The sequence below is a fragment of the Anabaena sp. CCY 9910 genome (assembly GCF_963920875.1).
Taxonomy (GTDB): domain Bacteria; phylum Cyanobacteriota; class Cyanobacteriia; order Cyanobacteriales; family Nostocaceae; genus Trichormus; species Trichormus variabilis.
In genome coordinates this window covers 115,344-173,014 of record NZ_CAWUDJ010000006.1, presented here as the reverse complement: position 1 = coordinate 173,014, position 57,671 = coordinate 115,344, and the positions used below count along the sequence as shown (strand labels likewise).

51 protein-coding genes (2 of these 51 cut by a window edge) are annotated in these 57,671 nt (G+C 42.5%); 27 read left to right on the top strand and 24 right to left on the bottom strand.

The window, feature by feature from the left end; translation table 11 throughout:
* A protein-coding gene (locus ACM5QX_RS07705) for a DNA double-strand break repair nuclease NurA (RefSeq protein ID WP_414753074.1) crosses the window boundary here: on the top strand, nucleotides 1-1,125 show its 3' portion. It extends 66 nt beyond the left edge of the window; 1,125 of the gene's 1,191 nt are visible here — the last part of the coding sequence; its start codon lies beyond the left edge, outside the window; it ends in the stop codon at nucleotides 1,123-1,125.
* A 174-nt stretch (nucleotides 1,126-1,299) separates the two neighbouring features.
* Here the strand turns inward: ACM5QX_RS07705 and ACM5QX_RS07700 are convergent, their stop codons facing one another.
* The 3 genes from ACM5QX_RS07700 to ACM5QX_RS07690 all read right to left on the bottom strand — a co-directional run bounded on the left by ACM5QX_RS07700 (nucleotide 1,300) and on the right by ACM5QX_RS07690 (nucleotide 3,738).
* Nucleotides 1,300-1,500, bottom strand: coding sequence for a hypothetical protein (locus ACM5QX_RS07700; protein WP_414753073.1), 201 nt, complete (start codon nucleotides 1,498-1,500; stop codon nucleotides 1,300-1,302).
* 146 nt (nucleotides 1,501-1,646) lie between these two features.
* Nucleotides 1,647-2,633 carry a GTP 3',8-cyclase MoaA gene (gene moaA / locus ACM5QX_RS07695; protein ID WP_414753072.1) on the bottom strand — a complete coding sequence of 329 codons (987 nt, stop codon included), beginning with the start codon at nucleotides 2,631-2,633 and terminating at the stop codon, nucleotides 1,647-1,649.
* 52 nt (nucleotides 2,634-2,685) lie between these two features.
* Nucleotides 2,686-3,738 (bottom strand): Rieske 2Fe-2S domain-containing protein, encoded by a 1,053-nt coding sequence (locus ACM5QX_RS07690; RefSeq protein ID WP_414753105.1) that lies wholly within the window; start codon nucleotides 3,736-3,738, stop codon nucleotides 2,686-2,688.
* A gap of 163 nt (nucleotides 3,739-3,901) precedes the next feature.
* On the opposite strand from ACM5QX_RS07690, the gene ACM5QX_RS07685 reads away from it, so the two are divergent.
* Nucleotides 3,902-5,275 carry a cysteine desulfurase-like protein gene (locus tag ACM5QX_RS07685; RefSeq protein ID WP_414753104.1) on the top strand — a complete coding sequence of 458 codons (1,374 nt, stop codon included), beginning with the start codon at nucleotides 3,902-3,904 and terminating at the stop codon, nucleotides 5,273-5,275.
* 82 nt (nucleotides 5,276-5,357) lie between these two features.
* Nucleotides 5,358-6,767, top strand: a complete 1,410-nt coding sequence (locus tag ACM5QX_RS07680; RefSeq protein WP_414753071.1) for an FAD-dependent oxidoreductase — start codon at nucleotides 5,358-5,360, stop codon at nucleotides 6,765-6,767.
* Nucleotides 6,768-6,915: 148 nt separating this feature from the next.
* Here the strand turns inward: ACM5QX_RS07680 and ACM5QX_RS07675 are convergent, their stop codons facing one another.
* Nucleotides 6,916-7,314 (bottom strand): RidA family protein, encoded by a 399-nt coding sequence (locus ACM5QX_RS07675; protein WP_414753070.1) that lies wholly within the window; start codon nucleotides 7,312-7,314, stop codon nucleotides 6,916-6,918.
* 88 nt (nucleotides 7,315-7,402) lie between these two features.
* Nucleotides 7,403-7,834 (bottom strand): NUDIX domain-containing protein, encoded by a 432-nt coding sequence (locus tag ACM5QX_RS07670; protein ID WP_414753103.1) that lies wholly within the window; start codon nucleotides 7,832-7,834, stop codon nucleotides 7,403-7,405.
* A gap of 187 nt (nucleotides 7,835-8,021) precedes the next feature.
* Between ACM5QX_RS07670 and malQ the strand changes: the two genes are divergently transcribed.
* The gene (malQ, locus tag ACM5QX_RS07665; protein ID WP_414753069.1) at nucleotides 8,022-9,539 is read left to right on the top strand and encodes a 4-alpha-glucanotransferase; all 1,518 of its coding nucleotides are present in this window, start codon (nucleotides 8,022-8,024) and stop codon (nucleotides 9,537-9,539) included.
* A gap of 228 nt (nucleotides 9,540-9,767) precedes the next feature.
* Here the strand turns inward: malQ and ACM5QX_RS07660 are convergent, their stop codons facing one another.
* On the bottom strand, nucleotides 9,768-10,568 hold the full coding sequence (locus ACM5QX_RS07660) for a helix-turn-helix domain-containing protein (RefSeq protein WP_414753068.1): 801 nt from the start codon (nucleotides 10,566-10,568) through the stop codon (nucleotides 9,768-9,770).
* A gap of 78 nt (nucleotides 10,569-10,646) precedes the next feature.
* Complete coding sequence (locus ACM5QX_RS07655) at nucleotides 10,647-11,435, bottom strand: pseudouridine synthase (RefSeq protein ID WP_414753067.1); 789 nt, start codon at nucleotides 11,433-11,435, stop codon at nucleotides 10,647-10,649.
* A 307-nt stretch (nucleotides 11,436-11,742) separates the two neighbouring features.
* Between ACM5QX_RS07655 and ACM5QX_RS07650 the strand changes: the two genes are divergently transcribed.
* Nucleotides 11,743-12,456: a DUF2993 domain-containing protein gene (locus ACM5QX_RS07650; RefSeq protein WP_414753066.1), complete on the top strand. Its 714-nt coding sequence runs from the start codon at nucleotides 11,743-11,745 to the stop codon at nucleotides 12,454-12,456.
* A 72-nt stretch (nucleotides 12,457-12,528) separates the two neighbouring features.
* On the opposite strand, the gene ACM5QX_RS07645 is transcribed toward ACM5QX_RS07650, so the two are convergent.
* On the bottom strand, nucleotides 12,529-13,410 hold the full coding sequence (locus ACM5QX_RS07645) for a phosphatidate cytidylyltransferase (protein WP_414753065.1): 882 nt from the start codon (nucleotides 13,408-13,410) through the stop codon (nucleotides 12,529-12,531).
* A gap of 187 nt (nucleotides 13,411-13,597) precedes the next feature.
* On the bottom strand, nucleotides 13,598-14,200 hold the full coding sequence (gene cbiT, locus ACM5QX_RS07640; protein ID WP_414753064.1) for a precorrin-6Y C5,15-methyltransferase subunit CbiT: 603 nt from the start codon (nucleotides 14,198-14,200) through the stop codon (nucleotides 13,598-13,600).
* Nucleotides 14,201-14,276: 76 nt separating this feature from the next.
* On the opposite strand from cbiT, the gene ACM5QX_RS07635 reads away from it, so the two are divergent.
* Together ACM5QX_RS07635 and tatA are read left to right on the top strand one after the other, a co-directional pair.
* Entirely contained in the window at nucleotides 14,277-15,668 is a 1,392-nt protein-coding gene (locus ACM5QX_RS07635; RefSeq protein ID WP_414753063.1) for a serine/threonine protein kinase, read from the top strand.
* Nucleotides 15,669-15,999: 331 nt separating this feature from the next.
* A complete protein-coding gene (tatA, locus tag ACM5QX_RS07630; protein WP_011318617.1) occupies nucleotides 16,000-16,170 on the top strand; it encodes a twin-arginine translocase TatA/TatE family subunit in 171 nt (56 codons plus the stop codon).
* A gap of 70 nt (nucleotides 16,171-16,240) precedes the next feature.
* Here the strand turns inward: tatA and cphA are convergent, their stop codons facing one another.
* Both cphA and ACM5QX_RS07620 read right to left on the bottom strand, forming a co-directional pair.
* The gene (gene cphA, locus ACM5QX_RS07625; RefSeq protein ID WP_011318616.1) at nucleotides 16,241-18,946 is read right to left on the bottom strand and encodes a cyanophycin synthetase; all 2,706 of its coding nucleotides are present in this window, start codon (nucleotides 18,944-18,946) and stop codon (nucleotides 16,241-16,243) included.
* A gap of 172 nt (nucleotides 18,947-19,118) precedes the next feature.
* Complete coding sequence (locus ACM5QX_RS07620; protein ID WP_011318615.1) at nucleotides 19,119-19,982, bottom strand: cyanophycinase; 864 nt, start codon at nucleotides 19,980-19,982, stop codon at nucleotides 19,119-19,121.
* A gap of 653 nt (nucleotides 19,983-20,635) precedes the next feature.
* Between ACM5QX_RS07620 and trmD the strand changes: the two genes are divergently transcribed.
* The 6 genes from trmD (at nucleotide 20,636) to argH (ending at nucleotide 26,648) form a co-directional block, all read left to right on the top strand.
* Nucleotides 20,636-21,370, top strand: a complete 735-nt coding sequence (gene trmD, locus ACM5QX_RS07615; RefSeq protein WP_414753062.1) for a tRNA (guanosine(37)-N1)-methyltransferase TrmD — start codon at nucleotides 20,636-20,638, stop codon at nucleotides 21,368-21,370.
* A 31-nt stretch (nucleotides 21,371-21,401) separates the two neighbouring features.
* Nucleotides 21,402-21,890, top strand: a complete 489-nt coding sequence (gene ispF, locus ACM5QX_RS07610; RefSeq protein WP_414753061.1) for a 2-C-methyl-D-erythritol 2,4-cyclodiphosphate synthase — start codon at nucleotides 21,402-21,404, stop codon at nucleotides 21,888-21,890.
* Nucleotides 21,891-22,147: 257 nt separating this feature from the next.
* Nucleotides 22,148-23,935: an ABC transporter substrate-binding protein gene (locus ACM5QX_RS07605; RefSeq protein WP_414753060.1), complete on the top strand. Its 1,788-nt coding sequence runs from the start codon at nucleotides 22,148-22,150 to the stop codon at nucleotides 23,933-23,935.
* Between the two features lie 102 nt (nucleotides 23,936-24,037).
* Nucleotides 24,038-24,826, top strand: coding sequence for a nickel pincer cofactor biosynthesis protein LarB (gene larB / locus ACM5QX_RS07600; RefSeq protein ID WP_414753102.1), 789 nt, complete (start codon nucleotides 24,038-24,040; stop codon nucleotides 24,824-24,826).
* A 98-nt stretch (nucleotides 24,827-24,924) separates the two neighbouring features.
* Nucleotides 24,925-25,131, top strand: a complete 207-nt coding sequence (locus tag ACM5QX_RS07595; RefSeq protein ID WP_011318610.1) for a hypothetical protein — start codon at nucleotides 24,925-24,927, stop codon at nucleotides 25,129-25,131.
* Nucleotides 25,132-25,262: 131 nt separating this feature from the next.
* The gene (gene argH / locus ACM5QX_RS07590) at nucleotides 25,263-26,648 is read left to right on the top strand and encodes an argininosuccinate lyase (RefSeq protein WP_414753058.1); all 1,386 of its coding nucleotides are present in this window, start codon (nucleotides 25,263-25,265) and stop codon (nucleotides 26,646-26,648) included.
* A 125-nt stretch (nucleotides 26,649-26,773) separates the two neighbouring features.
* On the opposite strand, the gene ACM5QX_RS07585 is transcribed toward argH, so the two are convergent.
* Nucleotides 26,774-26,938, bottom strand: a complete 165-nt coding sequence (locus ACM5QX_RS07585; RefSeq protein WP_010998029.1) for a hypothetical protein — start codon at nucleotides 26,936-26,938, stop codon at nucleotides 26,774-26,776.
* 651 nt (nucleotides 26,939-27,589) lie between these two features.
* Between ACM5QX_RS07585 and ACM5QX_RS07580 the strand changes: the two genes are divergently transcribed.
* Entirely contained in the window at nucleotides 27,590-28,333 is a 744-nt protein-coding gene (locus ACM5QX_RS07580; protein ID WP_414753057.1) for a hypothetical protein, read from the top strand.
* A gap of 139 nt (nucleotides 28,334-28,472) precedes the next feature.
* On the opposite strand, the gene ACM5QX_RS07575 is transcribed toward ACM5QX_RS07580, so the two are convergent.
* Both ACM5QX_RS07575 and ACM5QX_RS07570 read right to left on the bottom strand, forming a co-directional pair.
* Entirely contained in the window at nucleotides 28,473-30,185 is a 1,713-nt protein-coding gene (locus ACM5QX_RS07575) for a diflavin flavoprotein (protein ID WP_414753056.1), read from the bottom strand.
* 268 nt (nucleotides 30,186-30,453) lie between these two features.
* Nucleotides 30,454-32,178: a diflavin flavoprotein gene (locus ACM5QX_RS07570; protein WP_414753055.1), complete on the bottom strand. Its 1,725-nt coding sequence runs from the start codon at nucleotides 32,176-32,178 to the stop codon at nucleotides 30,454-30,456.
* Between the two features lie 109 nt (nucleotides 32,179-32,287).
* Between ACM5QX_RS07570 and ACM5QX_RS07565 the strand changes: the two genes are divergently transcribed.
* On the top strand, nucleotides 32,288-33,175 hold the full coding sequence (locus ACM5QX_RS07565) for a pantothenate kinase (RefSeq protein WP_414753054.1): 888 nt from the start codon (nucleotides 32,288-32,290) through the stop codon (nucleotides 33,173-33,175).
* Between the two features lie 93 nt (nucleotides 33,176-33,268).
* Entirely contained in the window at nucleotides 33,269-34,093 is an 825-nt protein-coding gene (locus tag ACM5QX_RS07560) for an SDR family oxidoreductase (RefSeq protein ID WP_011318602.1), read from the top strand.
* Here the strand turns inward: ACM5QX_RS07560 and ACM5QX_RS07555 are convergent.
* Nucleotides 34,081-34,908, bottom strand: a complete 828-nt coding sequence (locus tag ACM5QX_RS07555; RefSeq protein WP_414753101.1) for an alpha/beta fold hydrolase — start codon at nucleotides 34,906-34,908, stop codon at nucleotides 34,081-34,083. The two genes, ACM5QX_RS07560 and ACM5QX_RS07555, sit on opposite strands and share 13 nt — an antisense overlap.
* 244 nt (nucleotides 34,909-35,152) lie before the next feature.
* Nucleotides 35,153-35,647 (bottom strand): NUDIX hydrolase, encoded by a 495-nt coding sequence (locus ACM5QX_RS07550; RefSeq protein WP_414753053.1) that lies wholly within the window; start codon nucleotides 35,645-35,647, stop codon nucleotides 35,153-35,155.
* 503 nt (nucleotides 35,648-36,150) lie between these two features.
* On the opposite strand from ACM5QX_RS07550, the gene ACM5QX_RS07545 reads away from it, so the two are divergent.
* Nucleotides 36,151-37,344, top strand: a complete 1,194-nt coding sequence (locus ACM5QX_RS07545; protein ID WP_011318599.1) for a site-2 protease family protein — start codon at nucleotides 36,151-36,153, stop codon at nucleotides 37,342-37,344.
* A 266-nt stretch (nucleotides 37,345-37,610) separates the two neighbouring features.
* Entirely contained in the window at nucleotides 37,611-38,105 is a 495-nt protein-coding gene (gene msrB, locus ACM5QX_RS07540; RefSeq protein ID WP_011318598.1) for a peptide-methionine (R)-S-oxide reductase MsrB, read from the top strand.
* Between the two features lie 103 nt (nucleotides 38,106-38,208).
* On the opposite strand, the gene ACM5QX_RS07535 is transcribed toward msrB, so the two are convergent.
* Both ACM5QX_RS07535 and ACM5QX_RS07530 read right to left on the bottom strand, forming a co-directional pair.
* Nucleotides 38,209-39,810 (bottom strand): B12-binding domain-containing radical SAM protein, encoded by a 1,602-nt coding sequence (locus ACM5QX_RS07535; RefSeq protein ID WP_414753052.1) that lies wholly within the window; start codon nucleotides 39,808-39,810, stop codon nucleotides 38,209-38,211.
* A 225-nt stretch (nucleotides 39,811-40,035) separates the two neighbouring features.
* Complete coding sequence (locus ACM5QX_RS07530) at nucleotides 40,036-40,410, bottom strand: ArsR/SmtB family transcription factor (RefSeq protein ID WP_011318596.1); 375 nt, start codon at nucleotides 40,408-40,410, stop codon at nucleotides 40,036-40,038.
* 120 nt (nucleotides 40,411-40,530) lie between these two features.
* Between ACM5QX_RS07530 and ACM5QX_RS07525 the strand changes: the two genes are divergently transcribed.
* The 4 genes from ACM5QX_RS07525 (at nucleotide 40,531) to ACM5QX_RS07510 (ending at nucleotide 43,317) form a co-directional block, all read left to right on the top strand.
* On the top strand, nucleotides 40,531-41,232 hold the full coding sequence (locus tag ACM5QX_RS07525) for an MBL fold metallo-hydrolase (RefSeq protein WP_414753051.1): 702 nt from the start codon (nucleotides 40,531-40,533) through the stop codon (nucleotides 41,230-41,232).
* Between the two features lie 45 nt (nucleotides 41,233-41,277).
* A complete protein-coding gene (locus ACM5QX_RS07520; RefSeq protein ID WP_414753050.1) occupies nucleotides 41,278-41,805 on the top strand; it encodes a rhodanese-like domain-containing protein in 528 nt (175 codons plus the stop codon).
* Nucleotides 41,806-41,807: 2 nt separating this feature from the next.
* On the top strand, nucleotides 41,808-42,656 hold the full coding sequence (locus tag ACM5QX_RS07515) for a sulfite exporter TauE/SafE family protein (protein ID WP_414753049.1): 849 nt from the start codon (nucleotides 41,808-41,810) through the stop codon (nucleotides 42,654-42,656).
* 82 nt (nucleotides 42,657-42,738) lie between these two features.
* Nucleotides 42,739-43,317: a Uma2 family endonuclease gene (locus ACM5QX_RS07510; RefSeq protein WP_414753048.1), complete on the top strand. Its 579-nt coding sequence runs from the start codon at nucleotides 42,739-42,741 to the stop codon at nucleotides 43,315-43,317.
* An 8-nt stretch (nucleotides 43,318-43,325) separates the two neighbouring features.
* Here the strand turns inward: ACM5QX_RS07510 and ACM5QX_RS07505 are convergent, their stop codons facing one another.
* Nucleotides 43,326-44,285 (bottom strand): NAD-dependent epimerase/dehydratase family protein, encoded by a 960-nt coding sequence (locus ACM5QX_RS07505; protein ID WP_414753047.1) that lies wholly within the window; start codon nucleotides 44,283-44,285, stop codon nucleotides 43,326-43,328.
* 210 nt (nucleotides 44,286-44,495) lie between these two features.
* Nucleotides 44,496-45,548 carry a uroporphyrinogen decarboxylase gene (gene hemE / locus ACM5QX_RS07500; RefSeq protein WP_190567531.1) on the bottom strand — a complete coding sequence of 351 codons (1,053 nt, stop codon included), beginning with the start codon at nucleotides 45,546-45,548 and terminating at the stop codon, nucleotides 44,496-44,498.
* A 272-nt stretch (nucleotides 45,549-45,820) separates the two neighbouring features.
* Between hemE and ACM5QX_RS07495 the strand changes: the two genes are divergently transcribed.
* The 3 genes from ACM5QX_RS07495 to ACM5QX_RS07485 all read left to right on the top strand — a co-directional run bounded on the left by ACM5QX_RS07495 (nucleotide 45,821) and on the right by ACM5QX_RS07485 (nucleotide 49,825).
* Nucleotides 45,821-46,579, top strand: a complete 759-nt coding sequence (locus tag ACM5QX_RS07495; RefSeq protein WP_414753046.1) for a hypothetical protein — start codon at nucleotides 45,821-45,823, stop codon at nucleotides 46,577-46,579.
* Nucleotides 46,580-46,619: 40 nt separating this feature from the next.
* Nucleotides 46,620-48,683, top strand: coding sequence for a S9 family peptidase (locus tag ACM5QX_RS07490; protein ID WP_414753100.1), 2,064 nt, complete (start codon nucleotides 46,620-46,622; stop codon nucleotides 48,681-48,683).
* Nucleotides 48,684-48,940: 257 nt separating this feature from the next.
* Nucleotides 48,941-49,825 carry an aspartoacylase gene (locus ACM5QX_RS07485; RefSeq protein WP_414753045.1) on the top strand — a complete coding sequence of 295 codons (885 nt, stop codon included), beginning with the start codon at nucleotides 48,941-48,943 and terminating at the stop codon, nucleotides 49,823-49,825.
* 5 nt (nucleotides 49,826-49,830) lie between these two features.
* Here ACM5QX_RS07485 and ACM5QX_RS07480 read toward each other — a convergent pair whose 3' ends face one another.
* A complete protein-coding gene (locus ACM5QX_RS07480; protein WP_414753044.1) occupies nucleotides 49,831-50,712 on the bottom strand; it encodes a succinate--CoA ligase subunit alpha in 882 nt (293 codons plus the stop codon).
* 127 nt (nucleotides 50,713-50,839) lie between these two features.
* Nucleotides 50,840-52,066 carry an ATP-grasp domain-containing protein gene (locus ACM5QX_RS07475; RefSeq protein WP_414753043.1) on the bottom strand — a complete coding sequence of 409 codons (1,227 nt, stop codon included), beginning with the start codon at nucleotides 52,064-52,066 and terminating at the stop codon, nucleotides 50,840-50,842.
* A 699-nt stretch (nucleotides 52,067-52,765) separates the two neighbouring features.
* Between ACM5QX_RS07475 and ACM5QX_RS07470 the strand changes: the two genes are divergently transcribed.
* Nucleotides 52,766-54,637 (top strand): hypothetical protein, encoded by a 1,872-nt coding sequence (locus tag ACM5QX_RS07470; protein ID WP_414753042.1) that lies wholly within the window; start codon nucleotides 52,766-52,768, stop codon nucleotides 54,635-54,637.
* Between the two features lie 297 nt (nucleotides 54,638-54,934).
* Here the strand turns inward: ACM5QX_RS07470 and ACM5QX_RS07465 are convergent, their stop codons facing one another.
* Nucleotides 54,935-55,999, bottom strand: coding sequence for a FecR domain-containing protein (locus ACM5QX_RS07465; protein ID WP_414753041.1), 1,065 nt, complete (start codon nucleotides 55,997-55,999; stop codon nucleotides 54,935-54,937).
* A 242-nt stretch (nucleotides 56,000-56,241) separates the two neighbouring features.
* Between ACM5QX_RS07465 and ACM5QX_RS07460 the strand changes: the two genes are divergently transcribed.
* Nucleotides 56,242-57,597 carry a hypothetical protein gene (locus ACM5QX_RS07460; protein ID WP_414753040.1) on the top strand — a complete coding sequence of 452 codons (1,356 nt, stop codon included), beginning with the start codon at nucleotides 56,242-56,244 and terminating at the stop codon, nucleotides 57,595-57,597.
* 46 nt (nucleotides 57,598-57,643) lie between these two features.
* Here ACM5QX_RS07460 and ACM5QX_RS07455 read toward each other — a convergent pair whose 3' ends face one another.
* Nucleotides 57,644-57,671 carry the end of a sulfurtransferase gene (locus ACM5QX_RS07455; RefSeq protein ID WP_414753039.1) on the bottom strand. 791 nt of this gene lie beyond the right edge of the window, so 28 of the gene's 819 nt are visible here — the last part of the coding sequence; its start codon lies off the right edge, out of view — the gene reads right to left on this strand; its stop codon occupies nucleotides 57,644-57,646.

Below are 57,671 nucleotides of genomic sequence, written 5' to 3'. Positions count from 1 at the left end.
GTGGCTAGTCGCCAGCGTTTAGAATTGGCGCAACAAAATCTGAAAAAGGCTTTTGATTGTCAACAAGATTTAATTGAACGTCAGGAAAAGTGGCGCGATCGCATTCTCTTTGCTAATGCTACCCCCCTGGAGCCTCTTAACTCTTGCTTAGATATTCCCACGCCTCCCAAGGTGCATTCTGTCATTGCTACTGATGGTTCGCAAATTGCCCCCAGTCACCACGAAATTGCTTATTGTTATCTGTTAAATATCGGTAGGGTAGTTTTACACTACGGACAAAATCGCTACCCTATATTGGATAGTTTGCCAGAGGTGTTTTACCGTCCAGAAGATTTATATGCGTCTCGTCAGTGGGGAATTAGAACTGAAGAATGGATGAGTTTCCGGCGCACTGCTAGCGAGGCGATCGTTTTAGCTGAGTTGGCTTGTAGTGTCCATGATGTAGAAGCTTCTTCATCTCCCCCTACTCTGGCAATGGTTGACGGTTCCTTAATTTACTGGTTTTTGGAACAGTTACCCGTAGATGCACGTAACTGCATTTTACCCCCCATATTGGAAGCTTGGCAGCAAATGCGTGCTGCCAAAATTCCTTTGATGGGTTATGTTAGCGCCTCTCGTAATGTGGAAGCGGTGAATTTTTTACGTTTGATTGCCTGTCCTCATCCTGTGCCTGATTGCGCTAGTTACTGCCCGAATCAACTAGAAAAAGTCCCATGCAAGGTATTTGACCCTTTGCGGGATACGGCATTGTGGACAACTCAATTACAACCCGGACAACGGGGGCCATTGTGGCGGAGTAATGCCCGGATTTTAGACCTTTATGAAGACCAAGCTATATACTTTTGCTACGTCCATGTTGGTACAGAAATTGCGCGGATAGAAGTACCTGCATGGGTAGCTGAAGATACAGAGATGTTTGACCAAGCTTTAGGGCTAATGTTGGCACAGGTGCAGAAAGGATATGGTTATCCAGTGGCGATCGCCGAAGCGCATAATCAAGCAGTAGTCAGGGGTGGTGATAAAACCCGTTTCTTTGCCCTACTGGAAAAACAAATGATTAAAGCTGGCTTAAAAAATGTCGGGACTTCTTACAAAGAAGCAAGGAAGCGAGGCAGTATTGCGTAGGGTTATGGAAACTGATAACTCACACTTAACATGACAATATCTAAAATCATAAGTTTATTTTTTATTTAATTAGTCCACAGATAATTCACGCAAAGCAACTCCCTTTTTTCGCATCCCGTGAAAATGCAGGCATTGTAGAGCAATACATTGTATTACTCTACTTGCCTAGCCTAATTATCTACCCATACTTATGCTGTAATTGCTAAATTCGACACCTTTAATATCGGAAATAACTTTAGCAGCCCAAAAAATAAGCAGTAGACCGTTAGTGTACACATAAGAAGTTGTTCCTATAACTTGTCTGTCTTCTGTGAGAACAGCAACAGGTGTGTTGTCAGCAGGGTTGGTTGTAAAGTGAAGTCTAAATTGAGACATTTGGCTTTCCTTGATTTAAACTGCCATCAACTTATCCAATTCACCCCACCCAAACCAAGTCAAAGCTATAGAACTAATTACCTAGTTAACCTGAGTCTCCAACGGAGGCTCACCTACGGGAAGGGCGACAGAAAACTGATAACTGACTAACCTCCGATTTGTGACATTGTGCGGCTGTATACTCCTGTTGTCCCAGAGTCACGCCCTTTATAGTTAATTTCTGGCTTGATTGCTAATAACTGTCTCACCTGTTCTCGTAACTGGGGGATACTCACACCAGAGCGTAGAGATGTTTTTAGATCGAGTTGACCTGTTTCGTTTAATAAGCAAGGGCGTAACCAGCCATCGGCACTCAGACGCATCCGGTTACAACGATCGCAAAAACACTCTGACATCTGGCTGATAAATCCTAGTGTGCCTTTCGCACCAGGGATTTGGAAGACATCTGCCGGGCCAGAACCACGAACTTGAGCTTCTGTCAAGCCCCAGCGATCGCGGATTTGTTGGCGTAATTCGGCGGAAGATACCCAACCGCGATCGCCAAATAATTCTCCGTTACCAATGGGCATAAATTCAATAAACCGGACGTGCCATTGTTTATCAATTGTTAAGGCGGCTAAATCGAGAATTTCGTGGTCGTTGACACCAGGAATTACCACTACATTTAGTTTCAATGGATCGAAGCCTACACGATGGGCAGCTTGAATACCATCCCAAACTTGTTGCCAGCGAGAACGTCCATGACTGCCGATAATCTGGTCAAATATATGGGGATCGAGGGAATCTAAGCTGATATTGATGCGCCGTAAACCAGCATCGTAGAGATTTTGGGCGATGGGTGCGAGTAAAAAGCCGTTAGTCGTCATGGAGAGGTCTTGGGTTTGGGGTAAAGATGCGATCGCCCCGACCAAATCCACAACACGGGGGCGTAATAAAGGTTCTCCCCCAGTTAAGCGAAATTGTCTAAAACCTACAGGAATAAATACTTCTTGAACTAAAGTGAGCAGTTCCTCATCAGTTAATAATTGTTGCTTGAGGATATAGTCTAACTCTGACCCCTCTGGCATACAGTACTGACAACGGAAATTGCAGCGATCTATTAAGCTAATGCGGAGGTAGTCTACCTGGTTCATCTGGGTTTTATTTTCTATTGTGTGCGATCGTTATAGATCCCTGCTTGAAACTTCACCTCAATTTCTCTACTTGATTCTTCATCAATCTTTGTACGCTGACTAAAGCGCGATTTAACTCATAATTGCGCCTTTGGGGATTTTGTAAATAAGACTGCTGTTCTTCTTCAATCATCTGTACATCTTTAATCACTAAACCATCGAGGAATTTTTGGGCTGCACCAAACAAACTATCTTTGACAAAGCGGCGAAACCGTACAGGTAATTTATGCAAGCGCCAAAAAGCGTTTAAAGATGTGAAATGGATTAAATAAGCTTTTGTTTGTGTCTCATTTACTGGACACAATAAACAGTAAATTTTAAAGTCTTTACCCAATGTAGACATCCAGTGGGGATAAATGTAACTCACATCAAGGGGTTCAGGATGTAAGCGGCGCAAAGCTGGGAAAAATAATTGGGAGATAGACCAGATTTTATCTATTTTGTAATAACTTTGGGCTTGATAATGAGCAACTACACGTTCATCTGTTTCCTCAATATCTTGTAATTCTGCTTGCGCCCAAGCTTGTAAATCCTGATGTAAATGTCCATGATACATATCCATCAGATTTTCAATTAAATAAGAATAATGTGCCTGACAATTAATAATGGCAACACTAGCAATGTAATTTAAATGATCCCACTCTGGTAAACCCATTGGTTCTATAGATGGTTCTCCATCACCGGGGAATAACCAAATAAAACCGTCTTGTTCTTTGACTGGGTAAGGGCGAATTTTGCAATTAGGGATTTTTTGATTCTCTGCTAAGTATGGCACGGTTGCACATTCACCATGATGATTCAAGCGCCAACCATGATAAGCACATTCCAATTCATTGCCGATAACTTGACCGTGACTAAGTTTAACTTGGCGATGTGGGCAACGGTCTTCTAGGGCGTGAATTTGTCCTGCACTGTCTCGATAAAGTGCGATCGCCTGATGCCAAAGTGTCACTCCCAAAGGTTTATTTGTGACTTCCTGACTACGTGCAACTACATACCAGTGATTCAGGTTAATACCCAATTGACGGACATCATGAATAGACACAGTTTCGGACAGAGAAGACATAAATATCCTTTTTGAAATTTGTCGGTTGTCAGAGACGCGATTAATCGCGTCTGTACAATCATTAGTCATTAGTTACCTCCCCTACACCCCTATACCCTTACACCCCTACACCCCCACAACTAAGCTAAGGTGTATGTCAACACCATCACCTAAGGAGTCTGACATGGAAGCTTTAGACTTGAAATGGATACGTGGGCAGTTTCCGGCGCTTACACAAAAAATTAACGGACAACCAGCTATATTTTTTGACGGCCCCGGTGGTACACAAGTACCTGGATCTGTTTTAGATGCTATCAGTGACTATTTAGTTAGGTCAAATGCTAATGCTCACGGGGCTTTTGCTACCAGTGCGCGGACAGATGCTTTAATTATTGCAGCGAGAACGGCGATCGCTGATTTTTTGGGTTGTCACAGTGATGAGGTGGTTTTCGGTGCTAATATGACGACGCTCACCTTTACTTTGAGTCGCGCTATTGGACGGACGCTGCAACCAGGGGATGAAATTATTGTGACACGGCTTGACCATTCGGCTAACGTTTCCTCTTGGGAAGCGTTGGCAGAACAAGGTGCAGTGATTCGTTATGTCGATGTCAAAGTTGATGATTGCACCTTAGATATAAATGATTTGGAGCAACAAATCAATTCCCGCACCAAGTTAGTAGCCGTCACTTATGCTTCCAATGCGGTGGGGACAATTAACGATATCGCCGCTATTGTCAAATTAGCCCATGCTGTAGGCGCTTTGGTGTTTGTTGATGCAGTTCATTATGCCCCTCATGGGATGATAAATGTTCATGCTTTGGGGTGTGATTTCCTCGCCTGTTCTGCATACAAATTCTTCGCGCCCCACGTTGGGATTTTGTATGGTAAGCGGGAACATCTTACAAATCTGCAACCTTATAAAGTTAAACCAGCCCCCAATGAAGTCCCATCCCGTTGGGAAACCGGAACCCTGAATTATGAAGGATTAGCGGGTTTAGTCGCGGCTATTAACTATTTGGCAAAATTAGGTTGTCATGTGTCCCCGACCATTAACCAAGAGTTAGTCTCGGCGTTGATTGAGGCTGATAAGGAAGGTTTGGAACATTTCCACTGTCCCCGGTTTCTAACTTCACCAGAACAACCATCATCCACATTGGTATCAGCTTATCACAGTCGTCGGGCAGCTTTAGTTGCAGCCATGTCAGCCATTCAGCAATACGAAAGAGAATTGAGCCATAAGCTAATTTCCGGCTTGCTAGAAATTCCTGGCTTAACTATATATGGCATCACAGATCCAGAACGTTTTGCTTGGCGGACACCAACAGTAGCAATTCGACTCCAAGGTAAAAGCCCAGAAAGTGTTGCGAGGGCATTAGGCGATCGCGGTATTTTCTCCTGGCATGGTAACTTTTATGCCTTGAATCTGACTGAGAAACTAGGTGTAGAAAGCAATGGCGGCTTATTGCGCCTGGGTTTAGTACACTACAATTCGGTGGAGGAAATTATACAATTACTCCAAGCTTTAAAAGAAATTGGCAGTGCCATATCGCTTTGAATACTTGTTATTTATTTATGGGGTTGGTAATTGCTAATCGGTAGTAGGTAATTGTAAGATTACTTGTGAAAAAATCGATTTTATGAATGTATCCAACATAGATAAGATTGAAAATAATCAAACTCATGCCATTGTCATTGGTAGCGGTATTGCTGGTTTGGTAACAGCACAGGTATTAACCAAACATTTTGACCAAGTAACAGTTATTGAACGCGATCGCTATCCTGAAAAACCAGCAGCTCGTCAAGGTGTACCCCAATCCTATCAAAGCCATGTTCTACTAACCCAAGGGCAACTCATTTTAGAACAGCTATTTCCGGGTTTGAAAGCCGAATTAGCAGACAAAGGATCACCTTTAACGGATTGGACAGCAGATTGTCCGTTGCTGTTATTGGGTGGTTGGAGTCCTCGTTTTCCTTCTGGGATTACAACCCGTGCTTGCAGTCGCAATCTTCTAGAAAGTGTGCTTCGTCAACGTCTAACTCATAATGACTCTGTAAAATTTCTCGAAAAAACTCAAGTTACAAGTTTATTGGGTAATGTGAATAATACTGCTGTCACTGGAGTGCAAATTAAGGATGCTAGCGGCTCTAAAGCAGAGTTACAGGCTCAATTAGTAATAGATGCTTCAGGGCGTAGTTCTAAAACACCAGAATGGTTGCAAAGTTTGGGTTATGAAAAGCCCAAAGAAACGGTGATTAATTCCTTTTTAGGGTATGCTACGCGTTTATATGAGTCATTGAGCAGTGATGCTGTAAACTGTAAAGCCTTGTATCTCATGCCTCAAGCTCCTAATCATAGTAGGGGTGCTACACTCTATCAAGTCGAGGGCGATCGCTGGATGGTCTCTCTCATAGGCGTAGGTCGAGACTACCCACCTACTGATGAAACTGGTTTTTTAGAATTTACTCAAAGCCTAGTTAGTCCAGTAGTTTACGAAGCTATTAAACATGGTCAGCCCATATCGCCGATTTATGGCTATCAGCGTACAGAAAATCGCTGGTGTCACTATGAACAACTAACCAAGTTACCAGAAAATTTTGTCGTTTTGGGTGATGCTGTCTGCGCCTTTAATCCTGTCTATGGTCAAGGTATGACCGTTGCTACTATAGGTGCTTTAACTTTGGATAAATGCCTTGGGCAACAAAATCAATGGCGTTCTCATAAAAATTTAACAGGCTTGGCGCGGCGCTTCCAAAAGCAGTTAGCTAAAGTCAACGAAGTTCCTTGGATGATGGCAACTAGCGATGATTTTCGCTGGTCAACTACTGAAGGAGGAAAACCAGATTTAATCACCCGCTTGATGCACTGGTATCTTGATCAAGTCATGCAGAATGCGAGTGAGAATCCCCAAGTTTACCAAGTTTTCATAGAAGTTATACATTTTCTCAAGCCGCCAACCGCATTTTTCCATCCAAGCGTTTTGGCACAAGTTTTATTTAGACCAAAAAACCAAGTTAAAATTTTTGACACACCAGAAATGGTTTCTTAAAGAATCAACCATTTATTGAGCATGAGTATGATCCGCCCTACCTTTTCTGTTGTTCTATAAGGGTATGAAGATCGCTCACCAAAAGCATAACTCAAATTAGAACAAAGATTGAAATCCCCGATTTTTTGGAAAATCGGGGATTTTTGAATTATCTTTCAGGAATCACAGCAATACACTCAATTTCTACCAATACATCTTTTGGCAAGCGTGACACCTCTACACAAGCACGCGCCGGCGCGGTGTTTTCCTCAAAATACTTGGCATAAACTACATTCACCGCAGCAAAATCATTCATATCTGCTAGGAATACAGTTGTCTTGACCACATTAGAAAATTTAATCCCAGCAGCTTGTAAGATTGCTTGGATATTAGCGAATACTTGTTCTGTTTGCTGTTTTACATCTCCCTCACCCACAACTGTACCAGTATTGGGATCAAGGGCAATTTGTCCAGCTAAGAAGAGTAATTTACCAGAAGCGGCGATCGCTTGATTATAAGGCCCCACTGGAGCAGGTGCTTTATCTGTACGGATAACTTGATGAGCCATAGATATTATTACGCCTTAAGTTTGGGAATTTGGGAGCAAGTCCCAGTGTCAGCTTTTGACGATTGGTTGCAGACAAATTTCGCTTTGTTTAGCCCAACCTGGGACGAATCCCATAATGCCGATAACGCCAATAATCGTGCAAAATGCGATCGTGGTCAAAACATAAATTACTAGGTACAAGCCAAGACTCAAAAACGCCTACACTCTTAGCATCGTCTCCGGCTTTTGGTTCTCCCGTTGCTGTTGCCAAAAATACAATACTAATCGTATGCTGACGCGGATCACGACTGGGATCAGAATACACTAGCAACTGTTCAACTAACTCTACCTGTAAACCCGTTTCTTCTTCCGCTTCCCTTCGCGCCGCCACTTCCACCGCTTCCCCATAATCCACAAAACCCCCAGGAAGCGCCCACCCCAAAGGCTGATTATGTCGCTCAATTAATACTATCGGTCTATGTGGTCTATCCACCAACTCAATGATGATATCAACCGTAGGTGTAGGATTTCTATAAGTCATTTTCAATAGTCAATAGTCAGTTGTCAAAAACGCGATTAATCACGTCTGTAGAATTGTTATTACTCATTAGTTTCCCCCACTCTCCTATCTACAGATAGCTTTCCAAGGTGGCGTTAGCGTGATAAATTCGATGCGGTTGGCTACGGCCACCGTAGGCGATCGCTCCCTCCTGTATTTGAAGTAAAATATGCCTTTTATTAGATCAAGCGGTGTTCTACTGCATCCTACCTCGTTTCCTAGCCGATTTGGCATTGGAGATTTAGGTTTAGAAGCTTACAAATTTATTGATTTTCTGGAAAAAAGCTATCAACAATATTGGCAAGTCTTACCCTTAGGCCCCACTGGATACGGTAATTCTCCTTATATGTCGTACTCAGCTTTGGCGGGGAATCATCTGCTGATTAGCCCAGAAAAATTACTAGATGAAGGTTTGCTGTCTGACGAAGATTTTGCCAATCTCCCAAATTTTCCTAATGAAAAAGTAGATTTTGAGCAGGCTGCACCAATCAAGATTCAACTCCTCAAAAAAGCTTGTGAAAATTTCAAGACTAAAGCATCACCCTTGCAACAAAAGGGGTTCGCGGGGTTTTGCGAAACTAAAGGCTATTGGCTAGATGATTATGCTTTATTCATGGCGCTGAAGGATACTAATAATAGCTCTAGTTGGCACACTTGGGAACCAGCACTAGCAAAGCGAGAAGCAGATGTATTGGAGAAGGTACAGCGTCAATTGACGGATGAGATTTTTTATTACAAGTTCATTCAGTACGAATTTTTCCGTCAGTGGTCAGAATTGAAGAGTTACGCCAATATGAAGGGGATCGAAATTATTGGTGATATCCCGATTTACGTAGCCCACGATAGTGCTGATGTCTGGGCAAATCCCGATATATTTTGCCTTGACGAAGAAACGGGGGAAGTTGCACTGATGGCGGGTGTCCCACCAGATTATTTTAGTGCTACTGGTCAGTTGTGGGGCAATCCGGTTTACAACTGGGAGGAATTGCAAAAACAAGATTTTAAATGGTGGGTACAGCGTTTTGAGGCAATGCTGGATTACGTTGATGTGATACGTATCGACCATTTTCGAGGGTTTGAGGCTTTCTGGACTGTACCCCAAGGTGAGGAAACAGCTATGAATGGTGAATGGGTGACAGCACCAGGGGAAGAACTATTCGATGCAATTAAGCAAAAACTGGGGAAATTGCCTGTTTTAGCCGAAGATTTGGGGGTAATCACTCCAGAGGTGGAAGCTTTACGGGACAAATACGAATTTCCAGGGATGAAGGTTTTGCAGTTTGCTTTTGGTTCTGACCCTGGAAATCCATTTTTACCTTTCAACTACAGCCGTAATTTTGTAGTTTATACGGGAACTCATGATAATGATACAACTGTAGGTTGGTTCAATACAGCCAACGACTACGAGAAAAACAATCTATTACTTTATTTGGGTTCTGTTAGCCCTGAAGGTATCCACTGGGATTTAATTCGCCTGGCTTTGAGTTCTGTAGCAAATCAAGCCATTATTCCCTTACAAGATATTTTGGGCTTGGGTAATGAGGCGCGAATGAATTTTCCTAGCATTGCTGAGGGAAATTGGGCGTGGCGCTATGATTCCGCCACATTAAAAGACGAATTAAGCGATCGCTTAAAAATCCTCACTAAACTCTACGGTCGCGCCCCTCAAGGTAAGCAGGGAAACTAATAGGACTCACGCACCCAGATTTTTGTTGAGACCGGGTGTAAGGGTGTAGAGGAAAAAACTAATAATTAAGTCAAGATACCTTATCAAGACTGTTCTTCTTCTGACCCCTATACCCCTATACCCAGTTACAGCATGAGTTTCACGTTTTCTTAGTGACATTCGGTTTGAGGGTGTAGGGGTGTAGATTGAATACCTACACCCCTATACCCCCATACCTTTATACCCTTTCTACAATTCAGGTTGAGCTGCAATCTTAATTTCTTCCTCTTCACCTAGTTCTCCCATTTCTTTGGCTGCTTGCTGATTAACACTCATCAGCACACCACCAGCGTTATTGGTTTTCACTGTTAGTTGTTCTTGCGCTTTCCACACTCGATGAGTACCTTCTGGTAAAGTTCCTTCAAATTCTGTTTTCCCATCAGCTATGACACGAATCCATGATGATGCTTTGAGAGTGACACCAATCTGTACTGATTGATTGTTTTTCTCTTTGGTGATGCGATCGCTTACAGGTTCAGTTTTAATTAACTTCTGTTGGGAATCGGCTACTGTTTCTTTATTAATTTGTGGCGTATTTTCATTATCGTTTGCCCGCAATGCGGCGTTATTTAATAATTGCGACAAGCCACTAACAGAGCAGACGATAACCAGTATGTAAAGTAAGTAAAGATGAATAGGACGTAATAAACTAATAGATGGGGATTCGCCTACAGGCTGAAGTTTCTTTTGCTCGGAAACAACAGGGAATTGGCTGGAGAATTCCACACCATTAAAGCCAAGTGCATCAGCAAATTGTCTGATCAAACCTTGAATATATATTGGTTCTGGTAAATCGTTGAGATTACCTTCTTCAATTGCTTGCAACAATCGCCGAGGGATTCTAGTGATGGCGACCATTTCTTCTAGAGATAAACCCTTTTCTTGCCGGGAAGCCCATAATTGAGCGCCCAATTCGGCTAGTTTGTCGGCTCTTTGTTGGTCTAAGGAAAGTTGCGGTTGCTCATCTTGCTTTCTTTTTAGCCATTTCATGACTTATCTAAACTCCTTACCTCAGCTGAATCTCTTAATAGGATTGAGTGTTAGTTGACAGTTGATAACTAAATATCTTTACGGTTGGGGATTTTGAACTTTGATTCGTTGCGTAGGAATATGTTTTAACTGTTCCTGTAAACTACGAATCTCGTCATCTCGAAGAATGCGGTAATTCCCAGCACGCAATAATGGTTGTTTTGATGTTTGTAATTGAATTGAACCGATCGCCGTACGATGTAATTTAATTACTGGATACCCTAATTGTTCTGCTACACGGCGAATTTGGCGATTGCGTCCCTCCTGCAAAACGATTTCTAAACGACTTTTTTCTGCCAGACTTTCTAGCAAGCTTACCTTGGCTTTGCGGGTTTTTCTCCCATCTAACAGCACACCCTCCCGCCACATTTTTAGCACTGCTTCTGGGGGATGACCTTTCACTAAAATTTGATAAGTCTTGGGAATATTATGACTGGGATGAGTCAGCTTAAATGTCAAATCTCCATCATTGGTCAGTATTAATGCTCCTGTAGAATATGCGTCTAGGCGACCAACTGGGTGAAGACCCGAACCCTTACGTAATTCTTCTGGCAATAAATCTAACACAGTTTTTCTACCCTGTGGATCGTAGCAAGTAGAAACTACTCCGGTGGGTTTGTTTAATAATAAGTACGTTAGACGGTGATGCCTTTGAGCTGATACTGACTTGCCATCAACTGTAATTATATCCCTTTCTAGGTTAACTTTTTGACCTAATTCAGCCAATGTGCCATTTATCTGCACACGCGATCGCCGTATCATTTCTTCTGCCTCCCGACGAGAGGCGATACCCCATTGAGCAAGAACTTTTTGTAACCTAGCCTCCATATTTGACAATTCAAAATTCAAAATTCGTCTTGGAAAGTTGGGCGGGACGGAAACCGACACCGCCCACTTTCCGCAAAATTCAAAACAGCTAGAGTTCGGACAACAGTCCTTTACTCAACCGAGACTGCTTGTTTTTGATGAGGGTTTTAAACCCTTGAATTTACGATAAATTACGGTTGATAATTTAAGAGCCTAAAGAACAATCATAATCTTGGCGTTTTGTAGATATTAGCCATAGATGTTACAGTTAAGGCTTATTTAAAGTTCGGTTAATTACCCAGCAAATACGCATTTATAGAGTGGTTAAATGCCAGAGAATAATTCCCAAAAAAGAGGTTTAAACAAAATCCGCATTATTACGAACGTGTTGACCACAGCTTTAAAATTGTGGTTGCGATCGCAAGTCAGTCAAATCTCTGATCTGGAAGTAGAAATAAAAGCCAGCGATCGCCAACTTCTCTCCGGTTGCATTCCCTGGGTTTCTATATTTGCCAGTCATGCCATCTATCAAGACCTCCATATTACACAAATTAAACTTGCAGCAGAGAATATTCAAATTAACATCGGTCAAGTACTCAAAGGTCAACCCCTGCAATTATTACAGGTAGTACCCGTAAGTGGTGAGTTAATCATAGATGAGACAGATTTGAATACTTCCCTCTCATCTGGGCTATTATCGACTGCTTTAAATGATGTACTGGATAAACTTTTACCAGAATATTGGTCAAAATCCAAGCATATTCTTTGGCAAAAAATTATTCTGGATCATCAGCAGATCAAACTGAATGCTATCCTAACATCTGCAAGTGAACCTATACCCCTGGAAATTTGCTTACACTTAGACTTACTCAGTGGGCAAAAATTGCAGTTATCGCAAATCCGAGTTCAACAAAACCAAGTCACCCTATTAGAAAATAGCGATCCCCTCAATGTGGATCTTGGCTCAGATGTTGATATCCAAGAACTGAAGCTTACCCCTGGACAGTTGCTTTGTCGCGGACGAGTTAATGTTAATCCGTGATGATGGAGTCGGGAGGAGGCAGGGGAGCAGGGAAAGTAAAGAAGAATCTGACAACTGAAAACTGACTATTAACTAAAATAATGGCAAAATGAGCGTGACGAAATAGTAAACCAAAGGGGCAGTGAAGATATAACTATCTGTGCGATCTAAGATGCCACCATGACCGGGGATCAATTGTCCAGAGTCCTTGACACCAGCATCACGCTTGAGCATTGACTCAGTAAGATCGCCCAAAAGACTAGCCAAGCCAATTAGTAAGCCTAAAATTGTGCCAGTCAAAAGAAATTTGGGTAAGTGAAGGTAATAAGCGCCAGCCAGAGCTACTGCTAAACTAGCACTGATCCCAAAAACCGCACCTTCCACTGTTTTTTTCGGGCTGATATCAGACAGACGAGTTTTGCCGAAGAATTTACCAATAGTATATGCACCAATGTCTGCTGCCCAGATGCACAGAAATGTCAGCACTGTGATTTTCAAACCTTGGGGTAGAGAGGCAAAATTTCTTTCTTCCAGAATATCTGTCAAACTTCCTGGCCAGTAGCCCCCTAAAGGTAAATTACTGATGGCTGTGGTACCAATTGAACGTAACCGCACCCAATAACTCGGTAAGTACCCGACATAAAAAAGCCCCATAATCGATGCCGAAACATCGGCGATTGTGGCCATTTTCGGTTGAAATAGTAAATAAAAGCAAATAAATGTACCTGCAATAGGCATGACAGCATCAACTAAATTGCTGTCCACAGTACAAGTAACTAGTAAAACTTGACTAAGGAATAAAGTGGTTTTCGCGGCTGGCAAAATACCTCTAGTGCGAACTAAATCAAAATATTCCTGTTGTCCTAAGAAAACAACGATCGCCAGCATGATGGTGAAATACCAACCCCCCAACAGGACAGCAACTAAAGCAAGGGCGATCGCAACAATTCCACTAATAATCCGGGACCAAGGCATAGAAGTATTCGGGGTTGGGTACTGGGGATGGGGATTGGGGACTGGGGACTGGGGATTGGGTACTGGGGATTGGGTACTGGGGATTGGGTACTGGGCGAAAATCTTGGAGTAAGTTCCTCTCCCCTTGCCTCCCCTGCTTTCTTCCCCCTACTCTCCATTCTCATCTACTCTTCCTAGTACCCAGTCCCTAGTCTAGTTTCTCACCACTGAGGATAAAAATGGGATCAACTGCGGCAAAGGTTTGAGAAAATCCTCGTGTTTCTAAGCGATTGACTGCGGACTGAACAACTTCAATGTTTCTCGCTTGTAATTGAGAAAAGCTCTGAGAAATAGCATACAAGCTTTCGAGGTTAGCGGCTGTGGCGATAACTCTGCCTGATGATGGTAAATATTGCCAGACTGCTTGTAAAATCTCTTGAATCGGTCTTCCTCCCTCAATACAGACACGATGAGGAGCCGTTTTAATATTATGTAGACATTCGGGGGCGCTACCTTCCACTATTTCTACATTTTTCACATCAAAGCGATCGCAATTGCGTTTAATTAAATTTGCGACTTCTTCGTCTCGTTCCACAGCAATAATCTGTCCTTTTGGACATAGTAGCCCCACTTCGACAGGAATTGTACCTGTCCCTGCCCCAATATCCCATAAAACCGAGCCAGGTTCTAAACGTAGCTGAGAAATTAACAACAGCCTAATTTCTCGCTGAGTAAGAGGGATTCCCGGCAAATGCTCGAAGAATTCATCGGGGATACCAGGGGTAACATAAGGCCAAAGTTGGGAAGGCATAGAACAATACAATATATTAGGGGTATTAGTTTGTTTAATTTGGCAAGTTATAAACGTAGCGTTATAAGCAATGATTATGCTTGGAGAAATTTTCAACACTCGCTACGAGATTCAACAGCTATTAGGAAAAAAAGCAGGACGGCGGACATTACTCGCTAAAGATGTTGTCACTGGTGAATTAGTAATTGTCAAGCTGCTGGCTTTTAGTAGTGACTTTGAGTGGGATGATCTCAAGCTGTTTGAGCGTGAAGCTGAAACTCTCAAGTCTTTGTCTCATCCCCATATTCCGCAATATTTGGACTATTTTGAGGTAAATTCCCCTACCATCAAAGGTTTTGCCCTTGTACAGAGTTATATCTCAGCCCAAACTTTAGAGCAATACTTACAATCTGGGCGTAGTTTTAGTGAATCTGATATTAAACAAATAGCCACAGCAATTTTAGAGATTCTCATATATCTACATGGGTTGTATCCGCCTGTTATTCACCGTGATATTAAGCCTAGCAATATTTTGTTAGGAGAGCGTTCTGGTAATCATGTCGGTCAGGTGTATCTAGTAGATTTTGGTTCTGTACAGACGGCTTTGGGTACAGAAGGTGGCACAAGGACTGTAGTAGGAACCTACGGATATATGCCCCCAGAACAATTTGGTGGACGTACAGTCACAGCGTCTGACCTTTATAGCTTAGGGGCAACATTAATTTATTTGGTAACAGGTACTCACCCAGCAGATTTACCCCAAAAAGATTTTCGTATCCAATTTGAGTCAGTAGCTAACCTCAGTCCGGGTTTAACGTCTTGGTTAAAGACGATGACTGAACCCAGTGTAGAAAGACGCTTCAGTTCAGCACAGCAAGCGCTCAAAGCATTAGAAAGTTCACATCTTCTCACTCATAGTCAGTTAGTTATTGGTAAACCAGAGTGGAGCAAAATTCAACTAACTAAAGATGCAGATTCTCTAGAAATATTGATTCCCCCCGTTGGTTTTCAGCCATCGATGGTATTTATGGGACTATTTGCGATCGCCTGGAATTCTTTCATCTTATTTTGGACAATAGGCGCACTCTCAGCGCCCTTCCCAGTCAACATCCCCTTTGCTTTATTCTCTCTGCCTTTTTGGGGTGCTGGCTATTTTATGGCTTCCACTTTTCTCCTCAGTTTATTGGGGCGTAATCGGCTACGCTTGAATAGAGAACAAATTACTTTCACCCATGAGTTATTCGGCTTTAAATTTCATCGTCCTCGCCCTGCATCAAGAGAAAGTATCACCAAATTAGTTTACATACCCAGACATTTAACAAAAGATTCTGAAGGTGCTAAAACTCAAGTACCAGCACAATTAGAGATTTGGGCTGGAGTGCAGAAATATCAACTGGGGACTAACACAGCCATTCAATCAGAAACAGAACTGGAATGGCTAGCCCAAGAATTAAGCAATTGGTTAAATATCCCCATCCAACGAGATTAAAGATTAAATCTTTATTTATAAACATCCCCTCTCGCTCCGATTGGGTAAATCTCTACGTCTCTGGAATCTATATAAACTGTGAAAATATAGGACTTACGCAAGTGTCATAATCAAAGTAACTGTAGGGTGCGTCAGCCCCAATAATTTCGTACACATTAGAGGATTTTCCGCATCTGACGCACCCTACTATTGTGCCGGTTGCGTGAGTCCTGTGTCGGTTGCTTGATTTTGTAGAACGCCATCGCCTTTTCCACTGTAAACTCAATCTCTCCAAAGCAATCTCAAGAGTTTCAGCCTTAGCTTTATAGTTAATTAAGGAGGAATAATAATTATGTTTGGACTAGGATGGCCGGAAATCGCAATCATTGTCGTCGTGGCCGTTGTCATATTCGGCCCAAAAAAAATTCCCGAACTGGGAAGCGCACTAGGTAAAACCTTGAGAGGTTTTAAGGAGGAGTTGAAAACTCCTAGTGAGGATACCAACCCGGAAGAAGAAAAATAAGAAATTCCAATTAAGAAGATTCAGCAACGGTCAATAGTGGAGATGGGAATGACCACATCTCTACTATCGACTACAGCAAAGTATTAATTACAGAAGAAGATGCTACGCCATTTTGGTTATCTATAACGGTTGTCGAGGGATTTTGTTGCTGTATCTCCTCTTTGACTAATCCACGCAGTTTAATTAACTTAATAGCACGGCTAACGCTTTCCGGCAGGATAACTACCAAACCGTTCGCGGGAGCCATATCCAAGCCCTTGTTAATTGCTTGTGTTTCATCCAGAATGGACTCATAACGAGCATCTGGCTTAACTTGGGTGATGCCTTTGGTTATCAATGCAGAGGCTGAACCCCTTGGTCTACCTCTAGTATCGTCGTCTTCTTTGACAATGATGTAATCAAAAATCTCGGCGGCTAGTTTGCCTAAGGTGACAAAATCTTCGTCCCGGCGATCGCCAGGCCCACCGACTACACCAATACGTTGTCCACTTGTCCAGTTACGTACAAATGCGCCTACAGCTTCGTAACTAGCTGGGTTGTGTGCATAGTCAACTAAGGCGTGGTAGTTGCCCAAATTGAATAAGTTCATCCGTCCTGGGGTTTGACTCACGGAAGCCCGGAAGGTTCTTAAGCCAGCACGAATTTGCTCAATGGAGACGTTCTGTACAAAGGCTGCCAAACTAGCGGCTAAAGCGTTAGCGATCATAAATGGTGCGCGTCCACCCATTGTCAAGGGGATTTGTTCTGCCCTTTCGATGCGGTGTGTCCAATCGCCTTTGACGATTGACAGATAGCCATTTTCATAGACTGCTGCAACTCCGCCCTTCTGGATATGTTTCCGCACCAGTTCCGAGTCGGGATTCATGGTGAAGTAGGCAATATTGGCTTTAGTTTTTTCTGCCATTGCAGCAACGCGGCGATCGTCGGCGTTGAGTACTGCATAGCCATCAGGATACACAGATTCCGCCACCACGCTTTTCAGGTTAGCCAACTGATCAATAGTGTCAATGTCACCAATTCCTAAGTGATCGGCCGCCACATTTAACACCACACCCACATTAGCAGACTCAAAGCCTAAGCCAGAGCGCAAAATACCGCCACGGGCTGTTTCCAAAACTGCAACCTCGACGGTTGGGTCTTGTAAGATGACGTGAGCGCTTTGAGGCCCAGTGTTATCACCAGATTCAACTAAGTAATCACCGATGTATGTTCCATCAGTGGTTGTATAACCTACTACTTTGCCTGTTTGCTTGTAAATGTGTGCCAGCAGGCGGGTAGTGGTGGTTTTACCGTTAGTGCCGGTAACACTGAGGATGGGAATGCGGCCGGACTGTTCGTTGGGGAAGAGCATATCCATCACTGCACCGGCAACGTTGCGGGGAATGCCTTGGCTAGGAGCTACGTGCATTCTAAAGCCTGGCGCAGCGTTGACTTCGACAATTACACCGTCTAATTCCCTCAAAGGGCGGCTAATGTCGGTAGTGACGATATCGAGTCCGGCGATGTCCAAACCGATTATCTTGACTACTCTTTGGGCTAACCAGATGTTTTCTGGGTGAATTTCGTCTGTCCTGTCTACAGCAGTACCACCTGTACTCAGGTTGGCGGTTGCTCTTAAATAACAAATCGTGCCTTTTGGTGGCACGCTGTTGAGTGTGTAACCTGCCCTTTCGAGTAGTTGGTAACTGGTACGGTCTAGTTCTATTTTAGTGAGGACTTTATCGTGTCCGTCGCCACGGTTGGGGTCTTGGTTGATTTCCTCTATTAGTTCGGCGATGGTGGAGCGACCGTTACCAATCACATGAGCTGGTACACGTTCGGCAACGGCCACGACTTTACCATCTACCACTAGTACTCTGTGGTCGCGCCCAACGTAATATCGCTCAACAATGATTGACCGGGAAACTTGTCTCGCTGCTTCGTAAGCGGCTTCAGCTTCTTCCCAACTTCTAATATCGATTGTAATACCGCGTCCATGATTGCCATCTAGGGGCTTGATGACAATCGGATAACCGCCAACATATTCGATGGCTTCTTCCAAATCATCCAAGAAATTAATCACTGTACCCCTGGGTACCGGCACACCAGATGCGGCTAAGATGCGTTTGGTTGCTTCTTTATCGCAAGCTAGTTCTACGCCTAAAATACCCGTTTTATCGGTCATGGTGGCCTGCATCCGCTTATGATTCACGCCATAGCCTAGTTGAATCAAAAAGCGTGCGCTCAGCTGCATCCAAGGGATACCACGTTTCTCGGCTTCTTTGACAATTGCTTCGGTGGAGGGACCCAGGGAAGCATCACGCCATAAATCTTTCAGGTCTTGTATATCTTGCTCTAGTTCTGCCTTGGGGTATCGACCGCGATCTACAATGCTTTGGCACAACCTGACAGCTGCTCGTCCAGCATAGCGTCCCGCTTCCTCGTTTAAATACTCGATTACTACCTGATAAATTCCAGGTGTGGCAGTTTCACGGGTACGACCAAAGCCCACGTGCATTCCAGCTAATTCTTGGAGTTCTAGGGCTACGTGTTCCACGATATGACCCATCATGGTGCCTTCTCGCACTCTCATCAAAAAACCACCATGACAGCCGGGCGAGCAATAATGACCTTCCAGACTTGGCAGCGCCTCTACTAATCCTTCATAAAATCCGGGGATTTCATTTGATGGCGTCTCGGCAAGGGTTTCCAAATCGAGGCGCATGACGATCAGTTTGTGGCGTCGAATGCTCCAGTAGTTTGGGCCGCGTAAGGTCTGGATCTTGAGGATTCTCATGGGAATAGGTAGATGGAGATTCGGAACCAAAATTCTAGTTTCTTACTGGAATTGATCGCTAAACTGTTCATGAAAAACAGTTTTTATCTTTTTACATGGTATTCCTCTGATTTTTCTACAGCAGGAAATAAATTAAAGATCAATTCAGTCTAACCTCAGGTACTCTATTCCGTCAGCTGGAGATACGGTGTACCGCAGGCAATACAGTCCTTTGGTACAGATGAAAGCGATCGCCATAACTGAGGATATGCAGACGTAAGTTATGCACGGTTAAAGGTTCGTTAGCGCCAACGTGGGGTTCGTTGGTGTGGGTGAGTTCGGTGGGATCGACAATGGTGACGCTGCCTTTACCCAAGACTTGGAGCCAACCATCGCGTTCAAATACAGCACAAGTATCTTCATCAATGCCAATACCTAGTCTATCGGGGTGAGCAGCGACCGCACTAATGAGGCGACCCATCCGATTGCGGTTGTGGAAATGTTGATCAACAATCACTTCGGGAATTAATCCCAAACCTGTTGCCATATCCACCAGGGAACGATTAGGTGTTTCACCACTACCGCCGCCAGCAATCATGTGATGCCCCATCACTGCTGCTCCAGCACTTGTGCCTGCCAGAGTTAATTGCCCGCCTCTCACTCGCTGTCGGATTATTTCCATTACTGGTGTATCAGACAATACACCACACAGGCGCAGTTGGTCTCCTCCGGTTAAGAAAACACCACTACAGGCTTCGAGGGATGCCCTTACCTGGGAAGATTCGCATTGTTCTCGTTCACGGATGTCTAAAATTTCGACCTTTTCAGCACCCATTTCTTCAAAAATGCGAATATACCGTCCACCAATAATTGCAGGTTCGCGGGAGGCAGATGGAATAATTGTAATATAGGCTTTGCTTGCACCAGCTCTGCCAAAAAAAGTTCTCAGGATTTCACGTCCATGAACTTTATCTTCTGCGCCTCCGATTACGAGAACGGCGGTCTTAGTTGCTTGGGGTGTCCTCATTTCCAGCGATTTAGCTTGTAATTGCGGCATTGTGTTTCTCCTGTCAACAACTTTAGGAGCCATCGCGGTGGACGGGTTTCCCGGCTTGCAGCGAATGGCGTGAGCCATCGCGGTGGACGGGTTTCCCGGCTTGTAGCGAATGGCGTGAGCCATCGCGGTGGACGGGTTTCCCGGCTTGTAGCGGATGGCGTGTGAATTTAACAAGGTTTAGGAGCCTGATGATGTTCGCACTTTGCTTTTTTCCTGAGGACACTGCAACATATACACACAAAGCCTCATGATTTGTATGTCCCGTGTCCCCAAAGCCAGCGCCTTGTTCTCCACCTGTCCACTTTTTCCAGACTGGCTCGTTAGTGCTTGGGGTTCAGGTTCCCCTCTGGCGCTAGGAATTAGTTTTCCCATCTGGGATAGGAGTGAGCAGGTCATTACACACATTTTCTGAGGCTGGCTCGACGCATCCTGTAAGTTGTTAACCTGGTTAGATTATTTATTTAAATGGTAGTTGTCACAATATTTAAACATAAATTAAGTAATTAGAAAAACTTTTGATCCCAAGAAAAAGCAACAGTTCTAGTACTTTTAGATACTATTGTGAAAGCCTATCTGTACTTTTACCCTGTATAAGCATCTTGTGTTTGATAGTCATTCAAATCTAAGATTAGTGTTCTCGAATACGAATTACTGTGCGTTTTGATATAGTTACACTTTTTCCTGACTGTTTTACCTCAGTTCTTAGTTCCGGCCTGCTGGGTAAAGCTCTTGCCAAACAAATTGCCCAAGTGAATTTGGTAAATCCTAGAGATTTCACTACAGATAAACACCGCAAGGTAGATGACGAACCTTATGGTGGCGGTGTAGGGATGTTGATGAAACCAGAACCGATTTTTAGTGCTGTAGAGTCGCTGCCGATTTTAGAGCGCCGAGAAGTTATTTTGATGAGTCCCCAAGGTCAAACAATTGATCAGCCGCTATTACGAGAATTGGTCAGCAATTATGAGCAATTAGTAGTAATTTGTGGGCATTACGAAGGGGTAGATGATAGGGTATTACATTTAGTTACTCGTGAGGTATCTTTGGGGGATTTCATCCTCACGGGGGGAGAAATTCCGGCAATGGCATTAATTAACGGAGTGGTGCGATTGTTACCTGGAACTGTGGCCAAAACAGAATCCTTGACTGCGGAAAGTTTTGAGGAGGGTTTATTAGATTATCCCCAGTACACCCGTCCGGCAAACTTTCGCGGCTGGAAAGTCCCTGATGTCTTGTTATCTGGAAATCACGCCGCCATTTCCCAATGGCGCTATGAACAACAGATTAAAAGAACCAGCGATCGCCGCCCTGATTTGCTAGAAAAATGGCAACAAGAGAAGAAGCAGGGGAGCAGGGAGCAGGGGAGCAGGGAGCAGGGGGAGAAATAACAACTGACTAATGACTAATGACTAATGACTAATGACTATGAATGTAAGAATTGGTAACGGCTACGATATTCACAGATTAGTGAGCGATCGCGCTTTGATTTTAGGTGGTGTCCATATTCCCCATGAACTTGGTTTATTGGGACATAGTGATGCGGATGTCCTCACTCATGCCATTATGGATGCCATGTTGGGGGCATTATCTTTGGGAGATATTGGTCATTATTTCCCCCCGACTGATCCCCAATGGGCTGGGGCAGATAGTTTAGTTTTGTTAAATCAGGTCAATGAGTTAATTCGCGCTCAAGGTTGGCGTATAGGTAACATTGACTCGGTAGTAGTTGCAGAACGTCCAAAGTTGAAACCACACATTAAAACTATGCGTGACAAACTAGCCAATATTTTGCAATTAGAACCAAATCAAATTGGTGTCAAAGCTACAACTAATGAAAAATTAGGCCCTGTGGGACGAGAAGAGGGTATTTGTGCTTATGCTGTTGTCTTGTTGGTAAAAACTGATTAGGTTATGGCGATTAAGAGTTAAGTGAGGTACGGAACCAATGTCGTCAAACGCAGCGAAAAGTTCTGGAGAAGGGTTTCCCTCAGTAGGAAACTTTTCAAGAGAGAGGGGCGCGGAGATTGCCCAATTTTATTAGCGGTGTAGTCAGTACCTTAGCAGACTAGGAAACCCTATAGTTAACCAAACATTTGAAGATGGAAAGTGAAGCATAAAAAAAATGTAGATAAAATTTTAAACCAACTATTAGTGCATCTAAATTTATGCCATATACAAATAATCTCATTTCCCTAATTAAGCGTTTTTGGATACTCATAATTTTGGCTGCATTTACAGCAGTTACAGTTGCAGCTTGTAACCCATCGAATTTTAAAAGTTCGGCTGCTCAAATCCCGCAATTAGTAACTAGTATTCTCAGTGATCCTAAAACTTTTAACTATCCTTTAAGTTCTGAATCACCTAATGTTTTTGGTTTGATTTATGAGGGATTAATTAGCGAAAATTATGATACTGGTGAAGTGGAACCAGCTTTGGCAGAATCTTGGACAATTTCTGATGATAAATTAAAAATTGTTTTTACTCTCCGTGAGGGTTTAAAGTGGTCAGATGGGCAACCACTAACAGTTGATGATGTTGTATTTACTTACAATGACATTTACTTTAACGAAGCCATTCCTACAGATGTTAGAGATATTATGAGGATTGGTGAAAGTCGGAAACTACCAACTGTGAGAAAAGTTGATAGTCGTCGAGTTGAGTTTGCTGTTCCCGAACCGTTTGCGCCTTTTTTACGTAGTGCGACGAGTGCGGCAATCTTACCAGCCCATGCACTACGAGAATCTATACAAACTAAAGATAGTGAGGGTAAGCCTAAGTTTCTGCAAAAATGGGGCGTAGATACACCACCAGACCAAATCATCGGGAATGGTTTGTACAAATTGGAGCGTTATGACACCAGTGAACGTGTAGTTTTCCGACGTAATCCTTACTATTGGCGCAAAGGGCCCAAAGGTGAAGCTCAACCTTATATTGAAAGATTAGTGTGGCAAATTGTCGAATCAACAGATACCTCGTTACTCCAGTTTCGCTCTGGTGGTTTGGATAGTATTGGTGTTTCCCCAGACTACTTTTCTCTACTGAAAGTGCAAGAAAAGCAAGGCAATTTCAAGATATATAATGGCGGCCCGGCGGCTGGGACAACTTTTATATTGTTTAACTTGAATAAGGGTCAAAGAGACGGTAAACCACTGGTTGATCCAGTAAAGTCTCGTTGGTTTAATACGGTAGAATTTCGCCAAGCTGTGGCTTATGCAGTTGACCGCCAAACGATGATTAATAATATTTATCGGGGTTTGGGTCAACCGCAAAATTCACCAATTTCTGTGCAGAGTCCTTATTATTTGTCGCCCAAAGAAGGGTTAAAGGTTTACGATTACAACTTAGAAAAAGCCAAGCAATTGTTATTGAAAGCTGGCTTCAAATATAATTCTCAAAATCAGTTGTTAGACTCTGAAGGTAATCGAGTCCGCTTTACACTGCTGACGAATGCTGGTAACAAAATTCGTGAGGCAATGGGTTCGCAAATTAAACAGGACTTGAGCAAAATCGGCATACAGGTAGATTTTACACCCTTGGCATGGAATACTTATACAGACAAGCTGGCGAATACTTTAGATTGGGAAGCTTCGATGCTGGGTTTGACTGGCGGTTTAGAACCGAATGATGGTGCTAACGTCTGGAATCCCGAAGGGGGATTACATATGTTTAACCAAAAGCCCCAAGCAGGACAAAAGCCCATCACAGGTTGGGAAGTAGCACCGTGGGAAGCGAAAATTGGTCAACTATACATCCAAGGTGCTAGAGAGTTGGACGAAACCAAACGTAAAGCAATCTATGCCGAAACCCAAAAAATCACTCAAGAGAATTTACCATTCATTTACTTGGTAAATCCATATTCATTATCCGCAGTACGCGATCGCTTTGCAGGTATTCGCTTCTCAGCACTAGGCGGCGCATTCTGGAACTTGTACGAAATCAAAATAGTTAAGTAGGTAACTGGTAATGGGTAATTGGTAAGTAAGAAAACTTTTACCCATTACCCATTACCCATTACCCATTACCCATTACCCATCACCACATTACCCAAAATTACCGTGACTCAACCTGAAGCTTTGCGATCGCTCCTAGAGGCGGTCGCCAATGGTAAAGTTACCCCAGATAAGGCTTTAAACTCTCTCAAAAACTTAGCCTATGAACCTGTGGGTGAATTTGCCAAAATTGACCACCACCGTCATCTGAGAACTGGTTTCCCGGAAGTAATTTGGGGGCTAGGTAAAACACCAGAACAAATTGTGCAGATTATGGAGGTGATGCGTCAGCGCAATCCGGTAGTAATCGCTACCCGCATTGAACCAAGCGTTTATACTCTATTGCAACCAAAAATTAGAGATTTACGTTACTACGAGTTGGCAAAAATTTGTGCTATCACTCCGCCAACTATCGAACCACACTTTGCAGGAATTATCAGTATTCTTTCTGCGGGTACTGCTGACTTACCCGTGGCAGAGGAAGCAGCCGTGACAGCCGAACTATCTGGTTTTCGTGTGCAGCGTCTTTGGGATGTGGGTGTCGCCGGGATTCATCGCTTGCTGAGTAATCGCCATCTGATTGAATCAGCATCAGTGTTAATTGTCGTTGCGGGAATGGAAGGCGCGTTACCCAGTGTGGTGGCTGGTTTGGCTAATTGTCCTGTAATCGCTGTACCTACTAGTGTGGGTTATGGTGCTAGTTTTGGCGGTTTAGCACCTTTATTGACAATGCTCAATTCATGTGCTGCGGGTGTAGGAGTAGTCAATATAGATAATGGTTTTGGTGCAGCCGTGTTGGCTGGGCAAATTTTGCGGACAGCAGAGAAATTGCGGTTGGCATCGCTAGAATCTTGAGTTATGACATCAAGGTAATTGGAAATTGGGGATTGGGGACTGGGTAATTTCCCTAGTTCTTAACCTCTAATCTCTAGGCTTTACCTTAGTTACCTCAGATGAACTACTTTAACGATTTAATATTTGAGACTGTTGGGTATTTTTCTGTAAATTTCCCTATACTGGCGCAGAATGTGACCGATCCTAACGTTGTTGGTCAGATCCAAAAAACCTGGAATCATTTTGTCCAGACAGGTCAAGTCTGGGCGCTGTTGATTGGTTTAGTGATTGGCTATATTTTTCGTAATCTGACTAAGTACGGTTGACAATGGTGAGGGCTAGGGGGTAGGGAGTAGGGAATAACGATAAATAGTAAGCTGAAAGGTTAGGGAGCAGGAGAAAGAAAATTTACCCAATCCCTAGTCCCCAGTCCCTAATCCCCAGTCCCTTTGTATTTATGACTGAAAAACAAACTTGGAGTCAGCGATTTGAATCGGCTCTACATCCAGCGATCGCTCTTTTTAATGCCAGTATAAGCTTTGACATAGAATTAATAGAATACGACCTTACAGGCTCTCAAGCTCATGCCCAAATGTTGGCGCATACGGGGATTATTTCGCCGGCAGAAGGAGAACAACTAGTTGCAGGTTTAGAACAAATTCGTGAAGAATATCGCCAGGGTAAATTTCAGCCTGGCATCGATGCGGAAGATGTCCATTTTGCAGTGGAGCGACGCTTAACAGAGATTGTTGGAGATGTAGGTAAGAAATTACATACTGCGCGATCGCGTAACGATCAAGTCGGTACGGATACAAGACTTTACCTACGCGACCAAATTTCGCAAATCAAAACTCAATTACGGGAATTTCAACGGGTCTTATTAGATATAGCTGAACAAAACGTTGAAACTCTCATTCCTGGTTACACTCACCTACAACGCGCTCAGCCTGTGAGTTTAGCTCATCACTTGTTGGCTTATTTCCACATGGCACAACGGGACTGGGAACGCTTGGGTGATGTTTATCGCCGGGTGAATATTTCGCCCTTGGGGTGTGGTGCTTTAGCTGGGACTACCTTTCCCATTGACCGCCACTACACAGCCAAACTGTTGCAGTTTGAGCGTATTTACGAGAATAGCTTGGATGGAGTGAGCGATCGCGATTTTGCTATTGAATTTTTGTGTGCTGCCAGTTTAATAATGGTTCACCTCAGCCGTCTTTCTGAAGAAATTATTCTTTGGGCATCGGAAGAATTCCGCTTTGTCACCCTCAAAGATAGCTGTGCAACAGGTTCCAGCATTATGCCCCAAAAGAAAAACCCCGACGTACCGGAATTAGTCAGGGGAAAAACCGGGCGTGTATTTGGTCATCTCCAGGCGATGTTGGTAATCATGAAAGGATTACCCTTGGCTTATAACAAAGACCTACAAGAAGACAAAGAAGGTTTATTTGACAGCGTTAACACAGTTAAGGCTTGCCTGGAAGCCATGACAATATTGCTACAGGAGGGTTTGGAATTTCGGACTCAGCGCCTAGCCGAAGCTGTCACACAAGATTTCTCTAACGCTACCGATGTCGCAGATTATCTAGCAGCCAGGGGCGTTCCCTTCCGCGAAGCTTATAATATCGTGGGTAAAGTCGTCAAAACCAGTATTGCTGCTGGCAAACTTTTAAAAGATTTGACCTTAGAAGAATGGCAAGAAATACACCCAACATTTGCCACCGATATTTATGAAGCCATCTCCCCTCGTCAAGTTGTAGCTGCACGTAACAGTTACGGTGGTACTGGTTTTGCCCAGGTCAGTGAAGCCGTCAGTGCGGCGCGTGAGGAAATTGGAGAGTAGGGGTGTAAGGGTAGATCCAAACACAACTGACAACTGACACGCAAAGCTGAATAAAAAACAAGGGTGTACAAGATGTACACCCTAAAAAATAAAACACTTAAAGAATCAAAATCTGAATAGACGAATTATTCAGCATCAACTGCTGCTGCGCCTTCTTCTTCCTCACTCTTAGGTGTTCTTTGCTGGAACCTTCTTTGCATTCTTCCGGTTGTAGTCCGTTTACGAAACTTTCTGGCGTATGCCTGGTTCCGTAGCGCCTTTTCTTTTTTCGGGTTACGGCGCTTTGCCATATTCACCTCGTTAATAAACAACAAAAAATGGCTGCTAGGCATTTTTTAGAGAATATCAGCCACAAACGTTATTGATAAAGCTCTGGCCTAGTTTAGCTGTCATGAATCTTTGAACAGCATATAATCCTACCCCATTTAATTTGATTGTGTCAATGGCAACTAGCCTTAACAATTCAAAATTCAAAATTCGTCTTGAAAAGTTGCCTACGGTGGGAAACCCCTCCGGGTTCACCAGTTGCCTACGGAGGGAAACCCTCCTACAGAACTGGATTCACCGCCTACAGAACTTTCCGCAAAATTCGCGCATTAAAGACAGTTGGAGTCGGGGATTGAAACCCTCGAATTTAGGATGAAAAAGCAGGGTGTGAGAGGAATCAATTACTGAGATAAAACTATCAACACTCAAGTACAGCCTGCAAAGCATTTAAGTGTAAATACTGTGTAAAATCATATATAAGCGTTTTGAAAAGCTTACATAACAATACAAAAAAGCAATTTATAAAAAAGTTTGCCTTTTGTGAAAATTATGTTAAGGTCTTATTTTACACTCCGAATCCATAAGAGTTAGGATAGCTGGCGGCGACAGACTATCTGTCTACTTATGGCTCCTGACTCTTAAATTCTTTTTTGAAAATAATTAGGACAGGTTCAATGATTAAATATCGCCATTGGTCAAAGTATCTGGCTGTCTTATCTTCAGCCGCATTCTTAGCAGCTGATTTAGCGATTCCTTCAGCCATTGCCCAAACGACTATCAAATCATCTGTCGGTAAGGCTGTGACCTTTACCTGCAATGACTCTGAGGCGAGTATCAAGGCTAAAAATGGCCCTAAAGTAACGATAGGCCTGACCAATATTTACATCGGTTATCAGCAAGTATCATCCAACAACAAGGACCCACGGATTATCCGTTTTGATAATGGTTTCAGAACTTGGTGTCGTAGTGACTATGAAACCACAGGGGACGACGGTACAGGCTACGGATTGTATTGGGATGGAGGAAGTAATCTGTATGGTGTTTTCACGTCCACAGGCACTCAAACAGGCAACGATTTTCGTCGCTTTGCTACTCAAGGTTGGCTGACTAGCTATGGTAGCGGTGGCGGTGCAAAAGTGGCGGTAATCGCCCGGATTAATCCCAGCAATGGTAGTGTTACCTCGGCAAGTTATTTATCTGCTAAAAAGCCGAGTGATGGCAAAAGTAACTCTTTAGCGGTTACTAGCCTGTCATGGAATGGCACAAATCTGACTGTAAAGGCAGATTCCTGGTGGTCTCCCCGTCGGCGTGATAAAACTCATATGAACTGTTCCGGTTCATCGCCTTTTAAATATACAGTTGTATTCGCACCCGATTTAAGGACTGTAAGTTCAGCTTCAGCAGTTAACTGTAGCTGAGTTGATAATTCGTAGTTACGAACTGTAGGTTTGATTTCGTTGTCAGGGTTGTATCACCTTTTTTTCGCAGTATAAATTACAGTGTTTCTCTCTTCATTAACACTGCATAGTTCAACCCAAAAAGTAATTAAAACAGTCTTTAATAATGGTTACCTGATTTGCGATGATGCACTGCTGTAACGCCGTCCTGATTTAGGACTTTGCCATTCTCTACAGTTGCATAAACTAGCCAGTGGTCGCCTGATTCCATACGGTTTTGGACTGAACATTCCAAATATGCTAAAGCATCTTGCAGTATAGGACTACCGTTTTCAGCCTCTGCTGTCGCCACATCAGCAAATCTATCTTGTGCAGGGCTAAAGGGTTTGAGGAAGTGTTTCATCAACCCCAGGTGATTTCCCTCTTTTAAAACATTGAGAACAAATTTATTCCCGGTATGGGTCAGGGTTTCTACTGCGCGGTCTTTGGCTACGGCAATGGTTAAGCCGGGAGGATTAAAGCTGGCTTGAGCAACCCAAGAGGCTAACATGGCGCTGGATACTTCCCCTTGCTTGGCGGTAACAACGCAAAGTGACCCGACTATTCGTCCTACGGCTTGTTCTACATTTGTGGCTGGTACACTTTGAGTCCGGACTTTCCTGGCTTTCTTCAAGGCTTGGGCAAAGTCGGTTCCGGCTTCTTCGCACATTTGCAAGGTGACTTCGTTGGGTTTGAATTTGACGCGGATGGAGTCAAAACCAAAGCGATAACCGGCATCTTTGAGCTTACCTTCAATTAAGTCAACGGCTTCACCACTCCAGCCAAAGGAACCAAACACACCAGCTAATTTATTATTAGTAGCGGTGGATAAGACAATACCTAAAGCTGTTTGTACTGGTGTGGGTGCATGACCGCCAAGGGTAGGAGAACCCATAACAAAGCCGGCAGATTTTTCTACGGCGGCACTAATTTCTTCTGGGTCGGCAAATTCACAGTTAATTGATTCTACCGCGACACCGGCTTTGGTAATACCACGAGCGATCGCCTGGGCTAAGGTAGCTGTGTTCCCATAAGCTGAAGCATAAATTAGAGCTACTGTCAAGTCAGCAGAAGTTTGTTGTTGACTCCATTCTCGGTAGGCGTGGGTGAGTTCAATTAAGCCGTAACGCACCAAGGGGCCGTGACCAGTGGCGTACACTCGCGCCGGGAAATCTGCCAGTTTATCTAAAGCTGTTTCCACTTGTCGGGCATGGGGAGCCATCAAGCAATCATAATAGTAACGGCGGTCTTCGTTGATGGCTTCCCAACCTTCATCAAATACTTGGTCGCCGCAAATATGCGCCCCAAATAGCTTATCTGTATAGATAATTTCGGTTTGGGGGTCGTAGGTACACAATTCATCGGCGTAGCGGGGGTTAGGTGTGGGGATGAATTGTAAATTATGCCCTTTCCCTAAATCGAGGGTTTCCTCACCCCGCATAATCAGTATTGGTAAATCCGGGTTTTCTAGCACCCCCCGCAAATTAATCGCCCCCGGATTAGAACAGACAAAGGTAATTTGCGGTGCTATTTCTAGTAAAGCTTTTAAGGTAGCTGCCCGATTGGGGTTAATGTGACCGAGAATAACATAATCGATTTCTGTGACATCTAGTCGTTTTTGCAACGCATCCAGATAAATCTGTGTGAAGGTTTCCCCTGGAGGGTCAATCAGCGCTAGCTCATCACCTTGGATTAAATAAGAGTTAGCCGTGGTTCCCTTAGCTAAAGCGTACTCAATTTCAAATCTTAATCTTGTCCAACTGCGCGATCGCATTACAGTTGTATCTGTACCAATAGGTAGGACTTGCACGTCTCTTGGTTTGGTTTCTGACATAGTTTTTAAATAATTTCTTTGTTTTTAAACATTTTTGAGCAATTAAACAGCAATTGCTACAAATAAAAACTCTACTCACAAGGGGATAGAGTTTTGTCAGTGGTCAGTGGTCAGTGGTCAGTAGTCAGTGGCAAAGATATGTAAAAACAACCCATTAGGGGTTGGGGTATTAGACCAGATCATTTCCATAACTGACAACTGACGACTAACAAATGACACTTGAAGCGCAATAAATGGAGTCGCGTTTCACTAATGGAGTCGCGTTTCACTAATAATGATTTCCTACCTTGCGGTGGTGAACTGCTGTTAGGGATTCGGGTTTGGAAACGCGTCCGGCGTAGACTGTGCTGTATACTGCCCAGTGGTCGCCGCAGTCCATACGGCTGACTACTTCGCATTCCATGTATGCTAAAGCGTCGCCGAGGATGGGTGCGCCGTTTTCGGCGGGCTGGGTTTTGACTCCTTCAAAACGGTCTGCACCAGGGGCGAATCGTTTTAAGAAGTGGCGCATGAGTGGTTGATAATTGCCTTCTTCTAATACATTTAAGACGAAGCGATCGCCTACTTGCATTAATGATTCAATTGCTCTATCTTTAGCTACGGCGATGGAAAATCCTAAGGGTTTGAAGCTGGCTTGATTTACCCAGGAGGCTAACATGGCGCTGGAAACGTCGCCTTTTTTGGCTGTGATGATATACAAACCGCCACTCAGTCTGCCTAATGCTTTATCTAAGTCAGCACCTAAGGATTTCATGGCTTTGATGCTGCGATCGCGTGTTACCCATTGTCCCAAATCTGTGCCTGCTTCTTCACACAGTTTGTAGGTGTTTTCTGTGGGTGTTTGTTTAATGCGAATGGCGGGGAAAGCGGTTGTTAAGCCCAGGTTACGGAATTTGCTTAATAATGGGTCTATGGGTTCATCATCGCCGCCACCGGTTTCAAATATACCTACGGCTTGTTTGGCGTTGGCAGAACCTAAAATGGTGCTAAGTGCGCCTTGAATACTAGCTGTACTAGCAGCCGGAGACATCCCAATTACCAGTCCAGCACAGCGCCCGACTAGTTCGCGTAACTCTTGTAAATCTACTGCTGAACCCAAGTCTACAACTTCTACACCGACACCAGTTTTGCTAATACCGTTAATAATTGCTTGGGCTAGGCGATCGCTATAACCATATTCAGAAACGTAAAATACACCTATGCTGGTTTCTGCTTTGGTTTGGTTTTGGCTCCAGGTGTGATAACGTCCGGTGAGTTCTTCAACGTTATGGTAAAGTAGCGGCCCGTGACCAGTGGCAATCATTTTCACGCTTGGTAGTTCTCCCATGCGCTTGAGGGCAGATAGTACCGATCGCGCATTTGGCCCCATCAGGCATTCATAATAGTAATGAAAGTCTGGTTCTATGGTTTTTAAGTCTTCATCAAAGACAATATCGGAACAGTAGTGCATTCCGAAAGCGTCGCAGGTGTATAGGGTTTGGGTTTTGTGGTCAAAACTAAAGATGGTGTCTGGCCAATGTAAATTGGGGGCAATGACAAACTCAAATTCGTGACCGTTACCTAAATCTAAGCGATCGCCATTCTTAACAATTTTCCGCTTAAATGGTTGATGTACTAAATCTTCGAGAAACTGGATGGCAACTTTTGAGGCGACAATTGTAATATCTGGAGCCATCTGTAATAAATCTTTGACTAAGCCACTGTGGTCTGGCTCGGTATGGCTGACAATCAAATAATTGATATCTGTGGGATTAATTAGCCCTGTCAGGGTATCAAAATAAAGTTTACGAAACTTTTCATGGGAAGTATCGACTAAGGCTATCTGCTCACCGCGTATGAGAAATGAGTTATAAGTAGTACCATTTTGCAGACCAAACTCAATATCAAAGCGATCGCGTTCCCAATCTAGAGAGCGAATTGCTGTCGTATCTTGAGCAATTTCCGCAGTCTGTATGGTGAGCCGTTTTTCAGTTTTCTCGGTGAGTGCTACCATAACTCTCTCCTTTAAACAATGAGTATTTATTCCTCTAGTGTTATTGTGACACGGAATATTTGTAAATTTTTATTAAAAAACCTATAGATAACTTAAAAAATATAAAAAAGTGATATCACAGCAGTTTCCAAAACACGTAGAAAATCAGTGGCTAGCCTTGGAAATCGGTAATTCCCGGCTACATTGGGCTTTATTCATGGGCGAATCCCTTAAGTTTACATGGGATACAGAATATCTACCTGAGTCAGTTATACAGCAGTTAGGTAACGGTGAGACAAACTGGGAGTTGGGAACTGGGGAAAAGGGAATATCTTCCTCTACATTTCCCCCCCTGCCCCCTGCCCCCTGCCCTTCGGGTTCGCAGTCGCTAATGGGGGAAACCCCCAAGACCGCGCTGTCTCACCCCCTGCCTCTTTTCATCGCCTCCGTTGTCCCTAAGCAAACTGCACTTTGGCAAAGTTACCCTAATGTTCGCGTAATTACTTTAGACCAGATACCTCTTAACAATACATATCCTACCTTGGGAATTGACCGGGCTTTGGCTTTGTGGGGGGCGGGAATGAGTTGGGGTTTTCCGATGTTGGTAATTGATGCGGGGACGGCGCTAACTTTTACGGCGGCGGATGGTGAACGGAATTTGGTTGGTGGGGCAATTTTGCCGGGGGTGGGTTTACAATTTGCGAGTTTAGGTCAAAAAACTGAACAATTACCGCAAGTAGAGATGGCAGAGATTAAATCTTTACCTCCACGTTTTGCGCTGAATACAGCAGAAGCAATCCAAAGCGGTGTGATTTATACCTTAATAGCGGGAATCAGGGATTTTACGGAAGAGTGGTTGTCTCTGTTTCCTGATGGGAAGGTGGCAATTAAAGGAGGCGATCGCATCTTACTATTAAATTACCTCCAAGCTCTCTATCCTGAGCTAGCAGCACGTTTAATAGTGGAATCAAACATGATTTTTTGGGGTATGCAAACAATCGTGGCAGGTGTTGCTTAACAGAAAATTTAAGGTATTATCATCATTGGTAAATCATATCCACCTCTATTACGTACTAGATTAAAGTTATTGTCATGTACGTGAGGTTTTGAGATGTCGCTTAACGGTAAACACGTATTAGTTACCGGAGGCTCACGCGGTATCGGTAGAGCAATCACCTTAAAACTAGCCGAACATGGGGTGAAAGTAGCTATTCACTACCACAAAAATGATGAAGCGGCGGAAAATACCCTAGTACAAGTACGAGAACGAGGTGGAGAAGGCTTTATTGTGCAAGCCGACATTTTACAGCCTCAAGATATTAATCGGATGTTTAGTCAGGTTAAGGATAAATTCGGCAGTCTAGATATCTTCGTTAACTGCGCCAGACCAGACTTAGCAACTTTCTACCATTCTCCAATGAAGATGACATTAGACCACTGGCGTGCGGCGATAGATTCTCAAGCACAGGCCTTCCTATTGGGAACTCAACAAGCTGCCAGTCTGATGCGAGATGGAGGCAGAATCATCGCCATCACCTATTCACCAAGTGGGCGTACTGGTAGCTGGCAGCCTTGGATGGCAATGGGAACGGCTAAAGCTGCGCTAGAATCGCTTTGCCGCTATTTTGCAGTTGCCCTTGGTTCCCGTGGTATTACTGTTAATGGCATTAGCCCTGGAGTTATCTTTGGTGAACCAAACCCCTTGGAAGGAGGAGTCTTGCGTTCTTTACCCACAGCAGCACAGGAAGCCACACAAAATTGGCATGAGAGTGGATGGACACCCATGAAACGGGTGGGAACTCCCGATGACATTGCTAATGCAGCGATGCTCTTATGTATGCAGGAAGCTAGCTTTATTACAGGTCAAATAATTCATGTGGATGGTGGCGCTTCCATTATGGACTCGATGTGTCCTTTGGAAATTCAGCAGGGATAGGACGGGGAATTAGTTATAAACTCCCGAATTTCTCCAGCTACAAGCCCAACACAGGATTCTGGTAAATTGCTTTCACCATGAGCAATAATTTTTAATTCTGCTTGAGGAATCAGTTTAGTATAAAACTGACTTCTAGCTAGGGCATCTGGCGTATCTTTGCCACCTTGCAAAACTAATACTGGGATTTCTAACTTAGATAGATAACTTTGCAGTAATTCTGCTTCGATTTCTGGTTGCTGGCGTTGAAACAATAACTGGGCAGCTGTAGGGTTTTGCAGTAATTTTTGGCGTGTTTGCCAATCTTGCTCTATTTTCTTATCTAGCCCAAAAATCTTAGTTAAAAAGCTGAGCGATCGCATTATCTTAAATAATAATGGCGATCGCTTGCTCAACCGCCGCATTTTCTGGCAATTTTGTGATTGCCCCTCTATCTGCACACCCTCTGGTGCTAACAAAACTAAGCCATGCACTTGTTCTGGATACTTTAAGGCATAACTAGCTGCAATCCAAGCACCTAGTGAATCTCCCAATAGATAGACTTTTTCTAGCTTTAAAGCTTGGAAAAACTCAGCTATGCACTCTACTTGTAAGTCAATCGAGTAATGAATATTGGGTTTTTCTGATTCTCCGAAACCTAATAAATCTGGTGCAAAGCAATGAAAATTCTGTGAAAGCGATTCCATGACTTCCACCCATTGGCTACTTTCATGCCAAGCACCATGTAACAAAACTACAGGAATCCCCTCACCAGCTTCACGCCAGAATAATAGCCCTTGAGATAGTTTTCTCCGGGCGTTACGTAATAGCGTATCCATTTTAATGTGTTGTTTATCTTTCTTTAGAATATAGGACTTACGCAGTGTTACTAATTTTCTGGCTTTTTTGTCAATAGTCAATAGTCAGTAGTCAATAGTCAGTAGTCAATAGTCAAAATCAAGGTTTTTGGACTGTGGACTATTGACCACCCTCAGAAGGGTTTTTTGGTTCAGTGCGTAAGTCCTAGAATATTCAGACTTTATCTTCAATCGCTAATTTTCACCTAAAATTTCACATAAGTTTTTATGCTAGGGTTGTTAATCCGTTTAAGTAATCCTGTAGTTGTCGAGTATGGTCATGAGACATTGGCCCTTGGGGTAGGGAACTAGGGGTAAAAGCCTTGATTTCCATGACTTCTAAGGTATCCTGAATATCCATTTTCCCTTCTACTTCGGCTTCAACCACAACACAAATCGAATGGATTCTAGGGTCGCGGTCTGGTGAAGAGTAAACTCCTACCAAACGCCTAATTTTTGTTAATTCTAGCCCTGTTTCCTCCAATAGCTCGCGGCGGACTGTCGTCGGAATGTCTTCTCCCCAGTCCACCATACCCCCAGGCAATGCCCACAAACCATCGTCTCGCCTACGAATTAATACAATCCGACCATCGGATAGTATTGGGATGATACTGGTTCCTGTGATGGGATGACGGAATATAATACCCAATACTGTTTGTCCAATACGCCACAAACTACGTGTGGATTGGATTGGTGATTTAAAAAAAGTAATAACGTTCAATCTAAAAATATGTATGGTTGAGTTTTTTTTAACCGTCTACCACTCACACAAACTCAACTCATTAAGAGTTTAGTTTTGCATTATAATATATAATGAAAATATATGTTAGTGCGTAGCAAATATATTTTAACTACATTCCTAATAAGATATCAACTTTTAAGGAATCAATCATTCTTTTTAGTTACAAATAGATTTACTGTATTTGGCTATACATCAGCCATATGAGTAACAGTATGAGGCGATCGCCATAGATTAAAACTGATGTAACTCATAGCTGAGAACTTGTATTTTTCTATTTTTTGCATGATCAATTAGGTGACATTGTCTATTCTAGAATCTGGGGCAACTACATTAGTAACTGCTGATTTTGTTACTCCTATTGGTAGATAGTTGTAAGTTTACGTCGTCTACTAGTATGAAGAAAATAGAAAAATCGTATACAAAAAAACACACATAGTATATGTGATGTATTCACTAAAAATATTTAGTTTCAGGACAATGTGATGCAGACAAATTGGAGAATCGGGTCTTTATTTGGTATTCCCCTATTTTTAGATCCTTTGTGGTTTGTAATTTTGGGCTTAGCAACACTGAACTTTGGTGTGGCTTACCAAGAATGGGGAACGGCGACAGCATGGACTGCTGGACTAATTATGGCGTTGTTGCTATTTGGTTCGGTGTTATTGCATGAGTTAGGTCATAGTTTGGCAGCGCGATCGCAAGGGATTAAAGTAAACTCTATTACCTTATTTTTGTTTGGTGGGATTGCCGCCATTGAGGAAGAATCCAAAACTCCGGGTAAAGCGTTTCAAGTAGCCATTGCTGGGCCTTTGGTGAGTATTGGCTTATTTTTACTCTTACGGTTGGGGAGTACTGTTGTATCTGATAGTAGCCCGGTTAGTCTGATGGTGGCTGATTTGGCACGAATTAACCTAATTGTTGCCTTATTTAACCTAATTCCCGGCTTACCTTTAGATGGGGGTCAAGTGTTGAAGGCTGCACTCTGGCAAATTACCGGAGACCGTTTTCAAGCAGTACATTGGGCAGCCAAAGCCGGACAAATTTTAGGTTATGGTGCGATCGCCTTAGGTTTTGCTGTAGATTTCTTTACTAGAGAATTAGTTACAGGCTTGTGGATTGTGCTGTTAGGTTGGTTTGGGGTTCGCAATGCCAACAGCTACGACCGCGTAACCACATTACAAGAAACCTTGCTAAAGGTAACGGCTGCTGATGCCATGACTCGTGATTTTCGTGTCATTGATGCCGACCAGACCTTACGTTCCTTTGCTGATTCTTACCTATTGGCAACTACCAACCCAGAAGTTTATTTTGCTGCCTCCGATGGTCGTTATCGCGGTATGGTCGCCATCGAGGATTTACGCCTGGTGGAAAGAAGCGCATGGGAAACTCAAACTCTCCACAGCATCGCCCATCCCCTCACAGAAATACCTACAGTTGCAGAATCCACTGTCATCGCTGAAGTCATCAACAAGCTAGAAAATGAACAGTTACCCCGTGTCACAGTACTTACTCCGGCTGGCGCTGTTGCGGGAATAATTGACCGGGGAGATATTGTCAGCGCATTGGCACAAAAATTAGGTTTGCGTATGACTGACGCAGAAATTAAGCGTATCAAAGAAGAAGGTAGTTATCCGCCGGGGCTGCAATTGGGGGTAATTGCCAAGTCTATTAATTAGGTAGTGTCATGGAGAAGGCAATGCCAATGAAAGATATCTTTCCCATACACCCTTTTTCAAGCTGGGAAAGCTATGTTAAGTAATGTAAAATTATTGTATACGTGCAGTTTTCCCGTTCAGGAAACTGCCCTAACTCCCTAAAAACTCACAATCATAGAAGTTGCCCATCATAAAACACCGACACCAAGCAATTTTTAATCCTCTTCTCTGCTTTCTATCACCTATGGTCTCTAATATTGATGATTGATTAAAACTATCCGGCGCATATGAAAAAACGCTATTTTTTACAAACTAGTGCTGCATTAGTTGGCACAGCTTTGTTACCACCTTATATTTTCCAAAGGTCAAGCATTATGGCAGCTTCTAATACCAAGTTTGAAATCGCCAAATCTGAACAAGAATGGCAAACAATATTAACCCCAGAACAGTTTCGTGTGTTGCGGAAACATGGAACTGAACGTGCTTTTACTAGTTCACTCGATAAGGAATATAGTGAGGGAACTTATGTTTGCGCTGGTTGCGGACAGCCCTTGTTTACATCCGATACTAAATTTAACAGTGGTACTGGCTGGCCTAGTTTCTTTACACCTATTGAAGGTGCAATTGGCACTACTACCGATAGATCGTTTTTTATGACTAGGGTGGAAGTACATTGCAGTCGTTGTGGCGGACATTTAGGTCATGTGTTTGATGATGGCCCTGCACCCACAGGTAAGCGCTACTGTATGAATGGTGTATCGTTAAAGTTTGAGCCTGCCTAAGGGACGCAAAAGCAAGATTAGTCTTAGTCCCAATTCAAGATGAAAGCGATCGCCTTCTAATCTGTGATAATTAGAAAGCGATCGCTAACTATTTTCTATCTATTTAACTAACAACAGCCTCAGCTTTTGTCTCTTGTGTCTCTACAGGAGGGACAACATAAGGTTTCTCCGCACCTTGGGCTAAATATTCAGCTAGTTGTTTTTCAATTTCGTCGCGCACAATTTGGCGATATTCTAGAAAATGCTCATTGTGGGCGCAAGCGGAAATATAATGTTCAACCACTCCAGGGTTATGCTTGAGGATGCTAAACAAGTGATGCCAGAATTTCCAACGGGTTTCTCGTTTGACACCTTGTCGCCAAATAACGATTAACAAGGCTTTAATGACTACCAACTCTGGCATTTTGAATGGTGTTTTGTAACGCGGCGCACCCAACATGAGGAAACAACGATAGGTGCGGTCTAAGTATTTTACTGGGTCGTATAGAGTACAAAAGGCTTCGATATATTCCCTGGCAATATCTTCTAGGGGACGGGTGGGGATGAAGTTCATCAACGTTGTTTGGTTGATGTTACTTTCTTTATTTTCCCGTAGTCGTCCTTCTTTCTTCAGGCGATGCCATAATGCTGTGTTGGGTAAGGCTTGCAACATGGCAAAGGTGGTGGACGGGATACCGGCTTGTTCAGCAAAACGGACAATGCGATCGCCTGCACCTGCTTTTTCACCATCAAAACCGATGATAAACCCAGCCATTGGGCGCAATCCAGCTTTAATGATGGTTTGCACTGCATCTGTTAGGGAACTGCGTGTATTTTGGAATTTTTTGGTTAGTTGTAAGCTATCTTCATCTGGTGTTTCAATTCCCAAGAAGACCGCAGAGAAGCCAGACTCGACCATTAAATCTAGCATTTCTTGGTCTTGCGCTAAGTCAACAGAAGCCTCTGTATCAAATTTAAAGGGATATTGATGTTCAGCCATCCAGACTTTCAACTCTTTCAGTAACAATTTCACATTGCGCTTGTTACCGATAAAGTTGTCATCTACCATGAACACACCACGCCGCCAGCCTAATTCATATAGGTAATCTAACTCTGCCAACAACTGTGCTGGGGTTTTGGTGCGTGGTTTGCGTCCGTAGAGAACAATGATGTCACAAAATTCGCACTGGAAGGGACACCCGCGCGAGAACTGCACCGACATCATGTCATAGGCATCCAGTTCTAGTAAATCAAAGCGGGGTACGGGTGTGCTTGTCACATCTGGCTTTTCTGCGGTGCGGAAAGTTCCAGATGTTTCCCCCCGTTGCACTGCTTCCACAAACATGGGTAGGGTGATTTCCCCTTCATCAAGAATGAGAAAATCTGCCCCGACGTTCTGCACATCATGAGGTGTAGATGTGGGATAGGGGCCGCCGACGGCGACTAACTTACCACGGCGTTTTGCTTCTTGAATTTGCTCAAGTAAATCTTGTTTCTGAACAATCATCGCTGAGAAAATAACGATATCTGCCCAAGCCCATTCTTCCTCGGTTACTGGACGGATATTGCGGTCTACCAGCTTAAATTCCCATTCCTGGGGCAGAATCGCCGCTACTGTTACTAAACCCAAGGGTGGTAACAACACCTTGCGATCGACTAAGGCTAGAATTTTTTCGTATGACCAAAAAGTTTTTGGAAATACTGGATAAACTAGTAGAATTCGCATCTTGTATCAATCCTCACGCTGTGATTGTGATCCCACGCTAACAAAAATAATTACTTATTAACTTATTTTCTAAATTGGCTTCAGTTTACCGTTAATGCTTTTGCTTGGCAATTATTCAAACAATACACTACGTATTGGACTTGATCTCACAGGGTGGTGTTCCATGAAGATGGCAAAATTCAAGTTAGGCATACTTGACTAAAAACACATGATATGTTTCAAGTATCAGCCGCGCTGTGCGGTTATTCCATCTTTTAGTCCTAATGCACTATTTTCCAGTTGTTTGAGTTGCTGCGATTTTTCTGATAATTGCAGTGCCAATCGCTGACAAACCAACTCACACAATTCAAAAATTATGGGGTCAGCAATTTCATAAAAGACACTCACCCCTTGGGGTTGGCGCTTGATAATACCAGTCTGCGCCAAAATTTGTAGGTGTTTGGAAACATTAGCTTGTTTGAGTTGGGTAATTTCTATAATTTCGGTCACATTTTTTGCACCAGATTTAAGCGCACACAATACTTGTAAGCGACTTACTTCAGACAATACCTTGAAATAATCAGCTACCGGTGCAAGTGCAGTTGGTGACGATTCGAGCATACTTAAGAGCAATTCAGTATAGTTTTTCTTGACAATTTATCTTAAAGCATTATAAAACATAAATATTATATTACTATATAGTAGTATAGTGGAAAAACGAGACGTTACTCATCAAAAGCTATGTTATTCCGGCAACTTTTTGACCCAGAAACCAGCACTTATACTTATTTGATTGCAGACTTGGAAACTAAAACTGCTGCTTTCGTTGACCCAGTGCTTGAACAAGTCGAACGTGACCAGAAGTTATTGACAGAACTGGATTTGACACTAGGCTACTGTTTAGAAACACATATCCACGCTGACCACATCACGGGTGCGGGGAAACTGCGTGAAAAAATAGGATGTGAGAACATTGTGCCTTTTGGTGCAAATGCCACCTGTGCTAACAAAAAAATGCAGCCTGGTGACGTGCTGCAATTCGGGTCAGTTGTCATTGAAGCTATTGCTACACCAGGACACACGGATAGCCACTTGGCTTATTTAGTCAATAAAACCCACTTACTCACAGGAGATTCCCTGCTGATTCGTGGCTGTGGACGCACGGATTTTCAAAGTGGTAGTGCAGCAGCACTTTACGACAGTATTACCAAAAACCTCTGGACGCTTCCTGATTCGACACTCGTTTATCCAGGTCACGATTATCACGGACAAACAGTGTCCACAATTGGCGAAGAAAAAAAGTTTAATCTGCGATTGGTTGGGCGCAGTCGTTCAGAATTTATCGAGTTGATGGGCAATTTAAATCTGCCAAACCCACGAAAAATTATGGAAGCTGTGCCAGCAAACCAGCGCTGCGGAGATGTGGCGATGACTTCTTCTTGAGTATCAGGGTTGAGAAATTAGTATTTTTGACCAGGAATTAAAACAATGACAAACAACTTGACGGAAATCGATGCCATCACGCTTAAGCAATGGATAGAGGAAAATACAGTTCTATTAATTGATGTGCGCGAAGCGGCGGAGTATGCAGCCGAACATATTCCTGATGCAAAGCTACTTCCTTTATCTAATCTCACGGCTGACCAAGTAACACCCCAGTGTGAAAACATCGTTTTATATTGTCGTTCAGGGAATCGTTCCCATCAAGCTGTGCAGAAATTGGTAGATGCGGGTGTTAACAACGTTTATCAACTCCAAGGCGGGCTACCCACTTGGAAGGCCGCAGGTTTACCCACGAAAGTTAACCTCAGCGCCCCTATTAGTTTGATGCGACAAGTGCAAATTGTTGCAGGTTCCTTAGTCTTTCTAGGAACAGTGTTAGGTGCATTTGTCTCACCTTGGTTCTTAATTTTGAGTGGGTTTGTTGGCGGGGGATTGGTGTTTGCTGGGGTGACAAATACCTGTGCAATGGGTAACTTACTGGCGAAACTACCTTATAACCGTCGGATGGCGTAAATATGACTTGGATAATTGGTCATCTCCTCGCCGTTGGTATTGGCATTAGTTTGGGGTTACTAGGTGGGGGTGGTTCGGTGCTGGCTTTACCTGTATTGGTATATGTCATGGGAATTGCCCCAAAAAATGCGATCGCTATGACTCTAGTAATTGTTGGTACAGTTAGTTTATTAGGAAGCATCTCTCACTGGCGTGCAGGAAATATCCAGTGGAAAACCGCCTATATTTTTGGTGCGGCGACAATGTTAGGGGCGTTCTTCGGTGCTAGGTTGGCAACTCTGCCATTTATTACCGACACCATACAAATGTTGCTGTTTGGGTTGTTGATGTTGGTGGCTAGTGTCATCATGATTCAGCGCAGTATGGGGACTAAAACAACTCATGATGAGTTACCTTACCCGCCACCAGTATGTAAACATTGCTGGTTGTGGTTGATGAGTGAGGGAATTATCGTTGGTGGTTTGACGGGGTTAGTTGGTGTTGGTGGCGGGTTTGCGATTATTCCAGCTTTGGTGTTACTTGCTAAATTACCAATGAAGGCAGCAATTGGCACATCTTTATTCATTATCGCCATGAATGCGATCGCTGGATTTCTCGGTTATCTGGGACACATCACCCTAGATTGGAACCTCATATTTAGTTTTATCCTCGCTGCTAGCGGTGGGACTTTGCTTGGTGCGTATTTGACTAGGTTTGTTCCTGCGGCTAGATTGCAAAAGAGTTTTGGCTATTTTCTGCTAGCAGTAGCAGCATTTGTGTTATTTCAAAATCGTGGCGTATTTTCACCAAAGTCGGCAACATCAGCAAAAGTTAGCTGGCAAAAGCAGGCATTGATTGACGATACTTTTTAAAGTAGAGGTAGAGGCTAAATCTTCCTTGTTGACTGCATCTGGGTTTGCCGCAACGCCGAATTTTAGTAGGGTGGAACGAATTATGACTGCTTTAACATTACAGTTACCGCCTCATCTTAAATTTACGGATGAGGAATTTGAACAAATTGTGGCTGTAAATCAAGAGTTGCGTTTGGAATTAACTGCGGAAGGGGAATTGGTCATCATGTCACCCACTGGGGGGGAAACAGGAAACCGTAATTTTGATTTATTGGGTCAACTATGGTTGTGGAACAGTCAGAATAATTTAGGCAAAGCTTTTGATTCTTCCACTGGTTTTAAACTTCCCAATGGTGCAACTCGTTCTCCTGATGCTTCTTGGGTCAAGATGGAAAGATGGAATATTCTCACACCACAACAAAGAAAAAAATATCTTCCCTTATGTCCAGATTTTGCCGTGGAGTTGGTTTCGGAAACTGATGATGTAGAAGATACTCAAGCCAAAATGCTGGAATATTTAGCAAATGGTTTACAGCTTGGTTGGTTAATTAACCCCAAAGATAAACTAGTGATTATTTATCGTCCTTATCAAGCACCAGAGGTATTACAGTCTCCTACAAGTTTATCTGGGGAAAATGTTCTTCCTGGTTTTATTTTAAATTTACAGCCAATTTTTGCATAGATTGAGAACTACTTGTGAGAACTATCAACACCGCTAATTTTTAAAACATCACTCATAGTTGCACAATAATTGGGCAAGCCAAAACTATCAGGATTAATCACGGTGTTATAGGTGAAATGACGATAATTCATACAGAATCTATCCCAATCTGCCATCTGAATGCGAAAGACGGCAATAATGAGATTTGCCAATGATAAAGATAGGGGAATACGGAAGGAAATCTTTTTGCCTAAATAGGTGCAAACTTCTTCTATTGCTTGGTTAGCAGTTAAACGCTTTTGTCCTAATACTAATCTACGTGACGTATTTTCTTGAGGAGGATTGACTATTAAATATTTAACTACGCTGGCAATATCTTTGCCGTGGATGAAGTGGAAACTACCATCGGCTTGTAAGAAGCGAATTAAATTAACATATTTTGTGACTTCGGGGATACCTGATGTGAGATGGGAGTAAGGTTTTTTGTCATCACCACCTAAAACTAATGTGGGGAAAACGGTGGTAATTTTGGGGGCAATACTTAATTCTGATATTTTATGTAAGCATTGATATTTAGACCGGATATAATCTGTGCCAATTTCTCCTGCTTCTTTGAGTGGTTGATTTTGGCTATCTAAAACACTGGCGGTAGAAAAATAAATAATTTGTTGACAACGGTCTGGATCTAATAGGTTTAGTAACTCTATAGTTTTAGATACATTAATATCAAAGGTTTGCTCACCACCCCAAGCAGTTGCGGTGAGAATTGCTATATCAATTGTGGATAATAAATCAGCAAATTGACTAATATTTTGCATATCACCCTGTAAGACAGTGATACCCGGACGAACCTGAGTATCAACTTGTAATTTACTGGGGTTTCTGACTAGTAAATATAGTTCGTAATCGGTTTCTTGAATTAGGGTTTCGCTAATATAGTGACCTATACAGCCACTAGCACCGGTCACAAAAATTCTTTTTTTGGTCATGTGTTTGCAGTTTGGTTATTAGTTGTAGTGATAAATGGACAACTAATAAATACGCTAAGTTCCTAAGTATGATTTGTTCACGCAGAGACGCAGAGAGAAGTTGCGGTGCGGGGGTTCCCCCCGTTGAGCAAACCTCGGTGGGCGCAGAGAAGAAATAAGAGAATTTGTCAGTTGTCAACTGTCAACCGACAACTGACAACTGACAACTGACTACACCAAAACATTTAGTTGCTTGGCTGTTTCAAAGAAGAAGGCGACGTTTTCTTCTGGTGTGTCTGGTAGTACACCGTGTCCCAGGTTGAGAATATGACCCCAGTTACCTGCTTTGCGAACGGTATCGATGATGCGATCGCGGATAAACTGTTTAGAGGCATAAAGTACACCGGGGTCAAGATTGCCCTGTACTTTCATCTGTTTGCCTAATCTGGCTCTAGCATCAGCCATGTCTACTGTCCAATCTACGGTGACAATATCCGCACCAGATTGTCCCATGCGTTCTAGTACGCCGGCGCTACCACTGACTAGCAAAATCAAGGGTGTATCAGGATGGGTTTGCTTGATTTGCTGGAATACTCGTTGCTGATAGGGTAGGGCAAAGGTGTCATAATCTTGGGGGCTGAGTTGTCCTGCCCAAGAGTCGAACATCTGTACTACTTGTGCGCCGGAGTCGATTTGGTAACGAGCATAAATGGCGATCGCATCTGCTAATTTAGTTAACAGTTGATGTAGAATCGCTGGCTCTGAGAATGCCAGATTTTTGATGATGGAGTAGGTTTTGGAACCTTTCCCCTCCACAGCATAGGCGGCTAGCGTCCAAGGCGCACCTACAAAGCCTAATACCGTTGATTGGTTACCTACTTCTTGGCGTAAAGCCTGCAATATGGTTTTAATGAACGGTAAAGCTGCTTCTGGTTCTAAGGGACGCAGTTGTTCAATTTGTGCTTGAGTGCGAATGGGCGCATGAATGATGGGGCCTTTACCTTCCGCAATGTCCATTTCAATCCCTAAGCCTGGTAAGGGGGTGACAATATCGGAAAATAAAATTACTCCGTCTGGCTGGAAAGCTTTCCAAGGTTGCAGGGAAACTTCAATCGCTACCTCTGGAATTTCAGAGCGATCGCGAAATGAAGGATACTTTTCCCTTAAATCCCGATATGCTTTCATGTATCGTCCTGCTTGGCGCATCATCCATACAGGGGGACGATCTACAATTTCACCACGAGCAGCCCGCAAAAGGTGAGGAGCCGTTGAAGTAACACCCATTTAACACTTCATCCTAAGTCACTTTTTTATGTCACTGTTTAGCTTATCATTCTGGGATTACGCTTTATCGAAGGGAGGTAGGGGGCAGGAGGCAGGAAGCAGGAGGTGGGAAATAAATTTGCGGTTTAGTATTGCTTTTTTTGCTTGAGTCAAAATAACTTGAAAACGCTGATAAAAGGGAAATTCAGTAGTTGAGTTATAAACATCTTTAGTCAAATTCTGTCCTCTGTCTTTTAAATTTTGCCTTTTTTCATAGCTTTACTAAACTTAATATGCCAACCAATTTTCATAGCTCACCTCGTGTTGCATCAGCTAACACTAATTCTTACGTAAGTAAGTTATTGATACCACGTTCCCAACGTCGGATATTCTTTCTGCAATTTACCTTGATGACTATTATGGGCTGGGTTGTAGGTGGTATTGCCAGTATCGCTTTAGAAAAAGTTTTCTGGGAAAGCCTGCCGAATGCTTTTGCCTCTGCACCAGAAACCTGGAGTTTTTGGGTAAAATTGCTAAGTAATGTTGTATTTGCTGTAGTTTTTGCTGCCGATCAAGCTTTAGTTATCCGCCGTTATATTTCTGGACGCTTGTGGCTACTGGCTACCAGCATAGGTTGGTTGATTGCCCATAGTGTGGCGAGTGGTTGGGCTAATTATATTTCGTCTATTGCAACTTCCCTCAAGGAAAGTTTAACCTTAGAAATAACCGTTATATTGGCTTTTTTGTCAACATTTTTATACATTTTTTCCGGAATTTGGCTGGGATTGTTTCAATGGTTAGTTTTAAGACGTTATACGACTAAATCTTGGTGGTGGACTTTGTTTCCTTCCATTTCTTTCCTGTGTATTAGTTTGTTAGTTTGGTTGCTTTCTTTGGGGCAAAATTTATTTCCCGAAAATTACCGAACTCCTATATTGTATTGGAGTCAACAAGGATTTACCGCTATTATTCTAGGAATTATCCCGGCAATTGGTTTATGTAGTTTAAGAAGAAACTCACATCGGAAAATCGGAATTACTAGCTCATCTTAAGTGGCTATTTGCTGGATCTAGAGTACAGGTTGCATATATGATGAATAAGGACAAGATTTCGCAAAATCAAATCACGCCACCCATTGCGGATAAACAGCCCCAAGTTTTAGAATTGCATGGCGATCGCCGAGTAGATAATTACTTTTGGATGCGCGATATAGATAACCCGAAGGTAGTGGCATATCTAGAAGCAGAAAATTCATATACAAAAGTCATGATGCAGCATACAGAAACGCTGCAAAAAACTCTTTATAATGAAATGCTCTCACGGATCAAAGAAACTGATTTATCCGTACCATATCGCAAGGATAATTATTATTATTATTCTCGAACTGAAGCCGGCAAAGACTATAGAATTCATTGTCGAAAAGAAGGAAATTTAGATGCTCCAGAAGAAGTACTTTTAGACGAGAATGAGTTAGCTGCCGGACACGATTTTTTTGAATTAGGAATATTTGCTATTAGCCCCAATCATCAAATACTAGCTTATTCCTATGACACCAGTGGTTCCGAGCAATATACGCTTTTATTTCTTGACTTAACAACCCGTGAGTTATATCCAGAAACTATTGCTGATACTTATTTTTCTTTTTGTTGGTGTAATGATAATCAAACATCATTTTATACAAAAATTGATGCGGCGAATCGTCCTTACCAGCTTTTTAAGCACACTTTAGGAACACCACCTACACAAGATCAATTAATCTACCATGAACCAGATCATGCTTATGCTTTATATGTAGGGAAGACCCGCAGTCAAGCATATATATTGATGACTTTGCAAAGCAGCATCACTACAGAAGTTCACTATTTAGATGCCAATAATCCTGAGAGTAACTTTCAGATAATTTATCCACGGGAACCTGGAATAGAATATGACGTTGAGCATCATAGTGATTACTTTTATATAGTCACAAATGAAGCTGCTACAAACTTTAAATTAGTAAGAACTCCCCTAACTATGCCATCCAAGGAGAATTGGCAAACTGTTATTCCCCACCGTGAAGATGTGCTGTTATCTGGAGTTAGCCTGTTTATTAATCACTTAGTCATCTATGAAAGAAAAGATGGCTTACAAACTGCTAGAGTACAAAATATATCTACAGGTAGTGAAGATAATATTATTTTCCCAGAACCAACTTATCAGTTTTATGAAGGGAATAACCCGGAATTTAATACTAATATTTTGCGGTTTAATTACACTTCTTTGATTACACCGCCATCTGTGTTTGATTATGATATGGAAACCCACGAGCAGGAGTTAAAAAAACAGACAGAAGTTCTGGGGGACTATGACAAAAATCAATATCAGAGTGAGTGGTTACTTGCTACTGCTGAAGATGGCACACAAATTCCCATATCAATTGTGTACAAAAAAGGGATTGAAAAAGATGGGAAAAATCCTTTACTGCTGACAGGTTATGGAGCCTATGGTGCATCTTATCCGGCATCTTTTTCATCAGCTAGACTAGCATTGCTAGACCGGGGTGTAGTGTTTGCTATTGCCCACATTCGAGGTGGTGAAGAAATGGGGCGCAAGTGGTATGAAGATGGCAAATTTTTGCAGAAAAAGAACACCTTTACAGATTTTATCGCCTGTGCTGAGTATTTAATCAACGAAGGTTGGACAATAAGCGATCGCCTAGCTATTACAGGCGGTAGTGCAGGTGGTTTATTGATGGGAGCGGTGATTAATTTGCGTCCCGAATTGTTTAAAGTTGTAGTTGCCGATGTACCTTTTGTAGATGTAGTGACAACAATTTTAGATACATCTTTGCCCTTATCAGCAATGGAGTGGGAAGAATGGGGTAATCCTAACGATAAAGTCTACTATGAGTATATGAAATCTTACTCACCCTACGATAATGTCGCAGCCAAAGATTATCCCCATTTGTTAATTACTGCTGGCTTAAATGATTCTCGCGTTAAATATTGGGAACCAGCCAAATGGACAGCTAAACTGCGAGAACTCAAAACAGATGATCATGTTCTGTTGTTGAAAACTAATATGGATGCGGGTCATAGTGGCGCATCTGGACGTTATGAAAGCCTACGGGAACTTGCTTTTGAGTATGCTTTTATTTTGGCTCGTTTGGGGTTGTAGATGAGACTGAGAATAAGGGACATGACACAAACTCAGTCTACGCAGGTGGACTAGCAAAAAAATCAAGCTTTTTAAACCCGCCTGCGCGGGTTTTGTCTGTATAGCTACAACCTCTATTCGAGAGAAGCATCTATGCCACATTAACAAAATGCTGATGCTGTATTTATTTTGAATAATGGCTAGCGGTACTAGAATTTTCAAGCAATTTTTGTTTTCTTAATTTTGAATTTTGAATTTTGAATTGATATAACCCGTCTATGAACAAAATCAATCGTGTTGCTATTATTGGTGGTACTCACGGGAATGAATTTACAGGCGCATTCCTGGTTAAAAAGTTTCAACAGTTTCCTGATGTAATTAAAAAACCTAGCTTTGAAACCTTAACAATACTAGGTAATCCCAAAGCTTTCCAGGCTGGTAAGCGCTACATTGAAAAAGATTTAAATCGTTGTTTTTTAACTGAAAGCTTGCAAAATCCAACTCTTTCTAGTTATGAAGACATCAGGGCGAAACAAATAGCCGGAGTTTTAGGAGAAGAGAATAAACCCAAAGTAGATGTAGTTATTGATTTACACAGTACAACTGCAAATATGGGATTGAGTATTATTTTAGGTAATCAAGACCCATTTTTATTAAAGCTATGTGCTTATTTAAGTGAAATTAATCCTTTAGTAAAAGTTTGCTATACAATCCCCGAAAAGGGTAGTAATTTTCTACGCTCTCTTAATAAACTGGGTTTTGTGATTGAGGTAGGGGCAGTAGCTCAAGGTGTATTGAATGCTGAATTATTCCAAAAAACTGAACAATTAATATATACGATTTTGGATTATGTAGAAAAATATAATCAAGGCAATATTCCCAAAATCAATAATTTACTATCTCTCTATAAATTTACAGGTACTATTGACTACCCCAGAAGCAGAAATGGTGACATTCAAGCGATGATTCATCCAGATATTCAATTTCGAGATTATGAACCTCTAAATCCTGGTGACCCTTTGTTTTTAACCTTAGATGGTAAAGCGATCGCCTATGAAGGTACATCGACAGTTTACCCCATATTTATCAATGAAGCCGCCTATTATGAGAAAGGAATCGCCATGCTATTCACCGAAAAGCAACTCATAAATCCGTCATCTTGAATTACTTAATGAATTGCCTTTTTTAATAATTGGGGAATCAAAGAAGGACGTTCAGCAACAGGAACTTCGGCTGCTTCAAAAGCTGTAATTTTACTTTGAGCAGTGCCAAAATTAGGTGGACGACCGACAACAGTCGCTAAAGTCCCAGTTTGTCGCCAAGTTTTTCCCGGTGGCGCTTGTCTACCGGCGATATAAGCAATTACTGGTTTATCAATTGCTTCGGTAATGTATCGCGCGGCTGCTTCTTCACTACCCCCACCTGGTTGTCCGACTAAAACGATCGCCTCAGTTGTGTCATCTTCATCGAGAATTTGTAACCATTGCAGAAACGATGAACCCACGATCGCATCACTACCAATGCTCACACTAATTGATTGTCCCCAGCCAGCTTGAGTTAATTCTCGCGCCACTTCATACGTCAAAGTACTGCTACGGCTAACAATACCTACTACTCCGGGTGTGTAAAATTCACTTGGTTGAGTACCCAAGAGGATTTTTCCAGGGACAATGATTCCCGGACTGTTGGGGCCGACTACCAGAGTTTCCCCAGCTTCAGCTTTGCGGAGTAATTCCACCATATCCAAAGGTGGCACACCAGCAGAAATAATAATAATTTGTCGAATATGAGAGGCGATCGCCTCTAAGGCCGCATCTAGTACTTGATAAGGGTGTACACAGATAATTGTGGTGTCAATACTGCCAAATTGCCCTACTACCTCCTCAACCAAATCAAAAACAGGCAGATGATAAAGTTCCTGTCCACCGTATCCAGGCTGAACACCAGCTACCAAATTTGTACCATAGGCTTTCATCTGGGCAATATGATTCTCAGAAATGAATTCATGGAAGCCTTGAATAATAACTTTACTATCTGGCGTTAAGTTCATAAGGTGAGGGATGAGAATTGGGGAAAGGTAGCACAGACCCAAGGGGAACTACGAATTAATGATATCCTCTTAACTCAGCATTCAGGAAGCTGCTCAACACCCTGTTATGCACTTATAATTCATCCACTCAGGAAACTTTTTTATACGCGTGTGATTTAGTCAAACGAACTGCGGTTGCCACTGCTTCGTCTAAATCTTCTACTAATATCAGTCCCTCTTCATGGGTTTGTAAAGCCGCTAAAACCTCCTTCGCTGCATTCAACTCCGAACCGGCTAGACGAATGACTAATTGCAGTGACTGATGTTGACTAAGGTTTTTACCATTAGACTTGGCAATTGATGGCGGATATTCACCTTTGTTCTGTTGTATGAATTGAGCGATCGCTTGTGCTGCTTCTTCTGGTTGAGGAATACTTCCTAGTAAGTTAATCAAGATCACTTGAGTATTTTTGTCAGCAGCCAAGGTATTTAGACCTTTGGTGAGGCGATCGCCAAATTTAGTTGGTGACAGATCAGTAATTGCTGCATGGCGTAGATTCAGACAAATTCCTGGTTTACCACCCCCACTAGCAACTAAATCATAAGTCGCCAAGATAGAACCAGTACCATTACCTAAAATACCAATTCTGCGTTGTTTTTCTAAATTATTCCAGTCACGCCCATTACTAAAACTTTTATCATAATGACGAGGGATTATTTTGGCTGCCATTGCGGCAATTTCTGGATGTCGCCCAATAGCCCTTTCGTTGACTCCAACTTTACCATTAAGAGCCATCACCTCACCAGCAAGGTTGACACCCAGAGGATTTATTTCTACTAAATCCAGGTCTTTCTGCACGAATAGCTGGTACATTTTTTCTAACACTGTGCTGACCGACTGCATCAGCGTACCTTGCAGACCCATCTTTAAAGCCAATCTACGAGCATAAAAAGGCGAAAATTCTTGCTCAACCACCACATACTGCATTTTTTGATCAGCTAACTCTAAATCAATATCCGCTTCTGTGGAACCTAAAAGTACTGGACGACAAACAGCAGTATCTAAAACTACAGCCAAATAAAATTCCTGGTGAGAATTATACTTAGATTCTGCTAACAGAACTTCTGGTAATTCACCCCATATTGATAGATTAAAGATCGTTTGAGCTGCTGCGATCGCGTCGATTGTGGTTTCTACCATTCTTACACCACCGACTTTTTCCCTCTCTCCCGCATGAACCTGTGATTTCAGCACAATTGGGTAGCGAATTTTTAAGCGTTTTAAATCTGTAGGATGGTCAATTCTTTGGGATGGCAATACAGGAATGCCTATTTCTCCAAACCATTCTTTAACTTGGTACTCCAATAAATCCATTGCTATGCACCTTAATTTATACGTTTAGAAAATTTCTCTGGTGCTATTTTCCATTTTTTACCGCACCTTCATCACATAATCAAGTCTTGTCCCACTATTAAAACTGATTTTTTACGTATCAATTTTATCGAATTCCCTTCATGGAGCAAATTAATTTTTGAGATTAACTCCTAAAACGATATTTTAAAATTATTTTTATTAACATCAAACGCTCAAAAGGCTCTAGACCTGTTTTCTGGAAGGTGAGAAACTTTAACCCCTCCCTATTGCCCAGTCACTACTTTCACGTCAGAGGTACTCTATAGAAAGGCTCATGCCCCCATACTTCTACAAGCAAACAAGCTATGACTTTCTCCTAAAAAGACGCTAAAGCGAACAAAACTTGCTCAACATACTATAAGCTTGTGTCTACCTGGAGTAATTAATACTATCAGTAAATATACAGTTGCACAATCAAATCAGCTTAAAAATGGGGAGTAGAGAATTATCAATAAGATTCCTCCTCCTGATACCCGGTTTTAATTCCCAGAAAATTTATTATTCCCATTTTTGAATTGTAATTTCTATTACAACTCAGATTATAAAATTTAATAATCAACATTCTGAAACACTAATAGCACTAAGTCCTGGAGGATTATTTTTCTTTTGGTGAAAACTCAGAAGTTGTGTTAAAAAGTTGGTCTATCAGATATTACGGTTATGGTTGGTTACACTGTGCATCTGTATTCAACAAACGAACACCCTTCTTTTTCGGTTCTCACCGATACAGAAAATATTATAGAAGACCAGCAGGAAGGCTCTATGAGAGTAGCAGTCCAGCAGGAAGATTTACAGCTATTAAGCAGAACTTTGCAAGAACAATTTCTTGCCGAAGTTCCCTCTGGTGAATTTTTCCAGATTAAGTGTGCGGTCAACAAAGATGAGTTAATGATCCTAGCTCAACATCCAGTTAGCGTAAAAGTTGATACACAAGAAATTTTTGCAGTACTTGAGGAAGCACTGCAATCATTACCACCTTATCAGGATCAGCCAGTCCAATGTTTTCTGAGAATTGTCGGAGAAAAACTTCCTTACGCTAAACGTTCCCTGACTATGAAGGGATACCGACAGGTGGAAAGCCCTGACATTCCACAAGATAATGAAGATCAAGAAAACGAGGATACAGAATCTTTTTCATCGTTAGCATTACCTTTGAGTTATTCAACCACAACAGATACCCTCGAAGACGAAGAAGAAGTATTTGACCCCCTAGCTGGTACACCAGATTTATTAACAAACTCATCTCAGCGGCCATTAAAAAAGATTTTGTTAGGGGCTGTGGTGGGAATTTCTCTCTTAGGTAGTGGTGGCGCTTACCTAGTGACTCGTCCTTGTGTGATGTCTGTGTGTCAAGAATTTCAAACTGCCCAGCAACTCAATACTCAATTTCGGCAATTGATCAGTCGTGCTAGGTCAGAAAAGGACTTGACAACATTACAACAACAGTTAGAAACAACTACCACCGCCTTAGGTGTAATTCCTGCTTGGTCATCTTATTACCAACAAGCAGCAGAACTCAAAACTAATCTGTCTGGACGTTCCGAAAAACTTAGCCAAGTCAACAAAGCTTTGCAGGCGGCTTCAGTTGCAGAGCAAAAAATGCAAACTCCTGCTACTAGTCAAGGCGAATTACAAGCTAGACAACAACTTTGGCGACAAGCGATAACGCCCCTGGAAGCAATCAGCCCTAATCATGAACTATATGGACTGATACAGCCAAAATTGTTGAAATATCGGATTCATTTGCAAACCATCAATCAGCAATTACTCGCTCAAGAAAAGTGGGTGAAAAAGTTAGCAGATGCGAAAGGCGTTGCCAGTGTAGCCAACAAGTGGGAAACAACAGCCAAATCTTTGAAAGATTGGCAAAAGGTGCAGTCTACTTGGCAAGTAGTAATTAATGCCTTGAATGTTATACCTCCGTCGAGTCCAGCCTCTCAAGAGGCACAACAACTATTACTAGAATATAAACCTAAACTTGCAAGAGCGCGCGATCGCGTTACCATCGAACAACTAGCAGCTAAAAGCTACCAACAAATTCTTGTTATAGCCAGCCAAGCTAAAGCTTATGAGCAAAAACAAGAATGGCAAGCAGCTGTTATTTATTGGCAACAAGCTTTACAGGCAGCTAAACAAATTTCTAACAATAGCTTGTATTACAATCAAGCTCAGAGTTTAATCACACCATACTCAGCTTCCCTGCAACAGGCGCAAGAAAAACTAATTTTAAATAATAGTTGGCAGCAAACCCGTGCTGATTTAAATAAAACTTGCTCTAGTGAAATTAGGATTTGTAATTTTACCGTGGACGATAAAGGAATCATCGTCAAAATTACCCCTGAATATGAACAGGTACTACAAAGTACTGTTTCTGAGAACAACGCTCAAGATTCTGAGGCGGCAGTTGGCGTTGCTAATCATTGGCAAACCTTACAAGAAGCTTTAACAGTAATTAGCGAAAATGCCAATTTGCCTCTGTTCATTTACAATGTCCAAGATCAAGTAATTTATATGCGAACACCAGGGGAATAGTAGCTGGAGCGCCCTTAGTGATGGCGGGGCGTTTAGCTTGCTTGTGCTAGTCCCCAGTCTCCTATCCTAAATATCCCAGAACTCACGCACTCAAATGCTCCAATCCCGCATTTCTGACACATAGTAGGGGCGGGTTGAGCAAAATACTCCTGAATGATTCGAGCATATAGCTGAAACTGCCCCTACAGACTCTGGACTGAGGTTGCAAGAATTGGTGTGAAATCCGGGCAATGCTCTTTTATGGGGGAATCAAAATTTCCAACTTCAGCGCATAAGCCCCATATCCTCCCCAACTTATTAGGGTGGTGGCGGTGGTGGTGGGTCTGGTGGTGGTGGTGGGTCTGGTGGTGGCGGTGGTGGTGGGTCTGGTGGTGGCGGTGGTGGTGGGTCTGGTGGTGGTGGTGGCGGTGGGTCTGGTGGTGGTGGCGGTGGTGGGTCTGGTGGTGGTGGTGGCGGTGGGTCTGGTGGTGCCGGTGACGGTGGGTCTGGTTGTATATTATTGATATTATTTAGATTGCCATCAGCATTATCCCCAAGTTGTTGAGCATTTTGGAACAAAATTTCTCCTGTTTCTACTAATGAATCAACCAGAAAATTATCGGTTATGAAATCATCTTCGTCAGTATCTTCATCTATTACCTCAGAGGAAGTAGTACTTAGTTCTAAAAAAGCTGGGTTTTCCATCACCCCTTTACCAACAAGAGGTGATTGTGTTGCCAACGCGGCCATAATTTCTGCTCTGACACCAGCAATAGCTGGGTCTGGTGTTGCTGAAGAGTTTTTGCCGGTTAAATCTAAACCCTCAGCCAAATCACTTGTTTCATAAAAATTCTGTAGATCAAAATCATATAAACTCTGAATTTCACCTTTGACAAGAACTAAAAGTTGTCCTGCTTTTAGAGGTTGAGTTTGAGATGCGTCCTTGTTAGACACTGCTATCCCACTATTTGTCAGGGCACCAATAATCGTCGTATCCGTTTTTTGGTCATAGCGAATGAATAGAGCCGAACCACGAATGGCGGCTGTTGCGCTTGGTGTTTGAATACGTGTTTGTCCTCTTCCCGGTGGAATTAGTAGTAATACTGTCCCATTAGACAATCGAAAATTCCGCGTCCTGGGCATAAATTGAAATACTGCTTGTTCTCCAACCCTTGCCAGAGAACCGTCGTTGAAACGCAAGTCTGCTAAAGAAGCTCGACCAGTTGATAGTCCATCCCCTGGAATAATTGCATCTAATTTCTGTGCTGGACGTTTATTTCTAGATGCTCTTTGAATTAATTGCACAAAGTTACGAATGCTCTGAACCTCAGCACGATTTAAGGGAGTATTGGCATTCACTTGAGGTGGCGAAATCAATACCATCACCCCGCACAATCCAAGAGAAAATAATGGGATAAGGTTCAAGCGCATAATTTTGAATTTAAAAAATTTAACTGAAACTAACCCAGCAAAACCAACTTAAATTTTTAAATTATTATTTTGTTAATTTTATATTCTAGTGCGTTTTGACTATAAATTATCTCATTTTCATCTGCTAAATATAATATGAAATTGTGTACATTTAAGTGTAATATTGAGATTCATCTTTACATCGATTCATTAAGATGTATCTTCAAGGCTGGCAACATTTTTTACTAACGATTTTGGTTGCTTCTATTAGCGGAAGCGGCTTTTGCATTAAAGCAGATGCAGCAAAGGTTAAACAGTCTGATAGATTATATTGTCATAATCAGATAGACAACGAAGAAAAAGATTTTTATATTGAAAACAGAAATTCAACGATATGCCAAACCAGCACTAACTCGCCGTTGTCTCAGTTAGATCGGTTTGATAGGTTATCTAGACAACAGATCCTATCAGATATCATAGCCGCAAAATCGCCAACTCCTGAAGTTATTCCCACTGATGAACCTGATTTCATACTTCCTAATCATAGTATTAGTCAGCAAAATAATGAATCTCCTCAGTTAGAAGGACAACCTGGCTTTGTTCCTCAACCTAACCAGAAACCGATGGAACCTTTATTAAATTCACCCCCAGTAAATTACGGTGCAAGGTTAGAGAGACTAAGACAAAGGTTGCGGGAAGCAAAACAGCCAAGTTCGGAAGGGGAAAGTTACCGGGAATTAGGATTAAGGGTGAGAGAGAGAACATTACCAGCACCGATTGAACAACCGCCACAACCGCCGACAGAGCAACCTAGAGATAAGTTTAAACCCATAGGTTCGTTACAAGCTTATGTAGGCTATTTTCATACAGATAATGTTTTTTCGTCTGATACTTCACCGATAGAAGATGGGTTGTTTTTTTATGGATTGAGACTCGCTTCAGCATATTTTCCCTTGGGAAAGAGTACTTATTTAAGTGGATCGATTGAGGGTAATTTGATTCGTTATGTAGATCAAACAAAATACAATTACAACCAGTTAGCATTTAACCTGGGTATTTATCAACAGTTTTCCAAACGAATGTATGGTGAAATCGGTTGGAGTAATCAACAGTTTTTTTATGCTAAAAATAGCGATGTTTTCCAAGCCGGAAATCGCTTTCTAAATGAGAACTCTTTGTATTTATCTTTAGGAAGAAGAGATCCTCTCACCGACAAACTGACGCTAGATAGCTTTTACGAATTGAGTTGGAAGTTAGCTGACCCGGATGATCGTAGTCGGATCATGAACTCATTCTGGTTATCTTTAAGTTATTCCCTGCAAAAGCCTCTAAAGATTGGGTTGAACTATCAGTTAAACTTATCAGACTTTACAGAACGCGATCGCCAAGGCGTAGCTCATCGCACCGATCAATATCATCGCTTATATGGCAGCATTATTTACCGTACATCCGGTTCTAGTAGCTTGAATCTTCAGACTGGCTTTAGTTTTGGTGATTCTACAGCAAGTAATATTGATTTTGAAAGCTGGTTTTTGAATATTAACTATCAATTGAAAATTGGAGAATTTTAGATTTGGTCAATTCAAAGGTTGTACACCAATGACCAATGACCAATAACTAATAACTAATCCAATCACTCCAACTA

What these genes read in the sequence shown, in the direction of transcription:
- ACM5QX_RS07700 (WP_414753073.1), bottom strand. Translation starts at nt 1,500, where the DNA reads ATGTCTCAATTTAGACTTCACTTTACAACCAACCCTGCTGACAACACA.
- moaA (WP_414753072.1), bottom strand. Translation starts at nt 2,633, where the DNA reads ATGAACCAGGTAGACTACCTCCGCATTAGCTTAATAGATCGCTGCAAT.
- ACM5QX_RS07690 (WP_414753105.1), bottom strand. Translation starts at nt 3,738, where the DNA reads ATGTCTTCTCTGTCCGAAACTGTGTCTATTCATGATGTCCGTCAATTG.
- ACM5QX_RS07685 (WP_414753104.1), top strand. Translation starts at nt 3,902, where the DNA reads ATGGAAGCTTTAGACTTGAAATGGATACGTGGGCAGTTTCCGGCGCTT.
- ACM5QX_RS07680 (WP_414753071.1), top strand. Translation starts at nt 5,358, where the DNA reads ATGAATGTATCCAACATAGATAAGATTGAAAATAATCAAACTCATGCC.
- ACM5QX_RS07675 (WP_414753070.1), bottom strand. Translation starts at nt 7,314, where the DNA reads ATGGCTCATCAAGTTATCCGTACAGATAAAGCACCTGCTCCAGTGGGG.
- ACM5QX_RS07670 (WP_414753103.1), bottom strand. Translation starts at nt 7,834, where the DNA reads ATGACTTATAGAAATCCTACACCTACGGTTGATATCATCATTGAGTTG.
- malQ (WP_414753069.1), top strand. Translation starts at nt 8,022, where the DNA reads ATGCCTTTTATTAGATCAAGCGGTGTTCTACTGCATCCTACCTCGTTT.
- ACM5QX_RS07660 (WP_414753068.1), bottom strand. Translation starts at nt 10,568, where the DNA reads ATGAAATGGCTAAAAAGAAAGCAAGATGAGCAACCGCAACTTTCCTTA.
- ACM5QX_RS07655 (WP_414753067.1), bottom strand. Translation starts at nt 11,435, where the DNA reads ATGGAGGCTAGGTTACAAAAAGTTCTTGCTCAATGGGGTATCGCCTCT.
- ACM5QX_RS07650 (WP_414753066.1), top strand. Translation starts at nt 11,743, where the DNA reads ATGCCAGAGAATAATTCCCAAAAAAGAGGTTTAAACAAAATCCGCATT.
- ACM5QX_RS07645 (WP_414753065.1), bottom strand. Translation starts at nt 13,410, where the DNA reads ATGCCTTGGTCCCGGATTATTAGTGGAATTGTTGCGATCGCCCTTGCT.
- cbiT (WP_414753064.1), bottom strand. Translation starts at nt 14,200, where the DNA reads ATGCCTTCCCAACTTTGGCCTTATGTTACCCCTGGTATCCCCGATGAA.
- ACM5QX_RS07635 (WP_414753063.1), top strand. Translation starts at nt 14,277, where the DNA reads ATGCTTGGAGAAATTTTCAACACTCGCTACGAGATTCAACAGCTATTA.
- tatA (WP_011318617.1), top strand. Translation starts at nt 16,000, where the DNA reads ATGTTTGGACTAGGATGGCCGGAAATCGCAATCATTGTCGTCGTGGCC.
- cphA (WP_011318616.1), bottom strand. Translation starts at nt 18,946, where the DNA reads ATGAGAATCCTCAAGATCCAGACCTTACGCGGCCCAAACTACTGGAGC.
- ACM5QX_RS07620 (WP_011318615.1), bottom strand. Translation starts at nt 19,982, where the DNA reads ATGCCGCAATTACAAGCTAAATCGCTGGAAATGAGGACACCCCAAGCA.
- ispF (WP_414753061.1), top strand. Translation starts at nt 21,402, where the DNA reads ATGACTATGAATGTAAGAATTGGTAACGGCTACGATATTCACAGATTA.
- ACM5QX_RS07605 (WP_414753060.1), top strand. Translation starts at nt 22,148, where the DNA reads ATGCCATATACAAATAATCTCATTTCCCTAATTAAGCGTTTTTGGATA.
- ACM5QX_RS07595 (WP_011318610.1), top strand. Translation starts at nt 24,925, where the DNA reads ATGAACTACTTTAACGATTTAATATTTGAGACTGTTGGGTATTTTTCT.
- argH (WP_414753058.1), top strand. Translation starts at nt 25,263, where the DNA reads ATGACTGAAAAACAAACTTGGAGTCAGCGATTTGAATCGGCTCTACAT.
- ACM5QX_RS07585 (WP_010998029.1), bottom strand. Translation starts at nt 26,938, where the DNA reads ATGGCAAAGCGCCGTAACCCGAAAAAAGAAAAGGCGCTACGGAACCAG.
- ACM5QX_RS07580 (WP_414753057.1), top strand. Translation starts at nt 27,590, where the DNA reads ATGATTAAATATCGCCATTGGTCAAAGTATCTGGCTGTCTTATCTTCA.
- ACM5QX_RS07575 (WP_414753056.1), bottom strand. Translation starts at nt 30,185, where the DNA reads ATGTCAGAAACCAAACCAAGAGACGTGCAAGTCCTACCTATTGGTACA.
- ACM5QX_RS07570 (WP_414753055.1), bottom strand. Translation starts at nt 32,178, where the DNA reads ATGGTAGCACTCACCGAGAAAACTGAAAAACGGCTCACCATACAGACT.
- ACM5QX_RS07560 (WP_011318602.1), top strand. Translation starts at nt 33,269, where the DNA reads ATGTCGCTTAACGGTAAACACGTATTAGTTACCGGAGGCTCACGCGGT.
- ACM5QX_RS07555 (WP_414753101.1), bottom strand. Translation starts at nt 34,908, where the DNA reads ATGGATACGCTATTACGTAACGCCCGGAGAAAACTATCTCAAGGGCTA.
- ACM5QX_RS07545 (WP_011318599.1), top strand. Translation starts at nt 36,151, where the DNA reads ATGCAGACAAATTGGAGAATCGGGTCTTTATTTGGTATTCCCCTATTT.
- msrB (WP_011318598.1), top strand. Translation starts at nt 37,611, where the DNA reads ATGAAAAAACGCTATTTTTTACAAACTAGTGCTGCATTAGTTGGCACA.
- ACM5QX_RS07535 (WP_414753052.1), bottom strand. Translation starts at nt 39,810, where the DNA reads ATGCGAATTCTACTAGTTTATCCAGTATTTCCAAAAACTTTTTGGTCA.
- ACM5QX_RS07530 (WP_011318596.1), bottom strand. Translation starts at nt 40,410, where the DNA reads ATGCTCGAATCGTCACCAACTGCACTTGCACCGGTAGCTGATTATTTC.
- ACM5QX_RS07525 (WP_414753051.1), top strand. Translation starts at nt 40,531, where the DNA reads ATGTTATTCCGGCAACTTTTTGACCCAGAAACCAGCACTTATACTTAT.
- ACM5QX_RS07520 (WP_414753050.1), top strand. Translation starts at nt 41,278, where the DNA reads ATGACAAACAACTTGACGGAAATCGATGCCATCACGCTTAAGCAATGG.
- ACM5QX_RS07515 (WP_414753049.1), top strand. Translation starts at nt 41,808, where the DNA reads ATGACTTGGATAATTGGTCATCTCCTCGCCGTTGGTATTGGCATTAGT.
- ACM5QX_RS07510 (WP_414753048.1), top strand. Translation starts at nt 42,739, where the DNA reads ATGACTGCTTTAACATTACAGTTACCGCCTCATCTTAAATTTACGGAT.
- ACM5QX_RS07505 (WP_414753047.1), bottom strand. Translation starts at nt 44,285, where the DNA reads ATGACCAAAAAAAGAATTTTTGTGACCGGTGCTAGTGGCTGTATAGGT.
- hemE (WP_190567531.1), bottom strand. Translation starts at nt 45,548, where the DNA reads ATGGGTGTTACTTCAACGGCTCCTCACCTTTTGCGGGCTGCTCGTGGT.
- ACM5QX_RS07495 (WP_414753046.1), top strand. Translation starts at nt 45,821, where the DNA reads ATGCCAACCAATTTTCATAGCTCACCTCGTGTTGCATCAGCTAACACT.
- ACM5QX_RS07490 (WP_414753100.1), top strand. Translation starts at nt 46,620, where the DNA reads ATGAATAAGGACAAGATTTCGCAAAATCAAATCACGCCACCCATTGCG.
- ACM5QX_RS07485 (WP_414753045.1), top strand. Translation starts at nt 48,941, where the DNA reads ATGAACAAAATCAATCGTGTTGCTATTATTGGTGGTACTCACGGGAAT.
- ACM5QX_RS07480 (WP_414753044.1), bottom strand. Translation starts at nt 50,712, where the DNA reads ATGAACTTAACGCCAGATAGTAAAGTTATTATTCAAGGCTTCCATGAA.
- ACM5QX_RS07475 (WP_414753043.1), bottom strand. Translation starts at nt 52,066, where the DNA reads ATGGATTTATTGGAGTACCAAGTTAAAGAATGGTTTGGAGAAATAGGC.
- ACM5QX_RS07470 (WP_414753042.1), top strand. Translation starts at nt 52,766, where the DNA reads ATGGTTGGTTACACTGTGCATCTGTATTCAACAAACGAACACCCTTCT.
- ACM5QX_RS07465 (WP_414753041.1), bottom strand. Translation starts at nt 55,999, where the DNA reads ATGGTATTGATTTCGCCACCTCAAGTGAATGCCAATACTCCCTTAAAT.
- ACM5QX_RS07460 (WP_414753040.1), top strand. Translation starts at nt 56,242, where the DNA reads ATGTATCTTCAAGGCTGGCAACATTTTTTACTAACGATTTTGGTTGCT.